This is a genomic window from Paenirhizobium selenitireducens ATCC BAA-1503 (assembly GCF_900492185.1).
Taxonomy (GTDB): domain Bacteria; phylum Pseudomonadota; class Alphaproteobacteria; order Rhizobiales; family Rhizobiaceae; genus Allorhizobium; species Allorhizobium selenitireducens_A.
Genome location: NZ_UEYP01000010.1, coordinates 1 through 55,929, shown reverse-complemented (window position 1 = coordinate 55,929; position 55,929 = coordinate 1). Strand labels below are relative to the sequence as shown.

Here is a 55,929-nt window from a genome sequence, read left to right as displayed (position 1 = left end):
ATGTCGGCTTCCTTGCCGGCTTTCGCGACGCCGGCGGCATTCCGCCCTTCCTCGGCGGCATGCTCGGCGGGCTGCTCGCCGCCTGGGCGACCTTCGTGCCGAGCTTCGTCTGGATCTTCGCCGGCGCCCCCTATGTCGAGCGGCTACGGGGAAATCGCATGATCACGGCAGCGCTTTCCGCGATCACTGCAGCCGTCGTCGGCGTCATCCTCAACCTCGCCGTCTGGTTCGCCCTGCACGTGCTGTTCGCCGAGGTCGGGCGCTGGTCCATCTGGCCGCCCGCGGCCGAAATTCCGGGTGGAACAGCCCCCGCCTTCTCCGTCTCCCTACCGTTGCCCGACCCGACCACGCTTGATCCGGCCGCCCTGGTCCTGGCCCTCCTGTCGGCGGTGATGATCTTCGTTCTCAAGCAGGGCATGGGCCGCACCCTGCTGACGGCTGCCGCGCTCGGCCTGCTCTGGCGATTGGCATTCTGAGCGCGGGCATCCCGGCAAATTTCCACCGCGGTCGGCAAAGGGCCTTGCCATCGGGGCATTCCTTTGCAATGTCAGCCCTTGCATTTTTACAGTCAGGAACAGCGAATGGCCGAGCGCATTTCCACCTTGAGCGATGTCACCGAGCGTTATGATGTCATCCTCTGCGACGTCTGGGGCGTGCTGCACAACGGTATCGACGCCTTTCCGGCCGCCTCGGAAGTGCTGACGGCAGCCCGCGCCGCCGGCGTCTCCGTCGTTCTCATCACCAATTCGCCGCGCCGTTCGCAGGACGTCATCAACCAGTTGCGGATGATCGGCGTCGCCGACACGGCCTATGACAAGATTGTCACCTCGGGCGACGTGACCCGCACGCTGATCGCCGCCGGGCCGAAGAAGATCTTCTTCCTCGGCCCCGACCGCGACCTCAACCTGCTGGACGATCTCGACGTCGTTCGCGTGCCGGCCGAGGAGGCCGAGGCCATCGTCTGCACCGGCTTCTTCGACGACGAGACGGAAGTGCCGGAAGACTATCACGACATGCTGGTCGCCTTCGCCGCCCGAAAGGCGCCGCTGATCTGCGCCAATCCCGACCTGGTGGTCGAGCGCGGCCACCGGATCATCCCCTGCGCCGGGGCCGTCGCCGCCTATTACGAACAGCTCGGCGGCGCGACCCGCATCGCCGGCAAACCGCACAGCCCGATCTACGAAGCCTCGCTCGTGGCGGCCGCTGAAGCCCACAAGGGCCCGGTCGACAAGCGCCGCGTCCTGGCGATCGGCGACGGCATGCCGACCGACGTGCGCGGTGCGCTGGATGCCGGGCTCGACCTTCTCTACATCTCCGGCGGTATCCATGCCGCCGAATACACGGTCAACGGCAAGCCGGACGAGGCGATCCTCAATGCCTGGCTGAAGCGCGAGAATGCCGCGCCGAACTACTGGATGCAGAGGCTCGCCTGAGGCGAGGACGTGCCATGACCGTCTTTCACCGCAACGAGAAAAAGAAGCCGCTGCCGGAAAAGCTGAAAGGCGGGGTGATCGCCATCGGCAATTTCGATGGCGTGCATCGCGGCCACCAGACGGTGCTGAACCGGGCGCTGAAACTGGCGAAGTCGCGTGGCGTTCCCGCCCTGGTGCTGACCTTCGAGCCGCATCCGCGCACCGTCTTCAATCCCGACAAGCCGGTCTTCCGGCTGACACCGGCGCCGGTTCGGGCCCAGGTGCTTGAGGCAATGGGCTTTCATTCGGTGATCGAATATCCCTTCGACCGGGAGTTCTCGTCCCGTTCGGCCGAGGAATTCGTCCGCTCCATCCTGGTCGACTGGCTCGGCGCCACCGAGGTGGTGACCGGCTTCGACTTTCATTTCGGCAAGGGGCGCGAGGGTGGCCCGGCCTTCCTGATGGAGGCCGGCAAACGCAACGGTTTCGGCGTGACGCTGGTCGATGCCTTCCGCGACGAGGGGGCCGAGGTCGTCTCCTCGAGCCGCATCCGCCGCCTGCTCGCCGAGGGCAATGTCTCCGAAGCTGCCGGCCTGCTCGGCTATCGCTTCACCGTCGAGGCCGAGGTCATCAAGGGCCAGCAGCTCGGCCGCACGCTGGGCTATCCGACCGCCAACATGGCGCTGGCGCCGGAAGCGGAGCTGAAGCCGGGCATCTACGCGGTGCGCCTGCGCCGGGCCGACGGCAGCCTGCATGATGGGGTCGCCAGCTTCGGCTACCGTCCGACCGTCACCGACGATGGCGCGCCCCTGCTGGAGACCTTCGTCTTCGATTTCTCCGGCGACCTCTATGGCGAGCACTGTCGCGTGTCGTTCTTCGGCCACCTGCGCGACGAGCTGAAATTTACCGGGCTCGAACCGCTGGTCGAACAGATCCGCAGGGACGAGGAAGAGGCAAGGGCGCTTCTGTCCGGCGTCAGGCCGCTCGGTGAACTGGACGCGAAGATCGCGTTTTGAGGTTGGCCCGCTAGCGCCTTTGTTCGCCGCGCGGCTTTGTCGCGCAAAAGCATTTCCCTGCCATGTCGGGAAACATAACGTCATTGCTATGTCTCCGGCGGACGGCGCTGTATATTGAGAACCTTTCCGCCTCCGCCCTTGCCGGAATATCCGCACCCTTCAGGAAGCCTTCATGACCGAGTTTACCCCGCTTCTCTCCTTTGCCGGAGGCCTGCTTATCGGCCTTGCAGCCGTCCTGCTGATGGCGTTCTGGGGAAGGATCGCCGGCATGTCGGCCATTGTCATCGGTGTCTTTCCGCCGCTGGCGAGCGACTGGGCCTGGCGGGCGGCCTTTCTCGTCGGCGCGATCGGTGCCCCGGCACTGCTGGCGCTCTCCGGTTACCAGGCAAGCTTTTCCGTGCCGATCCCGCTTTCGGCCCTGATCGTCGGCGGCCTGGTGACCGGCCTCGGCGTCACCTTCGGCTCGGGCTGCACCTCCGGCCACGGCGTGTGCGGCATGGCGCGGCTCTCGCCGCGTTCGATCGCCGCGACGGCAAGCTTCATGGCCGGCGCCTTCGCCACCGTCTTCCTCGTCCGCCACGTCTTCTAGAAGGAGCCCGACGATGAAATATCTGAGCGCAGTCGCCATCGGCGCCATCTTCGGCATCGGTATCGTGCTGGCCGGCATGGCCGATCCGGCCAAGGTGATGAACTTCTTCGACATCGCCGGCACCTGGGATCCGAGCCTCGCCTTCGTCATGGCGGGCGCGCTCTTGGTTACGGCGCCGGGTTATGTGCTGATCCAGCGCAGCCGCAAGCAGCCGGTGTTCGACGAGGCCTTTCATATCCCGGCGAAGGGCCGCATCGATGCGCGGCTGATCGGCGGTTCGGTCCTGTTCGGCATCGGCTGGGGCATTGCCGGCTTCTGCCCCGGCGGCTCGATTCCGGCCCTCGGCCTTGGCCACCGCGAGGCCTACATCTTTCTCGCGGCGCTGGTGACGGGCATGCTGGCGGCCCGCTGGTTCCTCAAGGCCAATGTCTTCGGCCTCACCCAGCGCACCGCCTGATCATTTGCCGCGCCGCACCTCTTCCTTTTCGCGGCAAAACCCCTTAAACAACGCCCACAATGACCAGGGTTCGGCTGACCATATCCCTTCGAATTATGGGCCCGGCCTTCCGCGCGCTGTGAAAGCTGCCGGAGGGTCCGGGTTTTCGGCGTTTCTCCAAACGCTCTCCGTCACCGCGATTTACACGACCAATGCGCGACCCTAATCCGGCGCCCCTCGATGGCAAGATCATGACCGATACCAATGACAAAGTAGATTATTCCTCCACCCTCTACCTGCCCCAGACCGAATTTCCGATGCGCGCCGGACTGCCGCAGAAGGAGCCGGAAATGGCGGCCAGGTGGAAGTCGATGGAGCTTTACAAGAAGCTGCGCGCCTCTGCCGCCGGTCGCGAGAAATTCGTCCTGCACGACGGCCCGCCCTATGCCAACGGCAACATCCATATCGGCCATGCGCTGAACAAGGTGCTGAAGGACGTCATCACCCGCTCGTTCCAGATGCGCGGCTATGACGCCAACTACGTGCCCGGCTGGGACTGCCACGGCCTGCCGATCGAATGGAAGATCGAGGAAGCCTACCGCGCCAAGGGCAAGGACAAGAACGAGGTCCCGGTCAACGAATTCCGCAAGGAATGCCGCGAATTCGCCCAAGGCTGGATCGACATCCAGTCGGAGGAGTTCCGCCGTCTCGGCATCGAGGGCGATTTCGACCGCCCCTATACCACGATGAACTTTCACGCCGAAAGCCGCATCGCCGGCGAACTCCTGAAGCTCGCCATGTCCGGCCAGCTCTACCGCGGCTCCAAGCCGATCATGTGGTCGGTCGTCGAGCGCACCGCGCTGGCGGAAGCCGAGGTGGAGTATCACGAGGTCGAGAGCGACACGATCTGGGTGAAGTTCCCGGTTCGTGACTTGGACCGCACGAAGTACGCCGAACAGGTCGTCAAGATCGCGGCCATCCTGAAATCGCAAGGTGAGCCGTCTGAACCCGCGCATGTTGAGGCGGATCTCGAAGAACTGCTTTCATCGTCGGTCGTCATCTGGACCACCACGCCGTGGACCATCCCGGGCAACCGGGCGATCTCGTTCTCTTCGCGGATCGAATACGGTCTCTATGAGGTCGCCGAGGCAACCAACGACTTCGGTCCGCAGCCGGGCGAGAAGCTGGTCTTTGCGAAGCGCTTGGCGGAAGACTGCGCGGCGAAGGCCAAACTGACATTGAAGCTCTTGCGCGATGTGCCGGGAGCCGAACTGGCTTCGATCACCTGCGTCCACCCGCTCGCTGCGCTCGGCTACGACTTCCCCGTCCCCCTGCTCGACGGCGACCACGTCACCGACGATGCCGGTACCGGCTTCGTGCACACCGCGCCCGGCCATGGCCGCGAGGACTTTGACATCTGGATGCACCATGCCCGTGAACTCGAGGCGCGCGGCATCTCGTCGAAGATCCCCTTCACCGTCGACGACGCCGGTTTCTACACCGAGGATGCGCCGGGTTTCGGTCCGTCGGCTGAGGGCGGTCCCGCCCGCGTCATCGACGACAACGGCAAGAAGGGCGATGCCAACAAGCGGGTCATGGATGCCCTGATCGCGGCCAACAACCTGTTTGCCCGCGGCCGCGTCAAGCATGACTATCCGCATTCCTGGCGCTCCAAGAAGCCGGTGATCTTCCGCAACACGCCGCAATGGTTCGTCTACATGGACAAGGACCTCGGCGACGGCACGACGCTGCGCAGCCGAGCCCTTTCGGCCATCGACGACACGCGCTTCGTGCCCGCCGCCGGCCAGAACCGATTGCGCGCCATGATCGAAGGCCGTCCGGACTGGGTTCTGTCGCGCCAGCGCGCCTGGGGTGTGCCGATCTGCGTCTTTGCCGATGCCGCCGGCAATGTCCTGCAGGACGAAGAGGTCAACAAGCGCATCCTCGAAGCCTTCGAGAAGGAAGGGGCTGATGCCTGGTTCGCCGAAGGCGCCAAGGAACGCTTCCTCGGCAATGCCCATGACGCGGAAAAGTGGCTGATGGTCACCGACATCCTCGACGTCTGGTTCGACTCAGGCTCGACCCACACCTTCACGCTCGAAGACCGTCCGGACCTGAAATGGCCGGCCGACGTCTATCTCGAAGGCTCCGACCAGCATCGCGGCTGGTTCCATTCCTCGCTGCTGGAAAGCTGCGCCACGCGCGGCCGCGCGCCCTACAACGCCGTCGTCACCCATGGTTTCATCATGGACGAGAAGGGCGAGAAGATGTCGAAGTCCAAGGGCAATGTCACTGCGCCCCAGGACATCATGAAGGACGCCGGCGCCGACATCCTGCGCCTTTGGGTCATGTCGTCGGACTATGCGGAAGACCTGCGCGTCGGCAAGACCATCATCCAGACGAACATCGACGCCTACCGCAAGATCCGCAACACGATCCGCTGGATGCTCGGCACGCTGGCCCACGACACGCAAGAGGAGATCGCCTATACCGATCTGCCGGAGCTCGAAAAGCTCATGCTGCATCGGCTCTTCGAACTCGACCAGCTGGTGCGCAAGGCCTATGACGATTTCGACTTCAAGCGCATCACCCGCGCCCTCACCGATTTCGCCAATGTCGAGCTCTCGGCCTTCTACTTCGACATCCGCAAGGACACGCTCTATTGCGACGCCCCGTCGAGCCTGAAGCGCCGGTCCGCGCTCTTCGTCATCCGCAAGCTGTTCGATTGCCTCGTCCTGTGGTTCGCTCCGATGATGCCGTTCACCACCGAGGAAGCCTGGCTGTCGCGCGATCCGGACGCCGAGTCGGTCCATCTCGAACAGTTCCCGGCTATCCCGGCCGATTGGTCGAACAATGAGCTGGCCGAAAAGTGGAAGAAGGTCCGCACGGTGCGCCGTGCCGTCACCGGCGCGCTCGAAGTCGAGCGCAAGGACAAGCGTATCGGCTCGTCGCTGGAAGCAGCCCCCGTCGTGCATGTCGGCGATCCGGAGCTGCTGGCGGCGCTGGACGGCCTCGACTTTGCCGAGATCTGCATCACTTCGGGCATCACGGTTGTGGGCGGAGAAGGCCCGGCCGAGGCCTTCCGCCTCGACGACGGCACCAAGGTGGCGGTCGAGCCGAAGCTTGCCGAAGGAACGAAATGCGCCCGCTCGTGGAAGATCACCAGCGATGTCGGTTCAGACCCGGACTATCCGGACGTCTCGGCCCGCGATGCGGCAGCCTTGCGTGAACTGGCCGCCCGCCATTAACGAAATGTTACCGGATGATTTGCGCTTTTGGCGGTCATCCGGTAAATGTGCCTGAAATTGGCCGAATTCTTCGCTCAGGCGAGTAAGGAAGACATTCGGCGAAAGCATAACCAGCGGCGAGGCTCGAAGGCATTCATGAAATCGGCAGAATTGTTCAGAGTTGGCGTCGGTATGGCCGGCCTTTTGCTCGCATGCTCCGCACTGACCGGCTGCGTCGGCAGCCCCACCTACGGCACCGACAAGACCGCCATGGAGCAATTGGTGGACGACGTCGGCTCGGCCGTGTCGATCGGCACCGACCCGAACAAGAACAAGGGCACCAAGTACAATCCGCGCCCGGCTCTTGTCATGCCGCCGGAAACCGCCAAGGCAGAGCTCGCCGTGCCGCAGCAGTCGCTGGCCGGCAAGGACAATCCGGAATGGCTGGAAAGCCCGGAAGAGGCGCGTGAGCGTCTCGTCGCCGAGGCTGACGCCAATGCCGACAATCCGCGCTACCGCTCGCCGCTGCTCGCCGGCTATGGCACCAATGGCACGATGACCGAAACGCAAAAGTGGCAGGCCTTCCGCGACGCACGCCAGCTGCAGAAGGGCGCCTATCTCGACCAGCGCCGCTACCTTTCCGATCCGCCGGCCGAATACCGCAAGGCCGACGAAGCGGCCCTGACCGATCTCGGCGAGCCGGAATCCAAGAAGGAAAAGCGCCGCAAGAAGATGGCCAAGGCCGCCAACCAGAACAGACACTGGTGGATGCCGTTCCAGTAAGCCGACAGGCTCTTTGGCTTTCCATGGGTAGGGCAGGGCGCAAGCGGCCTGCCCTTTTTCATGCCCGTTTCTCTCAAGGAAAACCCGATGAATTTCGCTATCCGCCCCGCGACGCCCGACGACGTCAATACCATCCTGCGCTTCATCACCGAACTCGCCGTGTTCGAGAAGGCCGGCCATGAGGTCGAGGCGACGCAGGACAGCCTCAAGACCTCGCTGTTCGGCGCCGGCGCCGTCACCGAAGCGGCGATCCTCGAAGCCGACGGCGTGCCGGCGGGTTTCGCCGTCTGGTTCTACAACTATTCGACCTGGCAGGCGAAGAACGGGCTCTACCTCGAGGACCTCTACGTCTCGCCCGACTATCGCGGTTCCGGGGCCGGGAAGCTTCTGCTGCGCCATCTGGCCCGGCGCGCCGTCGAAAAGGGCTGTGGCCGGTTCGAATGGAGCGTACTCGACTGGAACGAGCCGGCGATCCGAGTCTACGACGCGATCGGCGCCGAGCCGCAGACCGAGTGGATCCGATACCGTCTCGCCGGCGACAAGCTGAAGGAATTCGCGGCGGGGTGAGCGGCGGAACCGCGCACCGCCGTGATCCAGAGCACGGCACAGCTTCAGGCGACAGGGATCAGCGGCGCTCATTGAAGAAGTCGCGCAGAATGCCGGCGGATTCCGTTTCCCCGATCCCTGAATAGACTTCGGGCGCGTGATGGCAGGTCGGCTGGGCGTAGAAGCGCACGCCGTTGTCCACCCCGCCGCCCTTCGGATCTTCCGCGCCATAATAGAGCCGACGGATGCGGGCAAAGGAGATCGCCGCCGCGCACATGGTGCAGGGTTCGAGCGTGACATAGAGGTCGGCGCCCGCAAGCCTCTCGTCGCCGATTGCCTCGGCAGCACGGCGGATCGCCAGGATTTCGGCGTGGGCGGTCACGTCTTTTTGCGCCCGCGTCTCGTTTCCGGCCCGCGCGACGATCCGGCCATCCGCCACCACGACGGCGCCGATCGGCACCTCGCCGCGTTCGCCGGCCTTTTTCGCCTCATCGAGCGCCGCAACCATGAATCCGTCCGTCTGCGCCACGTCCACAACTTTCCTCTTAACCAAGGCGCCCTGACCTGCTAGGACAGCCCAAACCACAGGCAAACAGCAAATGACATTCAAAGACAAGTCCAGGCGCCCCGGACCGAAAACGTCCGACCGCGGCGGCAAGCCGCTCACCCGCAAGCCGAGCACGGCATCCGACAAGCCTGCGCCCAAGGCAGCCAAGCCGCAGGCCGCGATCGCCGCGGAAGATGGCGTAAAGCCCGAGCGCATTTCCAAGCTGCTCGCGCGCGCCGGCGTCGCTTCGCGGCGCGACATCGAACGCATGGTCATGGAAGGCCGGGTCACGCTCAACGGCAAGGTGCTCGACACGCCGGTCGTCAACGCGACCTTTGCCGATGCGATCGAGGTCGACGGCCAGCCGATCCGCGGCATCGAGCGCACGCGCCTGTGGCTCTACCACAAGCCGGCTGGCCTGGTGACCACCAACTCCGATCCGGAAGGCCGCCCGACGGTTTTTGAAAACCTGCCGGAAGACCTGCCGCGCGTCATGTCCATCGGCCGCCTCGACATCAATACCGAGGGCCTGTTGCTTCTGACCAATGACGGCGGCCTTGCCCGCGTGCTCGAATTGCCGACCACCGGCTGGCTGCGCCGCTACCGCGTGCGCGCCCACGGTGAGATCGACCAGCCGGCGCTCGACAAGCTCAAGGAAGGCATTGCCGTCGACGGCGTGCTCTACGGCGCGATCGATGCAACGCTCGACCGCAAACAGGGCCACAATGTCTGGATCACCATGGGCCTGCGCGAAGGCAAGAACCGCGAGATCAAGAACGTGCTCGGCGCGCTCGGTCTCGAGGTCAACCGCCTGATCCGCATCTCCTACGGTCCGTTCCAGCTCGGCGACCTGCCGGAGGGAAAGGTCGTCGAGGTGCGCGGCCGCATGCTGCGCGACCAGCTCGGACCCCGCCTGATCGACGAGGCGAAAGCCAATTTCGACGCTCCGATCTTCGACCATGGCGGCGTCGATGAGGACGAGGAGGCCGCTCCCGCCAAGGCGCGGCCGGCAAAGTCCGAATGGGCGCGCGAGGAAAAACCGCGCGGCGAAGGCCGGCGCGAAGGCAAGCCCGAAGACCGCCGCGAACAGGCGCTCGGCCGTCTAGACACGCGCCGCGACGAACCACGCGGCAAGCCGCAGGGCAAGCGTGCCGGCGACGACCGCGGCAAGGGTGGCTTCGGCGACAAGCGTGCCTCCGGCCCGCGTTCCGATCGCGGCGACAGCCGCGGCGATTTCGCCGACAAGCCGCAGCGCCGCACACCAGGATCGTCTCGCACCGCCAATGTCTGGATGGCGCCCGGCGCCCGTCCTGTGTCGGAAAAGAAGGCTGGCGAGGCTGCGGCTGCGGAAAAGCGCACCCGTGCCCGCCCCGACGGCGGTGCCGACAATCGCTATGGCCGGACCAAGGACGGCAAGCCGACCAAGTCGTCCAACCGTTTCGATCCGGACCGCAAGGCCAAGTCCGATTTCGGCCGTCCCGATCCCGGTCCGCGCGTGCTGGTCAGCCGCACCCGCGATGAAGAGGGTGAATGGATCCGCGCCGAGGAACCGGCGCGCCGCAATGACGAAGGTTTCGGCGGCAAGCGCGGCTTTGGCGACCGTCCCGATCGCGGTGACCGCTCCGAGCGTCCGGCGCGCACCGGCGACCGTCCTCGCAGCGACCGCCCGCGCGGCGACGGCCCCCGCGAGGGTCGCCCCTACGAGGCACGCTCGCGTGACGACCGCCCGCGTGGCGACCGACCCTTTGGCGACAAGCCGCGAGGCCCGCGCAGCAATGACGAGCGTCCGCGCGGTGATCGCCCGTTCGGCGACAAGCCGCGCGCGCCCCGCAGCGCCGACAGCCGCCCGGCGGGAGATCGCCCGTTCGGCGACAAGCCGCGTGGGCCCCGTAGCGACAGCCGCCCGGCAGGCGACCGTCCGTTTGGCGACAAGCCCAGGGGCAGCAAGCCCTTCGGCGCCAGGCCCGGCGCAAAACCCGGCGGGTCCAAGCCGTTTTCCGGCAAGCCTTCGGGCAGCCGCGGCCCTGCCAAGGGCAAGAGGTAAGCGGCGGTGCGGATCGTCGGCGGTGAGTTTCGCGGCCGTGTCCTGGCCGCGCCGAAATCCAACACCATCCGGCCGACTACCGACCGGACGCGCGAAAGCCTGTTCAACATTCTGGCGCATGCCCATCCGGGCGTGCTCGATGCCACCCGTGTGCTCGATCTCTTCGCCGGCACGGGTGCCGTCGGCATAGAGGCCCTGTCGCGCGGCGCGAAGTCGGCCCTGTTCGTCGAAAACAGCGTCGAGGGCCGCAGCCTGCTGTGGGAAAACATCGACGCGCTCGGCCTGCACGGCCGCGCCCGCATCCTGCGCCGCGACGCGACCAATCTCGGTCCTGCCTCCAATATCGAACCGTTCGACCTGGTGTTTGCCGACCCGCCCTATGGAAAGGGGCTTGGCGAGAAGGCGCTCTTTGCCGCCCATGCCGGTGGCTGGCTGAAGCCTGGCGCCGTGACGATCCTCGAAGAGCGGGCCGATGTCGAGGTCATGGTTGACCCGGTGTTCAAGTTCATCGAGGACCGCAGCTTCGGTGACACGAAAATGTACTTCTTTTCCTATAGGCCTGCCTGACGTCCCTCGCGCAAGAGCCCTCCATGTCAGCCAAGTTAGAAGAGAATGCCCTGACCCTTGCGCCGCCGCCGCTTGCCCGCTCTTCCGGCGGGCCGCGCATCGGCCTGGCGCTCGGCGCCGGCGGGGCGCGCGGCTTCGCCCAGATCCCGGTGATCGAGGCGTTCGATGAACTGGGCATCAAGCCGGCGGCGATCGCCGGATCGTCGATGGGGGCCATTCTCGGGGCCGGCATGGCCGCTGGCATGACGGGCGGGGAGATCCGTGACTACACCGTGGAAACGATCGGTCACCGCGCAAACGTCGCCAATCGCCTGTGGAATCTCGGGCCTTCGACCATGCGCGACGCGCTGGGCGGCTTCAAGCTCGGCCAGTTCAACCTCGAGCGTATCCTTCGCGCCTTTCTTCCCAAAGAGATCCCGGGCGATTTCGCCGGGCTGGCGATCCCGTTCAAGGTGATCGCGACGGACTATTACGGCCAGTGCGAAGTGGTCTGCGAGACCGGCGACCTCTACGAGGCGCTTGCGGCCTCCGCCGCCATTCCGGCGCTGTTCATGCCGATACAGCGCGACGGCCGGCTGATGATCGACGGCGGCATCTTCAATCCGGTACCCTACGACCACCTCTCGGATGTCGCCGACATCGTCGTCGGCGTCGATGTGATCGGCGGACCGGATAGTGCCGGCAGCTATGTGCCAAACCGGATCGACAGCCTGTTCGGCGCGACGCAGCTGCTGATGCAGGCGAACATCGCGCTGAAGATGAAGCTCAAGCAGCCGGACATTTTCCTGCGTCCCGACGTCAATGCCTTCCGGGTGCTGGATTTTCTGAAAGCCCGCCAGATCATCGAGGCCAACGAAGTGCTGAAGGACCAGTTCAAGCGCGAACTGGAGCTGCGGATCGAGGATTTCATCCGCCGCTGAAGTGAGTCTCAGGCACCGTCCTGGTCGGCATCGACGGGGTCGGGCTCCGAAAGGGCCGTTGCCCGTTTCGGCTTGACCAGCGGCTCGGGGCGGACCGGGCGGTTATGCAGCATGTGCCGGCCGGCGTGCAGGCCTTCCGCAACCTGGATCTTCAGCCGTTCCTCGTCGCGGCGGCGAATGTCCTCGCCGATCGCATAGGCCTCGTCCTCGCTGACGCCCAGGGCCTCGATCGTCCGACGGCCGAACAAAAGCCCGGACTCCAGCGTCTCGCGCAGCTCATATTCGACGTCGCGCTTTCTGAGCGAAATACTGTGGACCCGGTCGTAAGCCCGCACGAACAGCCGCGCATCGGGATATTCGGCCCGGATCATGTCGACGATCCGGTCGGTGATCTCGCGTTTCTGGGTGCAGACCGCGATGACCTTCGCCCGCTCGATACCCGCGGCCCGCAGCACGTCGAGACGTCCGCCATCGCCGAAATAGATGCGGAAGCCGAAGGATGCGGCCTGGCGGATGCGGTCGGCAGAATCGTCGATGATGGTCACGTCGCGGCCGCTGGCGAGCAGGATCTGCGCGGCGATCTGGGCAAAGCGGGAAAAGCCGATGATCAGCACATCGGAGCCGGCGCCCTCGAAATCCTCCTCGATCTCCTCGCGCGTCTCCTCGCTGATCAGGCGGCGGGTGATGATGGAGCCGAACGGCATCAGCGCCATGGAGAGCGTGACGATGGCAATCAGCAGCGACGAGGTGGCGGTGCTGATCAGTCCGCCGACGGCGGCCGTGGTGAACAGCACGAAACCGAACTCGCCACCCTGCGGCAGCAGCAGCGCAATGCGGATCGCATCGTTGTGGCCGGAGCCCGTTGCCCGACAGAGGCCATAGAGAATGCCCGCCTTGATCGCCATCAGGGCCGGGACGGCGATCAAGATGATGACGAGATTGTTCCAGATCACGTCAAGCTGCATGGAAAGCCCGACCGCCATGAAGAACAGCGCCAGCAACAGGCCGCGGAATGGTTCTATGTCGGCTTCGAGCTCATGCCGGTAGGAGGATTCCGCCAACATCACGCCCGAAAGGAAGGCGCCCATGGCCATGGACAGGCCGACCGCGTGCATCAGCATGGCCGACCCGAGGACGACGAAGAGGGCAGCGGCAATCATCACCTCGCGCGCGCCGGTGCGGGCGATCACCTGGAACAGCGGGGTCAACAGAAAACGCCCGGCCATGATCGTCGCCAGGATGGCGGCGATCGATATGGCGATGTCGACGAGCGCGGATTGCCCGTCTCCTTCGGTGTTTCCGCCAAGGATCGACACCATGGCAAGCAGGGGGACGATGGCGATGTCCTGCAAGAGCAGGATCGAAAAGGCGCGCTGTCCGTGCCGGCTGTTCAATTCGTTGTTGTCGTTGAGGATCTGCAGCGCGAAAGCGGTCGATGACAGCGCAAGGCCGAAGCCGGCCACCAACCCGCCGCGCCAGTCCGTGAGGCCTGCCATGACGCAGGCACCGGTCAGCACCAGACCGGTCAGCACCACCTGTCCGGTGCCCAGCCCGAATATGTCATGGCGCATGTGCCACAGCCGCGTCGGCTTCAGTTCCAGCCCGATGATGAACAGCAGGAACACCACCCCGAGCTCGGCCACGGCGAGAATGTCTCCGCTGCCGGTAATGAGATGGGCGATCGGACCGATGACGACGCCGGCGGCCAGATAGCCGAGCACCGTGCTCAGCCCGAGCTTGCGGAAGACCGGTGCCGCGACGATGGCGCCGCCGAGCAACAGCAGCGTTTCGGCGAAAAGCGCCTCGGCTCCGGTCGACAATCTGTGGCTCTCCTGCGTTTGTGATCGCCTATGGCCGGTGAATCACCGGGCGACCCTTGATGCCTTTCGTAATGCACAATAAATGGAGCGGGAATGAAAGGCCAAATCATGTCCAGCCAGATCGATTCCGCCAGCCTCCTCTCCCGTGCCGAGGAACTCGTCGCGCTTGCGCTCAAAGCCGGCGCCGACAGCGCCGACGCCGTGGTCGTCCGTTCCCGCTCGACCTCTGTCAGCGTCCGCCTCGGCAAGGTCGAGCAGACCGATGCCTCCGAAGGTGACGATTTTTCGCTGAGGGTCTTCATCGGCAAAAAGGTCGCCAGCGTCTCGGCCAATCCCGGTTTCGACCTGAAAGTGCTGGCCGAGCGCGCCGTCGCCATGGCGAGGGTCTCGCCGGAAGATCCCTATGCCGGCCTTGCGGACGAGGCGGATCTCGCCCGCTCGGTCATCGATCTCGATCTGTTCGACCCGACTGAAGTGTCGAGCGACATGCTTCGCGAGGCGGCCCTTGCGATGGAAGCCGCAGCCCTGGGCGTCGACGGCGTCAGCAATTCGGTAGGCGCCGGTGCCTCCGCCGGCATGGGCGGCATGGTGCTCGTCACCTCACACGGCTTTTCCGGCAGCTACATGGCCTCGCGCTTCAGCCGTTCGGTCGGCGTGATCGCCGGCGAGGGTACGCGCATGGAGCGCGACCACGATTTCGACAGCCGCCTCTATTTCGCAGAACTCGATACGCCGGAAGCCATCGGCCGCCGCGCCGGCGAGCGCGTCGTCAAGCGGATCAACCCGCGCCAGGTGCCGACCGACAAGGACGTCACCGTGGTCTTCGATCCGCGCGTCGCGCGCGGCTTCGTCGGCCACATCGCCGGTGCCATCAATGGCGCCTCGGTTGCCCGCAAGACCTCCTTCCTGCGCGACCGAATGGGTGAGCAGGTGCTTAAAGCCGGACTGAACATTACCGATGATCCGCTCAAAATTCGCGGCTCCGCCTCGCGGCCGTTCGACGGCGAGGGCGTGCGCGGCGAGAAGCTGACGATGATCGAGGACGGCGTGCTGAAGCACTGGTTCCTCTCGTGTTCGGCGGCCCGCGAACTCGGTCTGCACACCAATGGCCGCGGCGCGCGCGGCGGCACCTCGGTTTCGCCGACCTCCACCAATCTGGCGCTCGAGCCCGGAACGATCTCGGCCGAGGACCTGATCCGCCAGGTCGGTACCGGCTTTTACGTCACCGAACTGATCGGCCAGGGCGTCGACATGATCACCGGCGAATACAGCCGCGGCGCGACCGGGTTCTGGATCGAGAATGGCGAACTCACTTTTCCGGTCTCCGAGGTGACGATCGCCTCGAACCTCAAGGACATGTTCATGCGCGTCACGCCGGCAAGCGACATCGACCGCAAGTTCGGCGTCGCCGCCCCGACGATCGCCATCGAGGGCATGACCCTTGCCGGACGCTGACGGGTGGGCGAGCGAAGCGGCGGGCCGAAAGAGGCGGACATGACGGGTAAGAAGACCTTCGACTGGCAGGCGGACATGACGCTGATCGCCACGGCCGCACGTGAGGCCGGCGCGGTGGCGCTGAGCTATTTCGGCCAGTCGCCGGAAGTCTGGTGGAAGAACGAGGGCCATTCGCCGGTCAGCGCCGCCGACTATGCCGCAAATCGCTGCCTCGAGGATCAATTGCGCAAGGCCCGCCCGACCTATGGCTGGCTGTCGGAAGAGACCGACGACGATCCGGCGCGGCTCGACTGCGAGACGCTCTTCGTCGTCGACCCGATCGACGGCACGCGGGCCTTCATCAACGGCCGCAAGACCTGGTGCGTCAGCGTCGCGGTGGTGCATCAGGGCAGGCCGGTGGCCGGCGTTCTGGTCGCCCCGGCGCTCGACGAGGAATTTGCCGCCTGCGGCGATGGCCCGGCATTGAAGAACGGTCAGCCGATCACCGTGGCGCCGCATCGTCCGGATGAACGCCTGCGCGTTGCCACCCCGCAGGACATCGTCTCCGCCTTTGATGCGGTCATCCGCGCCCGCATCGAGCGGGTCGAGCACATTCCCTCGCTCGCCTATCGGTTGGCCATGGTCGCCGAGGGCCGGATCGATGCCACCCTGGTCAAGCGCAATTCCCATGACTGGGATCTCGCCGCCGCCGACCTCATCCTCGAACGGGCCGGTGGCCGGCTTGTCGATCTTGCCGGCGAGCGGCTGCGCTACAATCGGACGGAGGTGAGCCATGGCGAGCTGTGCGCCGCCACCGACGCCGAATTGCCGGACCTGCTGAAACACCTGCTTCTCCTGCCGCGCGGTTGACCTTTTCCGCGAAATCGAGCAGAGGAAGGTGGGAGATAATCCGAATTGAGAGAAACCGAGAATGACGGAATCCAGCGATAAGAAGCAGCTTCTTCACCTCGTCTTCGGAGGCGAATTGTCGAGCCTGGAAGACGTTCAGTTCCGCGACCTGAATGCGCTCGACATCGTCGGCATGTTCCCCGACTATGCAAGCGCGCTCGCTGCCTGGAAGGCCAAGGCGCAGCAGACGGTCGACAACGCCCATATGCGCTATTTCATCGTACACATGCACCGCCTGCTCACCCCGGGCGGCAAGACCATCGAGAGCTGAAGACTTTTTTCGGCAACGGCCTGTGGACGAAGTCCCGCGCCGTTGCCGCCTGTCACTTTTAAAACGTAGTTTTGAAGCATCTGACTATTGCGTAGCCACACCCCGGAAAGGGCGAAATGGCGTCCATGATGAACAGAAACGGTCCCGCACAATGGCGATGAGCGATGGTCTTGCATCGTTGATCATAGCCTCCTACGGCTGGGCAGGCATTGCCGCCTATCCGCTGACGGGGCCTTTGCTCGCCTTGCGCGCAGCCAAGGGCAAGGAAGATCGGGCCCGCCGCCTGGAACGCTTCGGTTATCCGTCGATCGACAGGCCTGCCGGCCCGCTGGTCTGGATGCACGCTGCCAGCGTCGGCGAGACGCTCGCCATCGTCCCCCTGATGCGGGAACTGCGTCGGCGCGACATCAACGTATTGTTGACCACCGGTACCGTCACCTCGGCCGAGCTCGCCCGCTTCCGTCTCGACGGCGAGATCCTGCATCAATATGTGCCGCTCGACGTCAAGCCGGCAGTGCGGCGCTTCCTCGCCTATTGGCGGCCGGATGTGGCGATCTCGGTGGAATCGGAAATCTGGCCGACCACGCTGATGGAACTGCACAAGCGTCACATCCCGCAGATCCTCGTCAATGCACGGATCTCCGATCGTTCCTTCGACCGCTGGCGGCGCCATGCCTCGATCGCCGAGGCGCTGTTCTCCAAGCTGGCGCTGGTGATTGCCCAGTCGGATCTCGATGCCGAGCGATTCCGCGACCTCGGTGCCTGGCCGGTCAACGTCTCCGGCAATATCAAGGTCGACGGTGATGCACCGCCCTGCGACGAGGCGGTGCTGGAGCGCTACCGACAGCAAATCGGCCCGCGCAAGACCTGGGCGGCGATCTCCACCTTCGAAGGCGAGGAGAAGATCGGCTGCATGGTCCATCGTGCGCTCAAAGCGCATACCGGCCTCTTGTCAATCGTCGTCCCGCGCCATCCCGAGCGTGCCGACGAGATCGAGGCGATGATGATCGAAAAAGGGCTGAAAGTCGCGCGTCGCACCCGCGAAGACGTCATTACCCCGGATATAGACGTGTTCTTGGGCGACACGATCGGCGAGATGGGCCTTTACCTCCGCCTGACCGAGATCGCCTTCGTCGGGCGCTCGCTGACCGGCGAGGGCGGGCAGAATCCGCTGGAGCCCGCCATGCTGGGCTGCGCCGTCCTGTCCGGCCCCAAGGTCGGGAACTTCCGCGAGAGCTACCAGCGCCTGGTGCGCAACGGCAGCGCGCGCATCGTCCGCGACGCCGAAATGCTGGCCAAGGCCGTGCACTTCCTGACGACCAATGACCTCGCCCGTCACAAGATGATCGATGCCGGCATGGAGAGTATCCAGGAGATGCGCGGTGCGCTGATGGCGACGGTCAAGGGCCTGGAGCCCTATATCAATCCGCTGACGGTCCAGGCCCGGCTCGAGCCGCGCGCCGCCGGTCGCGCCTGATGGTGGCGGAGGACAACCGCGTCTTGGCTGCGCCCTCGAACATTGCCGGCATCCTGTTCGACAAGGACGGCACCCTTCTCGATTTCGACGCGAGCTGGGCGCCGGTCAATCGAAAGCTGGCCCAGATCGCCGCCGTCGGCGATGCGGAACTCGCCGACCGGCTGCTGGCCGCCTGCGGCATGGACCCGCTGTCCGGCCATCTCGTGCCCGACAGCTTGCTGGCGGCCGGCAACAGCCGCGAGATCGGCGAGGGGCTGATCGCCGCCGGGGCGCCCTTCGACCTGGAAGTCCTCGTGCCCCTGATCGATGATCTTTTTGCCAGCGCTGCCGAGCTTTCCGTCCCGGTAACCGAACTCGAGCCATTGTTCGCCCGGCTGCGCCGGCGGGGCCTGAGAATCGGCATCGCCTCCAGCGACAATGAGCGATCGATCCGAGTTACAGTCCAGCGCTTCGGCATTGGCGACTATGTCGATTTCGTCGCCGGCTATGACAGCGGCCACGGCTCCAAGCCCGGCCCTGGCATGGTCCTGGGCTTTTGCGCCGAGACCGGGCTTGCGCCGCATCAGGTGGCAGTGGTCGGCGACAACAATCACGACCTTCACATGGGCCGCAATGCCGGTGTGGGGCTCAAGGTCGCGGTGCTTTCCGGCACCGGGTCGCGCCAGTCCCTCGAAGAGGCATGCGACATTCTTCTCAACGATATCACCGAGCTCGAGGCCGTTCTCGACTGATAGACCTGTCCTGGAATGGGGCACTCGACTTGACGAAGGCCATGCGGTCTGGCTCTGTTGCCGCCAGTGCGAAGCCCTGGCACAGAGCCCCGGAACAAGGATAATCACAAGACATGGTATCGGAAGCGCCGCCGTTCTGGTGGATGAAACCCGACTGGCGTGCCTGGAGCCTGGCGCCGCTTTCCTTCCTTTACGGCCGGATCGCAGGCTATCGCATGGGGCGGAAACGCCGCCACGCGCCGCCGGTCCCGGTGATCTGCGTCGGCAATTTCACCGTCGGTGGCGCAGGCAAGACCCCGACCGCCCTGACGATCGCCCGCGCCGCCAAGGCGAAAGGGCTGAAACCCGGCTTTCTCAGTCGTGGCTATGGCGGTTCGCTCGACGTTACCACCGTGGTTGATCCCGAGCACCACCGCGCCGTCGATGTGGGAGACGAGCCGCTGCTGCTCGCCCGCGAGGCGCTGACCGTCATTTCACGACGCCGTGTTGCCGGTGCAGAACGCCTGGTCAAGGAAGGCGTCGATCTCATCATCATGGACGATGGCTTTCAAAGCGCCCGGCTGGCCGTCGATTTCGCCCTGGTGGTGATCGATACAGGTCGCGGCATCGGCAATGGCCATATCGTGCCCGGCGGTCCGGTGCGGGCCCCGATCGCCGTGCAGATGCGGCATCTCGATGCCATCCTCAAGGTGGGCGACGGCAATGCCGCCGACCGGCTCGTGCGTCAGGCGGCAAGGGCGGGTAAACAGGTGATGGTGGCGAAGCTTCGGCCGCAAGGCGATGCCGGGCTTGCCGGCCACCGCGTGCTCGCCTTTGCCGGCATTGCCGATCCGGGAAAATTCTACCGAACATTGGAATCGATCGGCGCCGAGATTGCCGCGACGCGCGACTTTCCCGACCATCACCATCTGAGCGACGACGAGATCGACGACCTGATCGCCCATGCCGAGGCGAGTGGCCTGATCCTTGCGACCACTGCCAAGGACATGGTGCGGCTGATCGGTGGCCATGGACGTTCAGAGGAACTGCGGCGGCGGGTGAGCGTCGTCGATGTGGAGATGGCCTTCGACGATCCCCAGGCGCCGGGCTTCATCATCGATCGTGCCATCGAGACCTGCCGGGCGCGGCGGCTGAAGAGGCCCGCGCGCTGAGGGAAAATCTGCCCTGTCAGCGCTTCTGGTTGGGAAGGGCGCCGGCCCGCTTTTCCGCTTCGAGAGAGGCGGCGGCGTCGATGTAAGGTTCCTGCCGCGCGACGCTCCAGTATTTCAGCTCGTCGATCATGATCGGCTGGCCGGTGATCGCGCAGGTGACATAGGAGCCCGGCGACAGGATCTGGAAGTCCGCGTCGAGGTAGCGGATCTTGGCTTCCCGGCTTCCGCCTTCGAAACGGTTCATCTGGCGAGGTCTCCTGCGTGTAACGAAACTGCCATAGCGCGCCATCGTCGCGATTTCCAGCCCTTTCAGCTTCGCCCGAACAGCCGCTCGATGTCGGAGAGCTTGAGTTCGACATAAGTAGGCCGGCCGTGATTGCACTGGCCCGAGCCCGGCGTCTCCTCCATCTGCCGCAGAAGCGCGTTCATCTCCTCGACGCGCAATTGCCGCCCGGAGCGCACCGATCCGTGGCAGGCCATGGTTGCCGCGACATGCTCCAGCTTTGCCGAGAGACCAAGTGCGGTATCCCATTCGGCAATCTCGTCGGCGAGTTCGCGGATCAGGCCCGGCACGTTCATCTCGCCCAGCATGGCCGGGGTCTCGCGCACCGCGATCGCACCGGGCCCGAACCGCTCGATGGCGAGCCCCAGTTGTTCGAGCGATGCGGCATGCACCATGAGGCGGTCGCAGTCTTCCTCCGGCAGGTCGACGATTTCCGGGATCAGCAGGCCCTGCGACGGCAGGCGGCGGCCGGAAAGCGCCTTGCGCATCTGCTCGAACACCAGCCGCTCATGGGCGGCGTGCTGGTCGACGATCACGAGCCCGTCCCTGGTCTGCGAGACGATGTAGTTGGCATGGACCTGGGCGCGGGCGGCCCCGAGCGGATAGGCGACCGGTTCCGCCGACGCCCCCGGTGCCCCCGGCGCTTGCCCCCCGCCGGGACCTTCGCTGCGGGCCGCAGGCATCGCCGTTTCGCCGAAGGACGCCTGCGCCGCCTCGCCGAATCCCGGTCGATAGTCGGTATTGCCCGTCTCCTGTGAATGGGGCGCAGTGAAGGGCCGGTAGGGCGACGACTGGAAACTCCAATTGCCGCCGGATGTCGCGGCAGCCGTCGGGCGGAAACCGGGCCTGAAGGCGCGCAGCATTCCCTCCGCCCCGGTGGTCGAGGCGCGGTCCCCTTCGCGCTTGAGCGCCTCGCGGATGGCGCCGACAATCAGGCCGCGCACCAGGCCCGGATCGCGGAACCGCACATCCGATTTTGCCGGGTGCACATTGACGTCGACCAGCGCCGGATCGAGCGTCAACGCCAGCACCGCCACGGGATAGCGGCCCTGCGGCATGGTCTCGGCATAGGCGCCGCGGATCGCCGATAGGATCTGCTTGTCCTGCACCGGCCGGCCGTTGACGAAGGCGTATTGATGGGCAGAATTGCCGCGATGGAAGGTCGGCAGGCCGGCAAAGCCGCCAAGGTGCACGTCCTCGCGTTCCGCATCGAGCGCGATCGCATTGTCGCGGAAATCGGCGCCGAGCACCTGGGCGATGCGCGCCAGATGATCGTCGCCGGTCGCCGGCAGTTCCAGCGTCGAGCGGTCGCTGCCCGACAGCACGAAACGGATCGCCGGAAAGGCGATCGCCATGCGCTTCACCACTTCGGTGATCGCGGCAGCCTCGGCCTTTTCGGTCTTGAGGAACTTCAGCCGGGCCGGGGTGGCGAAGAACAGGTCGCGCACCTCGACCGTCGTTCCTGGATTGGCCGCGGCCGGCCGGACGGGGGAAACCTTGCCGCCGGCGACGACGATTTCGGCTCCTTCGGAACTGCCGGCCCTTCGGCTGGCAATGCTGAGCCTGGCGACCGAGCCGATCGACGGCAGCGCCTCGCCGCGGAAGCCGAGCGAGCGGATGTCGAACAGCGTGTCGCTGATCTTCGAGGTGCAGTGGCGGCGGATGGCAAGCTCGAGATCTTCCGCCTCCATGCCACAGCCGTTGTCGGCGACCCTGAGCAGGCTCTTGCCGCCGCCGGCCGTGGCGATCTCGATGCGCGTGGCGCCTGCGTCTATGGCGTTCTCGATCAATTCCTTCGCCGCGCTCGCGGGTCGTTCGATGACCTCGCCGGCGGCGATCTGGTTGATGAGTGTTTCGGAGAGTTGCTTGATGGTCATTTGAGCATTTTCGAGGATTCGTCGCTGCGAGGGAAGCGGTAACTGCACCGGTTGCGCGAAAGCGGGACAACTGGCATGGGCCATTAAGATCGCCTTAAGCTTGAGCCGATAGTTTCAACGCAGACTTGAAATGTTCTCCGGCAATGCTGCCTAGTCAGCAGGGGGAGGGGCGGTGCCGAAACGTCCTTCATTCCGCCCCTCGCCAATTCAAGGCTTCCTTCGGCATGTCCGGTTGCGTTGCGTAAGACATAGTGACTTCGGCCGGGTTGCCCTGCACCCCGGCATTTTCGAAGCGACATCGTGGATGCGTAGCACCAGTATTGGTGACGACAGGCCAAAAGGGGATGATGGATGGTGAGCGGGGTATCGGATGCATCGTTGCAGACGACCATGCTCGACGCCGTCTCGGAAGCCTTGGCCGTGGCTTTCATCGTCTATGATCGCAACGATGAGTTGATCTACGCAAGCCGCCTGATTCGCAACTACTTCCCCGTTCCCCCGCAGTATTTTACGCCCGGCACGCGGCTGCGCGACTATCTCGGGGCACTCTATGACGCCGGCTGGCGCGGCGCGGCGACGGCCGGTCGCGACGATGCGGCGCAGAGCAGGGAAGAGTGGATCGCCGAGCATATTTCCGCCCATTGGCGCGAACGCTCCGAAGTCCAGCAATGCGACGGCCAGAGCCGCTGGACCCGGCTCACCAAGCGCAGGCTCGCCTCCGGTCACGGTATCTGCGTCATCACCGATATCACCGAGCAGAAGAAGCGCGAGGAGCAATGGCGCGCCGACATCGAGCGCGTGCAACTGACCGAGGAGATCCTCGACAACCTGGCGCAGCCGGTCTTCGTCCAGGATCGCAGTCTCGGCATGGTCGCGGTCAACAAGGCCTTCTGCCGCTTCATGGATATTTCGGCCGAAAGCGTGTTGGCGGGACCACTGGCAGGCGCATTTGCCGACGATATTGCCGAGCGCCTGACCAGCGTTTCCCGGCACGTGCTGGAGACCGGGACGCCTTCGGCGACGGCGGTCGAGCTTCAGCCCGTCGCGAGCATGGTGCGCCGGGTCGTCCTGCGCAGTCTGCGCGTCGGCAAGCCCGGCCGCTATTTCGTCGTCACCAGCTTCGACGACATGGCGCAGGCTCCAGCCGATGACGGAGACCATGCGACGCTCTCGTCGGCTTCCGGAAAAACCTATCCGCCGGAAGACGCCCGAGCGCGTGACGAACACAATGCCGCCCCGCAGGGCCGCAAGGCCCTGCTTGTCACCGGCGACACAGATTTCGAGGCGAAGAGCCTCAAGACGCTGCAGCGCCTCGGGCTCGACGCCTGCTGCGTGCGCGATGCGGCCGAGCAGGAAGCCTTTCTCAGCGTCGCCCGCTCGGTCGGCGTCAAGATCGATCTGATCCTGGTCGACACGCAGATGGACGTCAAATGCCTGGAAGTGGCAGATGCCTACGGCATCGGCACCATCACGCTGGACGGCTTCCAGCTCGATACCGAACTCGCCTTTCACGTGATGGAAAAGCTGGCCGGGCTGGAGCCGGAGGAAGCTGCCGATGATTGGCAGATCAACGCCGCGGAAGCCGAACGCAGTCCTCCCCTCGAGCATCAGGCGGCGCCGTTCGTCCTGGTCGCCGAGGATAACGACATCAACCAGATCGTCTTCGCGCAGATCCTCGAGGGGCTGGGCTATGCCTACAGGATCGCCGCCGATGGCGAGGAAGTCGTGCGGTTGTGCGACGAGTTGAAGCCCGACATCGTGCTGATGGACGTCACGCTCCCGGTCGTCAACGGGTTTGAGGCATGCCGCCGCATCCGCGAGATGGAACGCGGCACGGGGCGCACCACACCGGTGATCGGCGTCCTGGTTCAGGCTTTCGAGCGTGATCGTGACGAGTGTTTCGCGGCGGGAATGAACGACGTGATCCTGAAGCCGCTGAGCCCGGATGCCGTCGAGGCGATGCTGACCCGCGCCGTTCCGGCCAAAAAGGGCGCCGCAGCCCTTTGATCGTGCTGTCAACCCCCCAAATAATGGGTCGGGTCGACGACGCAACTCTGCGGAAACTCTATTATTTTTTAATGTTTGGCTTTCATCCTCACGAATGAGTGAAGAGGATTCTTTCCAGGATGCGCCGATGGGCCCTGCCGGACCAACATTGCCTCAGGTGAGCCAGAACGAGCTTCAGGCGATGGCCTATACCGATCAACTGACCGGCCTCGGCAACCGGTATCGGCTGCGCGACAAGGTTCGACTGCTGGCCGGCGAGCGCGCGGCCGATCCGGCGCCCTTCACGGTCGCCATCGTCAATCTCGACGGCTTCAAGCCGATCAACGATCTGTTCGGCTCGGTCGCCGGTGACGAGATCCTTTGCCAGGTGGCGCATCGGCTGAAGGCCTGCGTTCCCGACGGCGCCACCGTCACCCGTCACGACGGGGACGAATTCGCCATCATCTTGCCACTCGTTTTCGAGCGGCTTGGTGCGGAGCGCACCGGCCAGATGATCAAGGATGTGCTGTCGGCGCCCTATGATCTGGGCGATCGCAATGTCCGTCTCTCCGCTTCGCTTGGTTTCGCCGTCTATCCGTTCGCCGGTGCCGATTTCGAAGAGCTGATGAAGAGCGCCGAGACGGCGCTCTACCGGTCCAAGCGCCGCGGCCGCGGCCAGATCACCGTCTACTCGCGCGAGATAGCGCAGGAAATGAAGCGCGCCACGCAACTCGAGCAGGCGCTGCGCAATGCCATCATCACCGACAATGTCGACGTCCATTTCCAGCCGATCGTCTCGCTCGCCGACAATCGCGTCCTCGGCTTCGAGGCGCTGGCCCGCTGGAACGACCCGGATCTCGGCTTCGTCTCGCCGGCCATTTTCGTGCCGCTCGCCGAGGAGCGGGGCTTCATCGACATGCTGTCGGAGACCTTGTTGCGCAAGGCGGCGGAGGCGACGCTCGCCTGGCCGCGCGAACTCTTCCTGTCGTTCAACCTGTCCTCGGCCCAGCTGATGGACCCGCGCACGGCCTCCAACACGCTGTCGATCCTGTCGGCCGTCGGTTTCGACCCGCGCCGCCTCGAACTTGAGATCACCGAGACCGCGGTAATGACCTCGGCCGACACGGCACGCCGCATCATCAACGATCTGCGCCAGGCGGGCATCCGCATTTCCCTCGACGACTTCGGCACCGGCCAGTCCAGTCTCGGTCGGCTGCGCGACTTTATCTTCGACAAGGTCAAGATCGACCGTGCCTTCGTCTCGGCGATCAGCACCGACCGCACGTCGGAGCACATCATCAAGGCGATCGTCACCATGTGTGAAGGGCTTGATCTCGAAGTAGTGGCAGAGGGCATCGAAACCGCATCCGAAGCCGAAAAGCTGCGCCGTCTGGGCTGCGGCATGGGGCAGGGCTACTATTTCGGCAGGCCGGCGGACGCCGCAGCAACGCTGCGCTATCTCGATACGCACCACCATGAATTCGCTCTCGTCGAGCGAGCCAGCGCCTGAAACGATACAGCCGCCTCAGGTCCCGTTTCCAGACAAGCAAAAAGGGCGATGCCGAAGCATCGCCCTCGATGGGGTCAACACGTCCCTCGTTCCAGGTTACTTGGTAACCGTCGACGAGGTGGTGGTGTTGTCGGTCGGGGTCATGGTCGAACCCGCGTCAGCCTGGTCGTTGAGCTTCTTGAACTCCGGAGCGCCCTTCAGCGTTTCGGCGGTCTCCATGGTCGTCAGGCGAAGCTCGTCAGCATCGTCGGCGTCACGGGTGACCGTGATCTTGCTCATCGGAACGGCAACATCCTTTTCGCCGATGCCGAGGAAGCCGCCGACACCGATCACCGCAGCGACGATGCCGCCCTTTTCTTCGATGATCAGGTCGTTGATCTCGCCGATCGATTCATCGCCCGAGGTATAGACCGACTGACCGATGAAGTTGTTGGCGCTGAGCTGGCTTTCGCTCTGCTCGGTCAGATAGGTATCGGTCGTGGCAGCCATGTTGGAATTGGCGGCAGCCGGATCGGACGGCGTCGTTGCGGCAGCATTCGGCGCCGTGTCGGTCATCGGAGCGACGGCCGGAGCCTCGGTGCCGGTAGCGGCCGGAGCCTCGGTACCTGCGGCCGGAGCGGTGGCATCCTGGGCATAGGCGAGCGGAGCGATTGCGGTCGAGCCGAGCAGAACAGCGGCGGCGAAAGCGTTGAGGGTCTTTTTCATGGTGGACCTACCTTTCCTCTGAGATGGTCTTGCGAAAGACGCGGTCGGCTTGGCCCGTTTTTGGATGGGCGGAGCCGATCACGTCGGTTCGAGAGGAAAATGCGTGTCGTCCCTATTCGTTCCCACGCTCTTGCCGGTAATATTTTCATCCTGGCGGGGAACAATTTTGCGTGTCGCGGTAGATCTGCTAAAAGGGGCCGGCGGTTGCCGCCGGCTTGAATTCATCAGAGCTTGAAGGCGGGCTCGATGCGGCCTTCGACGGTTGCGCCCAACTCGAACGTTGCGCCCGCCAGAGGATCGGCAGCGCGTCCGGCGTCGTCGAGGCCCTCCCAGCAGGAGGTGACGATCAGCCGATCGGCATTGCGTCCGATGAAGGCCGGGCAGGTCACGCGCTCTGCCGGCAGGTCGTAGCGGGCGAGGTGGCGGCCCTGCGGATCATATCGGTCCACCCCGCCGCCGCCCCAGCGCGCATTCCAGATATCGCCCGTGGCGTCGCAGACGGAGCCGTCGAATACGCCCGGCTGGTCACGCCCATCGATGAACAGGCTGGCATCGCCGGTCGGAAGGCCGGTCGCGGCGTCCAATGGAACACGCATCAGCGTGTTGACCTTGGAATCGACGAAATAGGCGGTGGCACCGTCGGGCGAGAAGCAGATCGAATTGGGAATGCTGACCTTGTCGAACAACCTGGTCACAGTCTGGCCGGCGACATGATAGATAGCGCCGGCGCCGGTTGCGGCATCCTTGCCCATCGTGCCGATCCACAGCGTGCCGGAAGGATGCACGCGCCCGTCATTCGAACGATTGCCGAGGCTCGACGGCTCCAGTTCACAATAGGGGCTGAACGCACCGGAGCCGACCTCGCGCAGGAACAGGCCCCGGTCGGACGCCACGAGATGGCGGTGACCATCGATCCGGGCAATCACGCTGCCCATGAAGGGCAGATCCTGCGTGGTGACTGCCCCGGTGTCGAAGTGCCGCTGCCGGAGGCTCTGCCCGAGAATATCGAACCACCAGAGGCAGTCGAGTTCGGGATCGTAAAGCGGGCCCTCTCCGAGTGCCAGCTTCGTCTCGTCGAGGACCTTCCCCACAAACGGATGGTGTGACGTCACTTGTCTTCTCCCAATGGGCGTGTCGATGCAAATGGTTTTCCGACCCCGTATTGACAGGGGTTTACCGTAAAATAAAGTTAGTCGCTGGACTGCGGTCCATTTCTGCGGCTATTGTCCACTGCGTCGGCAGGCTGGATTCGTAGGCAATCCGTCAGGCTGGTCTGGCGCGGTCGATACAAACCTTCCATTCCGTGTCAAAAACGACTGGTCGCATCAATCAGAAGCGGTGTGGGGAAGAACATAATTGACGATTGTCATGCGTGGTCGGGTGCGTTTCTAGGGGGGGCGGACAAGCTGCGCAAAAAATCCGCCTTCGGTTCCGCCGGAGGCCGGGATCTTGTGCAGCCTGGGATTGTCGCCTGTTGATTCTGGGGCCTTGCGAAGAAACTGTACAATGAATGTGATGCACACTGATGGCGCCGACCGTATTGCGGACTACGTCGCCGAGATCGCCGGATTCAAGACCCAGTTCGATGTCTTCCGTTTCATGAAGCGGTTGACGGAACACTATGGTGCGCGCGCGTTCATGGTGCTGAACCTGCCGGCGGCGACATCGCTTGATCTGTCGAGCAATTCGATCATCACCAATTGGCCGGCGGACCTCATCTCCGAATACGACCAGACCGCGCTGCTGGCCTCGAGCCCGATCCTGACACGCCTGCGGCTCGCCACCGCGCCGTTCACCTTCAATATCGACCATGTCGCCAAGCAGCGCGATGCGCGCACGACGGATATCTCGAAGTCGATGTTCGAGCGCTACCGCATGCCGCGCGGCGCCTATTTTCCCGTCCATGACGCTTCCGGAATGCGCGGTGCCGTGTCCTTCGCCGGTGATCGTCCGGAGTTTACGGCCGCCGAGATGATCGAGCTGATGTATCTCTCGGTTCATGTCTACAATCGACTGGCCGAGATCCGCGAACTCGACAACCGCGCGACGGACATGCTGACCGAACGGGAGATCGACTGCCTGAACTGGACGGCGGCCGGCAAGACCAGCGTCGAGATCGCCGAGATCCTCGGCCTGTCCGAGCACACCATCAACCATTACCTCAACCGCGCCACCAAGAAGCTCGACACCGTGAACCGCACGCAGGCGGTCGCCAAGGCGCTGAGGCTCGGACTGATCAAGTAGGGCGGGTTCCGCCGCTTGCTCCGGCGTTCGGATCCTCGCCCTCTTTTCCGCTGGCCGGCATGCACTGCCTCAAATTTGTTCTTGCCGCGATTGGTCCGCACAAAACACGGGCAGGCCGGCCGCAGCCTGCCATGGCAATTGATCCGCCCGTCGCGTTATCTCCTTGAAATCCGGCATGAACAGCCGACAGTCTCCAGACTGGCACGCTTTCTGCATGGATGGAAACAAGTCCAGAGGGGACGTTGCAAGTCACCTGAAAAAGGTGCGGCAAGGGAAGCCGTCGTCAAGAATGCCCGCCACTCCGGGCATGATTTGGCGGCGGTTTTCTTTTTGCAGCCGCTTTCGGCTTTGTGCGCCGCGCACCTGTCGCCCGGACCTTCCGCCGCAGGCTGGCCTGCCCACGCGCGTGCTTTTCCGGTTGGCGAAGCGGCCCACGTCCACTATCTAGAGCACAACCGGCTCCCGGGCGGAGCGGAATGCGGAGAGGGTGGAATGAGCGCAGTCACGAGAGATCAGGTTCTGGAGACGCTGAAGACCGTGCGCGGTCCGGGTTTTGAACGCGACGTCGTCGCTCTCGGCATGGTCTCCGACGTCTTCATCTCGGACGGCAAGGTGTATTTCTCCATCACCGTGCCCGCCGAGCGCGCCGACGAACTCGAACCGCTGCGCCAGGCTGCCGAACGTGCGGTGAAGGCCATGCCCGGCGTCAAGGGCGCGTTGGTCAGCCTGACCGCCGAGCGCAAGGCGGGCGCCGCACCCGCAGCCAGGCCGCAACCTGCCGCGCACGCCCATTCGCATGCCCCGGCCCAGGCGCCGTCCGGCCAGCGCCCGGCCAGGCAGACCATTCCCGGCATAGGCGCGATCATCGCGGTCGCCTCCGGCAAGGGCGGCGTCGGCAAGTCGACGACGGCGGTAAACCTCGCTTTGGCGATGAAGGCCAACGGCCTCAAGGTTGGCATCCTCGATGCCGATGTCTACGGCCCCTCCCTGCCGCGGCTGATGGGGATAACCGGCCGTCCGCAGCAGATCGAGAATCGCATCATCGTGCCCATGGAAAACTATGGCATCAAGGTCATGTCCATGGGCTTCCTGGTCGATGAGGGCACGGCGATGATCTGGCGCGGACCGATGGTCCAGTCGGCGCTGATGCAGATGCTGCGCGAAGTCGCCTGGGGTGATCTCGACGTGCTGGTGGTCGACATGCCGCCGGGCACCGGCGACGCGCAATTGACCATGGCCCAGCAGGTCCCGCTGTCCGGCGCCGTGATCGTTTCCACGCCGCAGGATCTGGCCCTGATCGACGCCCGCAAGGGCCTCAACATGTTCAACAAGGTCGAGGTTCCTGTTCTCGGCATCGTCGAAAACATGAGCTATTTCATCGCCCCCGATACCGGAAACCGCTACGACATCTTCGGACATGGCGGGGCGCGGGCCGAGGCCGACAAGATCGGTGTGCCCTTCCTCGGTGAAGTGCCGCTGACGATCGCCATTCGCGAAACGTCGGATGCCGGCACGCCGGTGGTCGTCTCCGATCCGGAGGGTCCTCAGGCCAAGGTCTATCGCGAGATTGCCGAGAAGGTGTGGAACGAGGTTCAGGCCCGCTCCGGCCGCGCCGCCCCTTCGATCGTCTTCGAGTAGGAATGATCGGGCAGCGGGAAATCAACCGCCGCCCCAGGCGGACAGGGGCGGCGGGATAGCGCGACCACTTGTTATTTTTCGATCGCGATCTTGCGTTCGGCCGGAGCCGTGTTCGGCTTCTTGGGCATGGTGACGGTCAGCACGCCTTTGTCGAACTTGGCGGCGACCGCAGCCTCGTCGACACTCGAAGGCAGGCGCATCGACCGCTGGAAGCTGCCATAGCGCCGTTCGACGACATGGTAATTGTCCTTGTCATCCTTCTTTTCCATCTTCTTCTCGCCCTTCAGGCACAGCACGCCGTTCTGGATGGAGATGTCGATGTCGTTTTCGGCAATGCCGGGAAGTTCGGCGGTCAGCACGATATTGTCGTCCTTCTCGACGACGTCGATCGATGGCGCCAGAAAACCTTCGCCTTCGGATGCTGAGAGCAACTTGTTCTTGCCGAAGAAGTTTTCGACGACCTGATCCATTTCCTTGCGCAAATCGGCGAAGGGATTGTCGGACCAGAGGCTCGGAAGAATACTCGGTGACTTGTCTGCCATGATTTCCTCCACAAAGTTAAGATTCCGATGATCGGAACGGAGGCGATATTAGGGCCAAGCCCCTGCCGTGCCTTGATCCAAGTCAACTTTGGCGTTTGGTCAAAACGACTTGCGCGCGGTTGCACGCTGGGCAAAAGGGAGCCTGGGGGCTGGTCGGCCGCTTGCCGCACCAAGGCCCTTGCATTTTTCTCCCGCGAGGTGTTTGGTCGCCCTCCAGTGATCAGCTTCTGCCGGGAAACGGCGTGCCATGAGAGTGTTTCGAATTTGATCAGGGCGTATCGACCCGACGGCACGGCGGAGATCTTCTCCGCAAGCGATCCGCGAACCAATCTCGACCCCGCCATCCTGTGGCTCGACCTCGTCAATCCGGATCGGGCCGAAGAGGAGCTTGCCGAGCGGCTGCTCGGCGTGCCCCTGCCAACGCGCGATGACCTGAAGGACATCGAGCCGTCGAGCCGGCTTTATGTCGAAGACGCTGTGGTCTTCATGACCGGTTCCCTGGTCTATCACGTCGAAACCGACCTGCCGGAACTGACTGATGTCGCTTTCATCCTCAGCGGCAACCGTCTCATCACCATCCGCTATGCGGAACCGCGCGCATTCAGCTTGTTCAGCGCGGGACTGCTGCGGGTTCCCGGAAGGTATCAGACGGGCGCGGAAATGTTGGGACGCCTGCTCGAAACCGTCGTCGATCGAACGGCGGAAGTGCTCGAGATCGGCGTTGCGCGTCTTGATGCGCTGTCGGCCGAGGTCTTCGTTGACAGGAAGGCCGCAAAGCGCCGGCCTCCGCGCTTCCTCGAAGACAAGCTCCTCGACATAGCGAACCATCACCGCCTGGTCAGCAAGGCGCGCGACAGCCTGATGTCGCTGTCGCGCCTGGTCACCTTCCTGCGCTCGCAGCCCCTGGTCCGCAAGGACCCGGAGGCGGATGAATTGTGCCGCATCGTCGCCCATGACATCCAGTCTCTGTCCGAGCATGCCGGCTTCGTGTCGAACAACATCACCTTCCTGCTCGACGCCTCGCTCGGCCTGATCAGCGTCGAGCAGAACGCCATCATCAAGATATTCTCGATCGCCTCCGTCGTGTTCCTGCCGCCGACCCTGGTCGCCTCGATCTACGGGATGAACTTCCAGTTCATGCCGGAGCTCCACTGGCAGTTCGGTTACGCGCTTGCGCTCGTCGCCATGCTGCTGTCGGCGATCATTCCATTCCAATTCTTCCGCTGGAAAGGCTGGCTCTGAAGAGCCAGGTGCCCCATGACCCAAGAAATCAGCGAAGTACCGGCAGCCCCGAAGGACTTCCGCACTCTGTTCTGGCTCGGCCTCGGCTCGGTCGGCGTCGTCTATGGCGATATCGGCACGAGCCCGCTTTACGCCTTCCGCGAAGCGCTGAAGCCGATCGCCGAAGGGGGCATAGAACGCGAGGAGATCATCGGCCTGATCTCGCTCATCATCTGGACGCTCACCATCATCGTGACGCTCAAATACGTGCTCTTCCTGCTCAGGGCCGACAACGACGGTGAAGGCGGAACGCTATCGCTTCTGGCGCTTCTGTCGAAGAAGGTCGGGGGTCATGGCTCTGTGCTGATGATCCTCGGGCTTGTCGGTGCCGCGCTGTTCCTCGGGGATTCGATGATTACCCCGGCCCTCTCCGTTCTCTCGGCGGTCGAAGGCTTGAAGCTAGTGACGCCCGACCTCGAGCGCTTCATCGTGCCGATTTCCGCCGGCATCCTGATCGGAATCTTCGCGGTCCAGTCGCACGGAACGGGCGCCGTCGCCAAGTTCTTCGGACCGATCACGGCCGTATGGTTCGCGGTCATGGCCATCGGCGGCATCGTCCATATCGCCGACGACTTCGGCATCCTTGCCGCCTTCAATCCGTGGCATGCGGTGACCTTCCTGCTGCGCGAGGGCTTCCTCGGCATCGTCGTGCTCGGCGCCGTCTTCCTGACCGTGACCGGGGCGGAGGCGCTCTATGCCGACCTCGGTCATTTCGGCCGCAGGCCGATCCAGTGGGCGTGGTTCGTGCTGGTCTTTCCAGCCCTGGTGCTCAATTATCTCGGGCAGGGCGCCCTGGTGATGAAGCATCCGGAAGCCGCGTCCGATCCGTTTTTCCTGATGTTTCCGGAATGGGCGCTGCTGCCGGTCGTCATCCTGGCGACGGCCGCCACCATCATCGCCAGCCAGGCGGTGATCACCGGTGCCTTCTCGCTGGTGCGCCAGGCGATCCATCTCGGCTTCCTGCCGCGCATGCAGATCCTCTTCACCTCGGAAACCCATACTGGGCAGATATACCTGCCGACGGTCAATGCGCTCCTGCTTCTGGGTGTCCTCGCGCTTGTCGTTCTGTTCCAGAGTTCCGAGGCACTGGCGACCGCCTATGGCATTTCGGTGACGGGGGCGATGGTGGTGACCACCATCATGGCCTTCCGCTTCGTTCGCACCCGGTGGAACTGGAGCGCCACGACGTCGGTCGTCCTTCTGCTGCCGCTTTTCGTCCTCGAACTCGTCTTCCTCGGCGCCAACATGCTCAAGGTGCAAGACGGCGGCTATGTGCCGGTCCTGTTCGCCGGCGGCTTCACCGTCGTGATGTGGACCTGGCGCCGCGGCACGGCGATCCTGTTTGCCAAGACCCGCCATGCCGACGTGCCACTTGGCTCGTTCATCGCCTCGATCGAGAAGAAGAGCGAGCACGCGCCCGTCAGCGTTGCCGGAACGGCGATCTTCCTCACCAGCGATCCGCAGACCGCACCGGCGGCGCTTTTGCACAATCTCAAGCACAACCACGTCATCCACGAGCGCAATATCATCCTCACCATCAAGACGGTGAACCGGCCAAGGGCGACCGAGGAGGAGCGCTTCCTCGTGGAGCAGTTGTCCGAACGCTTCTCGCGCGTCGAGATCCGCTTCGGTTTCATGGAAAACCAGAATGTCTCCAAGGCGCTGGCCAACCTGCGGCGCGGCGGCCTGAAGTTCGACATCATGTCGACCTCCTTCTATCTCGGCCGCCGCAAGCTGGTTCCGGATGCGAAATCCGGCATGCCCTACTGGCAGGATCGCCTCTACATCACGCTCGCCAACACCGCGACCGACCCGTCGGACTATTTCCGCCTGCCGGCCAATCGCGTGGTCGAACTGGGCTCTCACGTCATTATCTAGCGGCATTGCCCCGCAATGATCCGAAAGCCGCCGTGTCCCGGCGGCTTTTTTGTGCCCGCCGCGTCACGCTCCGCACGCCCATTAACCAAGCATCAAGGTTAATGCCGGATATTTCTCTAATATAGCCGTGGTAACGTATGGAGTACCGGTTTGCGTTCGAGAAGCCGTTTGCTGAAGCTGTCCGCCGCCCGTGTGGAGAAGTGGACTTCGCCCGTGGTCTTTGGCCTCGTGTCATGGCTTGCCTTTCCGTCGATCGCCGCCCAGGCCGACCTCGCTGGGCTGATTACCGGCACCGACCGGGGCAGCAGCAACTGGCGCATGGTGCTGACCACATCGCCAGTCGGGTCCATCCATCAGGCGCAACTCGCCTTTGCCGACAATCAGGCCTCGTCCGCGCTCAACAAGGACAGCGGCATACTGCTTCCCGACGGCCGCAAGATCGCCTTTGACGGCGGCAAGACCGAAGCCGACCCGCTGCCGGACGAAGACCGGGTGACCCGCAGCCTGAAGAAGGGGAGGGTGATCGCCGTCGAGGCGATGCAGCCGCCCAAGGCATTCACCGCTGGTTCTGTCCTGAAGCGCACATCCTCTCTCTTGAGTCCGAAGAAGAAAGCCACCGAGCTGACCGCTTTCGTCCGTTCCAAGGCCAAGCCGGTCGAACTCGCAGCCTTCTATTTCAAGAAGCAGGAACCGGCGGCCGACATCGGCGTGCCGCCCATGCTCGCCTCGCTCGTCACCAACCGCCAGGCCGACGTGCTGGCGACCGCCTATGCACCGCCCGAACCGGATTTCGCCAGCGTCTCGCCGTTCGACGCCGTTTTGACGAAGAAGCCGGATGCGGGCCGCTTCGTGCCGAAGATCGGGCCGCAAGACCACACCTGGGCAGCCAGCGTCCTGCCGCCTTCGGTGTTCTCCGCCAGCGAGCAGCAGTGCCTGGCGTCCGGCATCTACTTCGAAGCGCGCGGCGAATCGGTCAAGGGCCAGGCGGCAGTCGCCCAGGTCATCCTCAACCGTGTCCGCAATCCGGCCTATCCTGCGACAATCTGCGGCGTCGTCTACCAGAACGAGGATTGGCGCAACCGCTGCCAGTTCTCCTTCGCCTGCGACAACATCAAGGACCGGGTGAACTCCCAGCATCATTGGAAGGTCGCCCGCGAAGTGGCGCTTGCCGTCACTGCCGGCAAGATCTGGCTGAAGGAAGTGGGCTCCTCCACGCATTATCATGCCGTCTACGTCCGTCCGGGCTGGGCCCGCACGATGAAGAAGGTCGGCCGGATCGGCCTGCATGTCTTCTATCGCACCTATGGCGGCGGCTGGAGCTGATCCCCAGCCAAAAGACCGCATTGCCTGCGACCATTGGCGGGGTTTTGCCGCCAAGTGTCTCCCCAGAATCGGCAGTTTCAACTTAAGTCTATGATTTTCCCCGGTTAATTTGTGGTGAAACTTGCCCTTGGTATGCCTTGACTATAGGGGCTCTCAAAATTATGGTGCGCGCGACTTCAAGACGGGCTGGAAGGGTTCCAATCCTGCCGTATCTACATTGCTGTCGGGCCGGATCGGTCCGGAGAAACGCAGAACGGTTGAGGAGGCGATCATGACGGAGAACCGCAAAGAGGGTCTGGAAGAGCGTCGCAGGCGCCTGGCTGCCGAACTGGCGGTCAAGGGTGTCGAGACGAGGGGCGAGAAGGCCGCCGACGAGCGGGCCGAGCAAAACCGCAAGGGTTATGCACAGGCCATGAAGCTGTCGAGCGAATTCATCTCCGCCATCGTCGTCGGTGCGATCCTGGGCTATCTTTTCGACCGTTTTGTCGGTACTGCGCCCTGGGGCATGATCGTGCTTCTCTTGCTCGGGTTCTGTGCCGGTGTATTGAACGTGCTGAGGGCTGCGGGCAAGGTGGCTTCGCCCCACCCGGCGGACCGCGGCACGGAAGCGGAGAATGAGCGCGACGCCGGCTGATCAGGGCTGCGACGTGCGAAACAGTCAGAACGCCCCCATGGGCGGGCTAAAAGCGAAAGAGACCAGACGGTGGCAAACGATCCGACTCATCAGTTCCAGATCCAGAAGATTGTTCCGATCGAGATCGGCGGGGTTGATTTTTCGTTCACCAATGCTTCGCTGTTCATGGTCGCGACGGTCGCCTGCGCGTCCGCCTTCCTCTATTTCTCCACCTCGAGCCGCGGTCTGATCCCGACCCGCGCCCAGTCGGTCGCCGAGATGTCCTATGAGTTCATTGCCTCGATGCTGCGCGAAGGCGCCGGCAGCCATGGCATGAAGTTCTTCCCCATGGTCTTCTCGTTGTTCATGTTCGTGCTGACCGCCAACCTGCTCGGCATGGTGCCCTACTTCTTCACCATCACCAGCCAGATCATCGTCACCTTCGCGCTGGCGATCTTCGTCATCGGCACCGTTCTGGTCTACGGCTTCCTCAAGCACGGTTTCGGCTTTCTCAAGCTGTTCGTGCCCTCGGGCGTGCCGGCGGCGCTGCTCTTGCTCGTCGTGCCGATCGAAGTGATTTCCTTCCTGTCGCGCCCGATTTCGCTTTCCATTCGTCTGTTCGCCAACATGCTGGCCGGACACATCACGCTCAAGGTGTTCGCGGGCTTCGTCGCCTCGCTTGGAACCATGGGCGCGCTGGGCATTGGCGGCGCCATTCTGCCCCTGATCATGACCGTCGCTCTGACGGGTCTCGAGTTCCTCGTCGCCTTCCTGCAGGCTTATGTCTTCGCGGTACTGACTTGCATGTACCTCAACGACGCCATACACCCGGGCGGGCACTAAGGATCACCGACATTGACGCCATTCGGTGTCAGTCATCTGCCGCAACAAACATCTCGAAGGAGTTCATTCATGGAAGCGGAAGCAGCAAAGTACATCGGCGCAGGTTTGGCTTGCTTTGGCATGGCCGGCACGGCTCTGGGCCTCGGCAACATCTTCGGCAACTACCTGTCCGGCGCACTGCGCAACCCGTCTGCCGCTGACAGCCAGTTCGGCCGTCTGGTATTCGGCTTCGCCGTTACGGAAGCTCTGGGCATCTTCTCGCTGCTCATCGCTCTCCTCCTCCTGTTCGCCGTCTGATATCGGCCAGGTTTCTGGGTCACGGCGCGCCCCTGAGGCGGCCGTGATCCTTCGCATTTGAGAATACACCTGGAGGTGAGCATGTTCGTGACCCCCGCCTATGCGCAGGAAACCCCGGCGCCGGGCCAGACTCCCGCCGAAGCAGCCCCTGCACAGGGCCAGGTTCATACGGAAGAAGCACCCGCACACGGCGAAGTTCATACCGAGACCGGCGTTGCCCAAGACGCGGGGCATGGCGGTGGCGTTTTCCCGCCGTTCGACCAGTCGACCTACGCCTCCCAGCTCCTGTGGCTGGTGATCACGTTCGGTCTTTTCTACGTGCTCATGCAGAAGGTCATCGTGCCGCGCGTCGGTGGCATCCTGGAAAACCGGCACGACCGGATTGCCCAGGATCTCGACGAGGCCGCCCGGCTGAAGGGCGAAGCCGATACCGCGATTGAAACATACGAGCGCGAGCTTGCCGCTGCCAGGGCCAAGGCCGGGCAGATCGCTGCAACCGCGCGCGACAGCGCCAAGGCCAAGGCCGACGCCGAGCGGACCGCCATCGAAGCGGAACTTGCCGGCAAGGTCGCCGCCGCCGAGGCACGCATCGCCGAGATCAAGGCGAAGGCCTTTGCCGAGGTCGACACCATCGCCGTCGATACGGTCGGCTCCATCGTCGAGCAGTTGATCGGCACCAAGGCGACAGCCGCCGACATCAAGGCCGCCGTCAGCGGCGCCGCCGCAAAGCAGGGGGCTTGAACATGCAGTTCGACGCAACATTCTTCGCCTTCGTCGGTCTGGTCCTGTTCCTGGCCCTGGTCGTCTATCTCAAGGTTCCGGGCATGATGGCGAAGTCGCTTGACGCCCGCGCCGACAAGATCCGTGACGAGCTGGCCGAAGCCAAGCGCCTGCGCGAGGAAGCCCAGCACGTCCTGGCCGAATACCAGCGCAAGCGTAAGGAAGCTGAAGCCGAAGCCGCCAGCATCGTCGCCGCCGCTGAACGCGAGGCGGCCATGCTGACGGCGGAAGCCAAGCAGAAGACCGAGGAGTTCGTGGCGCGCCGCAATGCGCTCTCCGAGCAGAAGATCAAGCAGGCCGAAACGGAAGCCGTCAACGCCGTGCGCTCGGCAGCCGTCGACCTGGCGATCGCCGCAGCCGAAGCGGTGCTGGCCAAGAAGACCGATGCGGCCGTTCAGGACAACTTGTTCAAGGGCGCCGTTGGCGAGGTCAAGGCACGCCTCAACTGAGCTTGTCGAAAATTCTGAGTTGGAAGGAGCCGGGTGAAGACGCCCGGCTTTTTCTTTGCTTGTGCCCGGCGAGCAAAGGCCGGTTTGGTCAGGATAACCCGCCAGTGGGCGTGACTACCGGAACAATTGTTTCCCAGATGGTGGCGACAATTCTGTGATTCGACGGCGTCGGTCTCGACCGTCCCTGGCCGGATCGCATCGCGTCGGATCGGGTCCGGCCCGGCCCGGCCCGGCCCGGCCTATTCGCAGATCTCCTCGCCATCGCTGCGCAAGGGGCTGAAGCTCATCCGGTGAAGAAGGCAGGGCCCGTGGATCGCGATCGCTGTGCGGTGGCGCTCGGTGCCGTAACCGGCATGGCTGTCGAACCCGTAAACGGGAAAGGAAAGCCCGGCACGCGCCATCATCCGGTCGCGGGTCACCTTGGCGATGATCGAGGCGGCGGCGATCGATAGCGAGCGCGAATCGCCCTTGACCACGGCCTTGCCCGGGCAGATCAGTCCATCCGGCACATCGCGGCCGTCGGCGAGCACATGCAGCGGCGAAAGCGCAAGCCCGGCCACGGCCCGACGCATGGCGTCGAGGCTCGCCTTGCGAATATCGTGCGCATCGATGTGGCGGGGCGATGACGAGGCGATCGAAACGGTGGCCACGGCGAGGATCTCCTCGAACAGGCGCTCCCGGTGCGCCGCGGTCAGCTTCTTCGAATCATTGAGGCCGGCGGGAATATTGCCCTCGTCCAGAATGACCGCCGCCGCCACGACCGGGCCGGCGAGCGGTCCTCGCCCAGCCTCGTCCGTGCCGGCCACCGGAAACCAGCCGCGCCGCGCCGCCAGTCTCTCGAACTCGAAATCGGGTCCGGCGGGCAGGTCGGCGAAAAAACTCGGAGAATCGGGTGGCGTGCGAGATTTCATGCGGCAGAAATCGCACGCGCACCCGATCTCCTGCAAGTCCCCGGCATCGACGGCGCGCAGGGGAAGCGAACCGCCGAAGCGGCAGCCAGGGACTCTTCTTCCGGCACGAGGCGGCGGACCGCACCGGAAAAGGCGAGGGGGCGGCGAAGCGCCCCATAAGGCGCGAGCGAGAAACAAGGCCGCCCGCAAAAATAATCACCGATCGGAAGCGCGCACCCGGCGCCGCATCCCGATGGCTGTCACAGCAGCGACAACTGCACGCCGCTGCCGTCCGGCGGCACGAACAGGTCGTCACGCAGATGCATGCCGCGGCGAACCATGCCGAGGCGCTTGGTCGTCATCTCGAATCGTCGGCTGATCTGCCAGGCATAGGGACCGGCGCCCTTCATCCGCTTGCCGAATTCCGCGTCATAGTCCTTGCCGCCACGCATAGAGCGCACCAGCGACATGACGTGGCGATAGCGGTCCGGATAGTGCTGCAGCAGCCAATCACGGAACAACGGACTGACTTCCAGAGGCAGGCGCAGCAGCACGTAACCCGCCTCGTTGGCTCCGGCCGCCTTGGCCGAATCCAGGATGCGCTCGATCTCATGGTCGTTGAGCGCCGGAATGACCGGAGCCACCAGAACGCCGGTCGGCACCCCGGCGCCCGAAAGCGCCCTGATCGCCTCCAGCCGCCTGGATGGGGTCGAGGCGCGCGGCTCCATGCTGCGGGCGAGCTTGCGGTCGAGCGTGGTGACCGAGATCGCCACCTTGGCCAGGCCGCGCGATGCCATCGAGGACAGGATGTCGAGGTCCCGCAGGATCAGCGCCGACTTGGTGACGACCGCCACAGGATGATTGGCCTTGTTCAAAACCTCGAGGATCTGCCGCATGATGCGCCATTCCCGCTCGATCGGCTGGTAGGGGTCGGTATTGGTGCCGATGGCGATGGTGCGCGGCTTGTAGCCCGGCTTGGCGAGCTCCCGTTCCAGAAGCTTCGGCGCATCCGGCTTGGCGAACAGCTTGGCCTCGAAGTCCAGACCGGCGGACAGCCCCATATAGCTGTGGGTCGGTCGTGCGAAGCAATAGATGCAGCCGTGCTCGCAGCCGCGATAGGGATTGATCGAGCGGTCGAACGGAATGTCGGGCGATTCGTTGCGGGTGATGACGGTGCGCGGCCGCTCGACCTGCACCTCGGTGCGGAAGGGCGGCATGTCTTCCAGGCTTTCCCATCCGTCGTCGAAGGCGACGCGCTCATGCGGCTCGAAACGGCCGGACGGGTTCATCCCCGCACCGCGTCCGCGCCGCCGGTCGACCTCGATCCGCAGACCCGAGGCGGCGACCACTGCATCGGCAATATCGGCCGTATTGGCAGGCTGGAAGGCAGCCTGCGCCACAAGGGACAGCTCGTTCATGTTTGCTCCTCGCGGGGTGGATATCCCCGGTTCGATGATTAAATTCCTACCGTGGAAAAGAGAACAATGCAAGAACAAAATGCGGAACGAGCCGGTGGCAATCGTTTGTGCAATGCGATAAGGATGAGCAATGTTGACAGTGATGATGGAATGCAGGGATCAGGAGCCGGAGCTTGCCCATACGCTCTCAGCCCTGGTGGCCGGCGCGGTGGAGGGCCTGGTGAGCGACGTGGTCGTACTCGATCACGGTTCGTCGGATGGATCTTCGCGTGTCGCGGACGCGGCCGGCTGCCGCTTCTATACGCAATGGGACATCAGGGATGTGCTGGGCGCGGCGCGCGGCGACTGGCTGCTCCTGGTCCAGCCCGGGGCACGGCCGCTCAGCGGCTGGATCGACGCGATCGGGGAATATGTCAGCGTCCACACGTCGGCGGCCCGTCTTTCCCCGTCGCGCGCCCACAGGCGGCCCTTCCTTCAACGGATCGGCAGAGCCAAGCCACCGCTGGAGGACGGCCTGCTGCTTCCCAAGCGCCAGGCCATCGCCCTTGTAAAGCAGGGCATGCGGCTGGACCAGTTGGTTCCCGGGCAAAAGCCGCGACGGCTGTCCTGCGAGATCGTGCCGGCCTGGGTCGCACGGCAAGCCCGGGTTTGACGCTGCAAGGCATCGCCGCCGCACTCATGGTCGCAACGCTTGCCGCGCGGTGGTGAGTCCGCCTGTCTATGCCGTTCAGCCGCCTTGGGTTTCGCTCGCCTGGACATACCAGTCGGGGCGCCGCCGGGCGAGTTCGCCCGCGGCCGCGCTGGCCGCTTCTACATCATCGAAAATGCCGAAGCAGGTGGCGCCCGATCCGGACATCCGCACCAGCCGGGCGCCGACGTCGCGCAGCTGGTCGGAGATTTCCGCGATTTCGGGCAGCAGCGCGCGGGCCGGAGGCTCCAGATCGTTGCGCAGCCGGGAAAGGAAGGCGAGCCACTCGCTCGGCGCGGCGGAACGCGGCAGCGTGCCGATCGGCGGATGATCCTTGTGCGTCAGGCGGCGGAATATGTCCGGGGTCGATACCGCCTTCAGCGGATTGGCGAGCACGAGGGGAAAGCGTGGCATGGTGTCCAGCCTGTCGATCTGCTCGCCGATGCCGCGCGCCCTGAGCGGCCGGCTTTCCAGGCACATCGGCACGTCGGCCCCGAGCTTGAGCCCGGTCGTGGAAAGTGTGTCTGAAGAGAGGGTGCCTCCCCAGAAACGCAGGAGGCCGCGAAGGGTCGCTGCCGCGTCGGCAGATCCGCCACCAATCCCCGAAGCGACGGGCAGGTTCTTTTCCAGTGTGATGGCAACCGGTCCGGCTGCCTGGCCCCCGGCCTCGAGCGCTTGCCGCAGCAGGTCGCGGGCCTTCACGATGAGATTGCCGTCCTTGCCCTCGGCTTCGGCCGAAAGCAGCGGGCCGAAGCGGCCGCCAAGGTTGAACGAATCCCGTTCCGCTGCTGAAAAAGTCAGCCGGTCGCCATGGCCGGCAAAGGCGACGATGCTGTCGAGCAGATGGTATCCATCGGCCCGCTGCCCGGTGACGTGCAGCGCCAGGTTGATCTTCGCCGGCGCCGCCTCGATCATCGTCTCGCCCGACATGGCATTCAGTCGCCCACCGTCGGCATCTTCAACTGCTGGCCGGGAAAGATCCGGTCGGGATTGCGCTTCAGGCTCGGATTGGCATTGATCAGGTCGATGAAGCGCTGGCCGTCGCCGAAGGCCTCCGTGGCGATGTTCCACAGCGAATCGCCGGACTTGACGGTATAGCTGTCGCCGTCGGCGGCCGCGGCGGCCGTTCCCTTTTCCGCATCGGTCATCACCGGCGGCTTGGCCGCCTCTCCGCCCTTTGCGGCGACTTCCGGTGCCGTCTCCGGCAGGCCATCCTTGAGCTTGGCCTCGATCTTCGGGATTTCCGCCAGGTCCGGCTTGGAGATCAGCGCCCGCTTCCATTGATAGGTGGCTTCCAGCTTGCGCCCGACGCGCCAATAGGCGTCGCCCAGATGGTCGTTGATGGTCGCATCGCCGGCCCTGAGCTCGATCGCCCGTTCCAGTTCCCGCACCGCTTCGTCGAACCGGCCGAGGCGGTAATAGGCCCAGCCGAGCGAATCGACGATGTAGCCGTCGTCCGGGCGAAGCTCGACAGCCTTGCGGATCATGTCGAGGCCTTCCTCGAGGTTGCGGTTCATGTCGACCCAGGAATAGCCGAGATAGTTGAGAACCTGCGGCTGGTCCGGATTGAGCTCCAGCGCCTTGCGGAAATTCGGCTCCGCCTGGTCCCATTTCTTCAGCCGCTCATAGGCAATGCCGCGCTGGAAGAAAATCGACCAATAGCCCTTGGCCGGGTTCGGGCCGATGACCTCGACGGCCTTGTCGTAGTTCGCCGCCATGGCGGGATAGTCCTTGGCATCCGAGAGCACGCTGCCATAGGCGAGATAGCTGCGGATGTCGGACGGATCGGAATCGATCAGCGACTTGAGGTGCTGGCGTGCCTCGTCGACCTTGCCCGTCTGGGCCAGCGTAAGTCCCAGCTGCAACTCGGAAAGACGTCGCATCGGCGACGTGGGCGGTACCTGGCTGTAGAACTGGATGGCACGCTCCGTCTGCTTGGCATTTTCGGCAATGCCTCCGAGCAGGATCAGCGTGTCGGCGCTCGTCGGGTCCAGCGCGCGGGCAAGTTGCAGATAGAGCATGACCGTGTCTTCCGCGCCATCGCGGTTGAGCGCGCCGCCGATCGAGAACAAGACGCCGGCCGCGCCCTGGGCGGCCGTTGCCGCAAGCAGTTCCGGCTTGTCCCCGGCGTTAATCCGTTCGCGCAGCGCCTTGAACGGGGCAAAATTGGAGATCATTTCGTCGCCGAGCGAAATCGCGTCGAGCGCCTTCTGCTTGTTGCCCTCGCGGGCCTCGAGCGTGGCGAGCGAAATGACGGCGCGGGTAAAGGTGTCGGGTGCGGTCGCTGCCCCGGACTTGTCGGTCAGGACGTCGGAGAAATTGCGCCGGGCGGCATCGGCGTCGCCGATCATCGCCGCGATGGCGCCGGCATTGTAGTGCTTAAAGATCCCGTACCAGTCCGGGCCTTCGAGTCCCTCGACAAGGGCCAGCGCTTCCTTGCCCTGACCGGCGCCCGCCTTGGTCCAGGCGACGAGAAGCTGGTTCATCAGCCGGTCGAGATCATTTGGACCACTGTAGTTGAGGATCTTCTCGGCTCCGGCGAAATCGCCCTTGCGCATCGCTTCCAGAGCGCGGGCGACCGCGGTGACACGTTCGACGGCTTCGTCGCTCTTCAGCTCCTCGGCCAGAGCCACGCCCTCGTCGAAATCGCCGTTCATGAACAGCGCGATCATCAGTCTTTCCTGAATGTCGAGTTCATTGGGCGAGTAGGACAGCGCCTTCTTGTAGAGCGCAATGGCATTCTCGTAGTCGCGGTCGGCATCGGCCGTGCGTGCGGCCAGCAAGGCTCCGGAAAAACTGTCTACGCTTTCGATGTCGAAGCTCTCAACTTGCGCGGGCTTCGCCTCATCGGCGGTCTGGGCATGTACGAGGCTGGTGGGAAGAACGCCAACCAGGAAGGCGAGCGCCGTACCGGCGAGCAGACGGATGGCAAGTCTTTGCCGCATGAAAGAGCCTTTCAAGAATCGATGACCAGCCGCCACGGGCTGTTGATACCCCAGAATGCGGGAATGTAACCTGCACAGAATGGCTTTTTTGAAGCAGCCTCGCAAGGAGACACCCCGCCAGTCTCAGTTCACGCGGGCGATGCAGAAGTCGATGACGTCCATCAGTGCCGACTTCCATTCCGTCTCCGGCAGGGGTGCCAGTGCGTCACGTGCGATGGTGCCATAGTGCAGGGCGCGGGCGATCGTATCGTTGAGCGCCCCGTATTTGGTGATGAGCCCCAGCGCCTTTTCCAGCCGCGCATCGTCGTTCTGTCCCTGCTCGATCGCATCGCGCCAGAATTCACGCTCCTCCTTGGTGCCGCGCCGATAGGCGAGAATGACGGGAAGGGTGATCTTGCCCTCGCGGAAATCGTCGCCGACATTCTTGCCGAGATCGGCCGCCTTGCCGCCGTAGTCGAGCGCGTCGTCCACCAGCTGGAACGCCAGCCCAAGGTTCATGCCGTAGGATTTCAGCGCATTGCGGCCGGCCTTGTCGGCACCGGCGATGATCGGCCCGACTTCGGCCGCCGCGGCAAACAGCGCTGCGGTCTTGGCGCGGATGACCGAAAGATAGTCGTCCTCAGTCGTCTCCATGTTCTTGGCGACCGAAAGCTGCAGCACTTCGCCCTCGGCGATCACCGAGGCGGCGGCCGAGAGCACGTCGAGCGCTTCCAGCGATCCGACCTCGACCATCATGCGGAAGGCCTGGCCGAGCAGGAAGTCACCGACCAGGACGCTCGCCTGATTGCCCCAGATCATCCGGGCGGTCGACTTGCCGCGCCGAAGATCGCTCTCGTCGACCACGTCGTCGTGCAGCAGGGTTGCCGTGTGCATGAACTCGACGCTGGTGGCGAGCTTCACATCGCCCTCGCCGCGATAGTTAAACAGCGCCGCCGAGGCGAGCGTCAGCATCGGGCGAAGCCGCTTGCCGCCGGACGAGATCAGGTGATTGGCCACTTCCGGGATCATCTGCACGTCGGAGCCGGCCTTCGACAGGATGAGCTGGTTGACCCTTTCCATGCCCGGCTTGGTCAGGTCCACCAGAGGCTGGATGGATGCCTGTTTGTTTTTGCTTTCCTCAAGCGGTATGACTACGCCCAACGCACCGGACTCCTATTGCATTCTCGGCGCGACAATAAAAAGCGGTCGCATGATGGGCAAGCCCGAATCGGCCGCCTAGGCCTTTTTAGCGAGGGTTTTGAGGCGCAATGCACGAGATTATCCGCACCAACGATGCCGTTCTCCTGTCCTTCGCCCAAAGCCTGATGAAAGACGCCGGGATTTCCTGCATGATCGCTGATCAGGCGATGAGCATTCTCGAAGGCTCGCTCGGCATGCTGCCGCGCCGTCTGCTGGTCGAGAGCGACCGGGCTGAGGAGGCACGCCGCATCCTCACCGACGCGGGCCTGGGCGACGAACTCCGCGATATCGAGGACTGATGCGTGCCCGCCGCCGATCCCGTCATTGAAACCGTCGACGCCTTTCACCGTGGCCGCTTCCACCTGGTTCAGCCCAAGGGCAGGGGGCATCGCGCAGGCATGGATGCCATGTTGCTGGCCTCGCTGGTCGACGCCACGGGCCGCGTCCGTGTCGCAGATCTCGGCGCCGGCGCCGGCGCCGCCGGCCTGGCGGTTGCCGCCCGGCTGGAAAAGGCCGAAGTCACCCTGGTCGAGCGCTCGCCCGAGATGATCGCCTATGCGGCCAAAAGCCTGGCGCTTGAGGAAAATGCAGCACTTGCGCGGCGCGTATCCCTTGTCGAGGCGGACGTCACATTGGCGGGCAGGGCCCGTGTCGCCGCCGGCCTTGCCGACGATGTCTTCGACCATGTGATCATGAATCCGCCCTTCAACGACGCCGGTGATCGCAGGACCCCCGATGCGCTGAAGGCCGAGGCCCATGCAATGACCGAAGGGCTGTTCGACAGCTGGATCCGCACGGCCGGCGCCATCATGGTGCCCGGTGGGCAATTGTCGCTTATCGCTCGCCCGCAATCGATCGGAGAGATCATCGATGCCTGCGGCCGCCGCTTCGGCGGGCTGGAACTGACGCCGGTCTATCCGCGGGCGGGCGAGAATGCGGTGCGCATCCTGGTGACGGCGATCAAGGGCTCGCGCGCAAGGCTCAACCTCCGTTCCCCGCTGCTGATGCACGACGATCCGGAAAGCCACAAGTTCTCGGCTTTCGTCGATGATCTGAATAACGGCCGCCTTGCCTATCGACGGAAGTAGCCTGGTGCCTCTTTGTGCTTCATGCCGGGATGAAGTCTATGACGAGTTTCATGTTGAGCAGGATGATGACGAGGGCGATCAATGTGGCCAGGCCGGACAGCCAGCGAGGCGACACCAGTGCGCCCATCTTTGGGCGGCTGGCGGTCATCGTCACCAGAGGGATGACGGCGAAGGGCAGTTGAAGGCTGAGAACGACCTGGCTGAGGATCAGCAACTCGGCGGTCCCTCTCTCGCCAAACCAGATCGTGACGATGGCAGCTGGAATGATGGCAAGCCCGCGCGTGATGAGCCGCCGGATCCACGGACTGACCCGCAGGTTGACGAAGCCTTCCATGACGATCTGCCCCGCCAGCGTCGCCGTCGCCGTCGAATTCAGGCCGCTGCACAGGAGTGCCACGCCGAACAGTATCGGCGCCGCCGTGCTGCCGAGCAAAGGCGAAAGCAGCGCATGCGCATCGCCTAGCTCGGCGACACTCTGATGGCCGCTTCCATGGAAGGCAGCGGCGGCGAGGATGAGGATCGAGGCGTTGACCAGAAAAGCGAAGAACAAGGCCAGAGTGGAATCGAAGGTCGCGAAGGTGAGCGCCTCGCGCTTGGCCTTGACGCTGGAGTGAATCTGCCGGGTCTGGACGATGCCCGAATGAAGGTAGAGATTGTGGGGCATGACCGTCGCACCGATGATGCCTATAGCGATATAGAGCATTTCGGGGTCCAGGAAGATCTGGGTTGACGGCAGGAAGCCTGTAGCGACGCCGTCCCAGTCGGGACCTGCGAGCATAAGCTGGATGGCAAAGCTTGCCGCGATGATGACGGTCAGCGTGATCACGAAGGCCTCGACCCACCGGAAACCAAGGCGCTGCAACAAGAGGATTATGAAAACATCCGCCGCCGTGATGAGGACGCCGATCTCGAGCGGGATGCCGAAGATCAACTGTATGCCGATCGCGGTACCGATCACTTCGGCGATGTCAGTGGCGACGATGGCGATCTCCGCCAGCAGCCAGAGAACAATGCTGACCGGTCTTGGATAGGCATCGCGGCAGGCCTGCGCGAGGTCTCGTCCCGAGGCGATCGCAAGCCGTGCGGCCAGGGACTGCAGGAGAATGGCCATGACGCTTGAGATCAGGATGGTGACCAGAAGGGCGTAGCCGAAACGCGAGCCGCCAGCGAGCGAGGTGGCCCAATTGCCGGGATCCATGTAGCCGACGGCGACAAGATAGCCCGGCCCCAGGAAGGCGATTGCGCGGCGCCAGTAGGGGCTGCTGGTCTTGGCCGATATTGACGCATGCACGTCCGACAGGCTCGGCTCCCCGCGCTCGCTGGTCCAGCCGGGAAGGTTCTTGTTTTCGTCCTGCGCGTCAACCATGGCCGTTCTTGCCGCTCCAGTTTTTTAATGCGAATAACTCGCAAGAAGGCTATGCGCTATTGCGCTGCAGCGCAAGGGTATGAGGCCGCCACTACATGCGGATCTGCGTCAGGCCATTGAGTTTGCGCGCGCAATACATACATCAGCGTTCCAGGAAGATGCAGCAGGAGATGTGAATGGCCGGTGTTCTCAAGCGTTTGGTACCGAAGCGGTTCCGCGATGACGGACTGGTGATCCCGGTCGTGCGCCTGCACGGCGCGATCATGAGCGGCGGCAGCCGTTTCAAGCAGCAGCTCAATCTGGCAAGCGTCGCACCGGCACTGGAGAAGGCATTTTCAAAGAAGGACAGCCCCGCCGTCGTGTTGTCGATCAATTCGCCTGGCGGCTCCCCGGTACAGTCGCGGATGATTTTCGACCGCATCCGGGCGTTGGCCGAGGAAAAGAACAAGCGGGTTCTGGTCTTCGTCGAGGATGTTGCGGCTTCCGGCGGTTACATGATCGCCTTGGCGGGAGACGAAATCTTCGCCGATGCCACCTCGATCGTCGGCTCGATCGGCGTCGTCTCCGGCGGCTTCGGCTTTCCAGAACTCTTGAAGAAGATCGGCGTCGAGCGTCGCGTCTATACTGCCGGCGAGAACAAGGTGATCCTTGATCCGTTCCAGCCGGAGAAGGAAAGCGACATCGACTATCTGAAGTCGCTGCAGGTCGAGATCCATGAGATCTTCATCGACATGGTGAAGTCCCGTCGCGGCAGCGCGCTGGCGGACAATGCGGACATTTTTTCCGGCCTGTTCTGGACCGGCCGACGCGGGCTCGAACTCGGCCTCGTCGACAGTCTTGGCGACATGCGCGCGGAGATCAAGAAGCGCTATGGCGGCGATGCCAAGCTGGAACTGGTCTCGGGCGCCAAGGATTTCTTCGGACGCAAGCTGCCCGGCGTCGGCGCAAAAGGCGCCGGCATGGAGCAGGTGGCAGCAGCCGCCGTGTCGGGGCTTGCCGAGACGCTGGAAGAAAAGGCATTGTGGAGCCGTTACGGGCTCTGACAGCGTGAGGAAACATGTCGCGGATCATCTTTTTCGTAATTCTGATCGGCGGCGCCTATTTCCTCTATCGTCGCTTCGTGTCCGATGCCGAGAAGCTTCAGGCAAAATCAAAGGCCGCCGAGAAGGAGCGCCAGACCGGCGCCATGGGAACGCTGGTCAAGGACGAGGTGACCGGCGAGTATCGGGTGAAGCGCGAGGAGGAGTGAGGGTCTCCTTGCCGGGCAGGCTGCAATGATATACATTCTTCTCGGTGTATCCTGGAGGTTTTCATGCAGGTCGCAAAATGGGGCAACAGCCTCGCCATCCGCATACCGACGGCAGTCGCCGAAGCTCTCGATCTGAAGGTCGGCGATGAGATCAATGTTCGTGTGAGCGATGACAGGACATTCGACATTGAACGCGATGACAGCCGCGAGCAGGCGATGGCGCGGATCCGGGCTTCGAAAATCAAGCTCCCAACTGATTGGAAATTTGATCGCGAAGCGGCCAACGAGCGGTGGAAATGACGCCGCCGCTCGTCGACACCAACGTCTTGATTTATGCCTTCATTGATGACCCGCGCTCCCTCCTGGCGCAGGAATGTCTCGCGAAGCCGTTCATCCTCTCGACGCAAGCACTGAACGAGTTCAGCAATGTTGCGCTTCGGAAACTGGGTATGACGGCCGCCGAGGTGCGTTCGGCGATCCGTGATATTTGCCTCCTCGCGGAGGAGGTACTTTCTCTGGACCCTGATACGCACGGCCTTGCACTGGATCTCGTCGAGCGATATCGCCTCTCTTTCTACGACAGTCTCATGCTGGCAGCGGCCTGTCGGGCCGGTTGCGACATTCTCCTCACTGAGGACATGCAGCATGGCTTGACCATCGATCATGGTCCGCAGGTCGTCAATCCGTTCGTCTGAGAAGGGCAGAGCGGGAGCGAGTGCGGCTCCTAATCCCGCTCTGCCACACGGCTTGACCAGTCGGCTCCGGCATAGGTGATAGCAATAATCAACACGGTTCGGCGTTCGTCATCGACGGTGAAGCAGATGACGCCCTTGCCGGCGGCGGGGATGGCGCGCAGATTTGGACGAATGTCGTGGCGCAAAGTGCCGATGTGGGGAAAATCTTCGAACTGACTGATCGTTTGTCTGAACTCGGCCATCTTGCGTCGAGATACGTCATATCCAGCATACTCGCCGACCAGACGTGTAATCTCCATCAGGTCGCGTCGCACAAGAGGGTGACGATCGACCTTGTAGCGCACAGCTAACCCTTGGCGAGCTTTGTGTGAATATAGGCTTCGATATCGTCGAACATCGTGTCGTCCTCCATCGAAATCCACTGGTCGCGGGGCAGTTGCATCCGGCGATTGATCTCGTCGGCGATCGACGAAACCGGATCCTGTTCGCTCCCGGCGGCCATCATCTGCTCGAGGCCGGCCTCGATCACGCTGGAGATCGTAGGATACTGTCCTTCGGCCACCAGTTTCTCAGCGTAGCGCAAATGGTCTTCCGAGAGGGCAATCGTGGTCTTGATGGTCATGAGGTTCTCCCGCGGCAGGGATTAAATTAGCATCTGTCCCTGCGGCAGACAATGTCGCGGCAGAGGCGCATCCTTCACCCATGACTTGACCGTCCGCCCCTGCCGTGGCACCAGACGGACCATCCTCGAAGACAAGTTCCGGACGACAGATCCCATGACCGAGACCAGCCTCGCCCCGCATATGGACCCCAAGCGCTCGTTCCAGGCCCTGATCCTGACGCTGCACAACTACTGGGCCGACAAGGGCTGCGCGGTTCTCCAGCCCTATGACATGGAAGTCGGCGCCGGCACCTTCCATCCTGCAACCACCCTGCGCGCGCTCGGCCCCAAGCCGTGGAAGGCCGCTTATGTGCAGCCGTCCCGCCGCCCGTCCGATGGCCGCTACGGTGAAAACCCGAACCGCCTTCAGCATTATTACCAGTATCAGGTCATCCTGAAGCCGAACCCGTCGAACCTTCAGGAACTCTATCTCGGCTCGCTCGCCGCGATCGGCCTCGACCCGCTGCTGCACGATATCCGCTTCGTCGAGGACGACTGGGAAAGCCCGACGCTGGGCGCCTGGGGCCTTGGCTGGGAGTGCTGGTGCGACGGCATGGAAGTCTCGCAGTTCACCTACTTCCAGCAGGTTTGCGGCATCGAATGCTCGCCGGTCGCAGGCGAGCTGACCTATGGCCTCGAGCGGCTGGCCATGTATGTCCAGGGCGTCGACAACGTCTACGACCTCAACTTCAACGGCCGCGAGGGCGAGGAGAAGATCTCCTATGGCGAGGTCTTCCTGCAGGCCGAGCAGGAATATTCGCGGCACAATTTCGAATTCGCCAATACCGAAATGCTGCACCGGCATTTCATCGACGCCGAGAAGGAATGCCAGGCGCTGCTTTCCGCCGGCGCTCCTGGCGAGAACGACAACCAGCGCCTGCACAAATGCGTCTTCCCGGCCTATGACCAGTGCATCAAGGCCTCCCACGTCTTCAACCTCTTGGACGCCCGCGGCGTCATTTCCGTCACCGAGCGGCAGAGCTATATCCTGCGTGTCCGCACCCTGGCCAAGGCCTGCGGCGAAGCCTTCCTGCTGACCGATGCCGGCGGGGTAAATTTCGGCAAGGCCGCATGAGCCAAAGCCGGATCATTCCGGCGAAGTCCCTGGCCGGCGGCCTGGCATGGGCTCGCCGCGCCTGGACCGTGACGGCCTGCGCGAGCGGCGCCATGCTGGCCCTGACGGCAGGGTTCTATCTCTATCTCGCCTTCGTCAGCTATGTGGTCGAAAAGACCGGCTCCGCCTTCCGTACCGGTGCCGAGAGCCCGCTCTTCCAGATGGTGCTCGCCGTCTCGGGCCCCTTCGACCTCTGCCTGGCCGTGCTCCAGCTCCTCACCATCCTGTTCTTCCTGCGCTGGATCTGGCTCTCCGTGAAGCTGGCGCGTGCCATACGGCGGGACAGTGTCCGCTATACTCCTTGGGTGGCAGTCCTGGGCTTCCTCGTGCCGATCGCCAATCTGTGGATGACGATCTATACCCTCAAGGACATCGAGGCGTTTTCCGCCGGCCAGGAGGAGCGGCCTCCCCCGGCCTTTCCATGGTATCCGACCGGCATGGTCCTCTCCGGCGTGCTTGTCCTTGGCCTTTGGCGGATCGTCAGCGCCGCGCCGCTCGATGGCTTCTCCGATCCGGCCGCCAGCCAGAGGCTGATGCAGATCGCAGCGTTCGGCGCTATCGCCCATCTGGTCCTGTTGATGCTGACCCATGCGTATATGCATCTGGTCTTGCCCGGACAGGAACTCGCATTGCGCGAACTTGCCGAAGCCGAGGGGCCGACATCACCCTCCGAGGAAGGTACTGCGGCCCCATGATCCGCTGATGACTTTCCTTAAGCGAACGCCTAAGGTCCGACTATTCTCGCATCGGCCGGAGCATTGCCATGTATATCACCCTTGCTGTTCTCGTTATCGTCGCCCTCTATGCCGTGATGGTCTACAATGGCCTGGTCAAATCCCGGCAGATGACCGAGGAAGCCTGGTCGGGCATTGACGTGCAGTTGAAGCGCCGCGCCGACCTCATTCCCAACCTGATCGAGACGGTAAAGGGCTATGCCGCCCACGAGAAATCGACCTTCGAGGAAGTGGTCGAACTGAGGAACCGCGCTCAGGCCGTGCCGGCTGGCGACGTGGCAGGACGTGCCGCGGCCGAAGGGCTTCTCGGCCAGGCACTCGGCAGGATCGTCGCGCTCGCCGAAGCCTATCCGGAACTCCAGGCCAACGAGAACTTCATGGAACTGCATCGTTCGCTCGATACGATCGAAGGCGAGATCCAGATGTCGCGCCGATACTACAACGGTGCCGCCCGCGACTTGAACGTCAAGGTCGACAGCTTCCCGTCCAACCTGGTCGCCAGTCAGTTCGGATTTTCCAAGGCCGGCTATTTCGAGATCGCCAACGACGCCGATCGTGCGGTCCCGACGGTGAAATTCTAAGCGCGGTCACCTTCCGGCCGCTTCGAGACACAGCATGAAAACCGAAAAACTGACCATCCTTCCGCCGGGCCGTCCGCTTTCCGGGCGCGTAAGCCCGCCCGGGTCCAAATCGATCACCAATCGCGCCCTGCTGCTGGCGGGTCTGGCCAAAGGCACGAGCCGGCTGACCGGTGCGCTGAAAAGCGACGACACCCGCTATATGGCGGAAGCGCTCCGGGCCATGGGCGTGTCGGTCGATGAACCCGACGCAACGACGTTCGTGGTGACAAGTTCCGGAGAACTGACGGCCCCGGCCGCGCCGCTGTTTCTCGGCAATGCCGGGACCGCAACGCGCTTCCTCACCGCCGCCCTTGCCCTCGGTCACGGCCGCTATGTGGTGGACGGCGACGAGCATATGCGCAAGCGGCCGATCAAGCCGCTGGTCGAGGCCCTGCAATCGCTCGGCGTGACGATCGAGGCGCCGACCGGCTGCCCGCCGGTGACCATCGATGCGACGGGCGCGTTCAAGAGCAACCGGGTCGTCATCGATGCCGGTCTCTCCAGCCAATATGTCTCGGCGCTGCAGATGGCCGCAGCCTGCGGGTCGGAGCCCTTCACGATCGAGCTTGCCGGCGCCGATATCGGCGCGCGCGGCTATATCGACCTGACGCTCGCCGCGATGCGGGCCTTCGGCGCCAAGGTGTCGCAGCCGACGGCCGCCTCCTGGCAGATCGAGCCCACTGGCTACACCGCGACCGACTTCCACATCGAGCCCGACGCCTCGGCCGCCACCTATCTCTGGGGCGCCGAGGTCCTGACCGGCGGCTCGATCGACATCGGCACGCCCTCCGACCAGTTCACCCAGCCGGATGCCAAGGCCCACGACGTCATCGCCGCTTTCCCGCACATGCCGGCCGTCATCGACGGCTCGCAGATGCAGGACGCCATCCCGACGATCGCCGTGCTCGCCGCCTTCAACGAGACGCCGGTGCGTTTCGTTGGCATTGCCAATCTGCGCGTCAAGGAATGCGACCGAATCCGAGCGCTGTCGACGGGGCTGAACAATATCCGCCCCGGCCTTGCGGTCGAGGAGGGCGATGACCTGATCGTCCATTCAGATCCCTCGCTTGCCGGCCAGAGCCTTGCCGCCGAGATCGACTCGTTCGCCGATCATCGCATCGCCATGAGCTTTGCGCTTGCTGGCCTCATGATTCACGACATCACCATTCTCGACCCCGGCTGCGTCGCCAAGACCTATCCCGGCTATTGGGATGCGCTGGCTTCGCTCGGTGTCCGGTTCAGCCAAGGATAGCCCTCATGAACAAGATGCTCGGCCTCCTGACAGCAGTCCTCGGGTTCCTGGCTGTAGCCGGGCAGTCTTTCGCAGCCGAGGTCATCCGCGACTATCATGCCGATATTCTGGTTGCACCCGATGCGACGCTCACCGTGACCGAGACCATCACGGTCCGCGCCGAGGGCCAGGAGATCAAGCGCGGCATCTTCCGCGACTTTCCGCTTTACGCCGAAGATGCGGAAGGTCGCCGCGTCGAGGTCGATTTCGATCTCGTTTCGGTCGAGCGTGACGGCGAGCCCGAGGACTACCATACCGAGAGCATTTCAGGCGGCATTCGCATCTATGCCGGTTCCGCCGACGTCCTGCTCGATCCGGGTGACTACACTTATACCATCACCTATAAGACCGGCCGGCAGATCCGCTATTTCGACGACCATGACGAACTCTACTGGAACGTCACCGGCAATGGCTGGCGGTTCCCGATCCTCGAGGCCTCCGCCAATGTTGTCCTGCCGAATGGCGTAAGACCGACCCAGACGGCCTACTATACCGGCTATCAGGGCTCGACGGAAACCAATGCCCGTTATCAGCAGACACCTGACGGAGCTTATTTCGAGACGACCGAGCGGCTCGGCATCGGCAACGGCTTGACCATCGTTGTCGGCCTGCCGAAGGGCGCCGTTTCTGCCCCGTCGAGCGAGCAGACCAGCTGGTGGTGGCTGCGCGACAACATCAACTCCATTTTAGGGCTTGGCGGCCTCGGCCTCGTCTTCCTCTACTACCTGCGCTCCTGGATCGCGGTCGGCCGCGACCCGGAAGCGGGCGTCATGGTGCCACGCTGGGATGCGCCCGACGGCATCTCGCCGGCGCTGGTCAATTATATCGACAACAAGGGCTTTTCCGGCGAGGGCTGGACGGCGCTGTCAGCCTCGCTGATCGATCTCGCGGTGAAGGGCTATGTCGTGCTCGACGATCTCGAACGATCGATCATCGTTCAGCGCACGGAAAAGCCGGTGCGCGGCAAGCTGCCCGCCGGGCAGGCGAGCCTGATCGCTTCACTTGGGGCCCCCGGCGACAGCCTCACCATCGACAAGGCGAACGGCAAGCGGGTCCAGTCGGTCGGAACCAAGTTCCGCAAGGCGATCGAGAAGGAACATCGCGGCAAGTACTATCAGGCCAATACCGGTTATATCTTCGGCGGTGTCGCGCTCAGCATCGCCTCGCTCGCCGCCCTGCTGATCTTCGGCTCGCTGACCGAAGACACGATCGGCCTGATGTTCGCCCCGATCATGATCGGCATCTTTCTCGCGATCTTCGCCGTCCGGCTCGGCAAGGGCGCGCGGCGGGGTGCGCCGCTGGTCGTACGCATCATCTCGATCATCGGCCTGGCGATCATCGGTTTCGTCGCGCTCGGCATGGCGGCCTTCACGCTTCTGGCGATCTTCATCGACTTTTCCGAGATCCATCAATTGCCGGCGCTGGTCGGCGTCGGCGGCATCGTGCTGCTCAACGGGTTGTTCTTCGTCCTGATGGGCGCGCCGACCCCGGTCGGGCGCAAGCTGATGGACGGCATCGAGGGGCTGCGCACCTACCTGACGCTCGCCGAAAAGGACCGGCTCAACATGCAGGGCGCGCCGAAGATGTCGCCGCAGCATTTCGAGACATTGCTGCCCTATGCGGTCGCGCTCGGCGTGGAAAAACCCTGGACGCGCACCTTCGAGACCTGGCTCGCCTCGGCCGCCGCGGGCGCGGCTGCCGCCAGCTACCAGCCGGCCTGGTATCACGGCAGCCATCCCGGCGATTTCGGTGGCCGCATCGGCGGCTTCTCGAGCTCCATGGCCTCGACCATCGCCTCCACCATCCCCGAGCCGCCCAAGAGCTCGTCCTCCGGCTTCTCCTCCGGCGGCGGTTTCTCCGGC

At 63.9% G+C, this 55,929-nt stretch carries 55 protein-coding genes and 1 pseudogene (1 of these 56 only partly in view); 41 read left to right on the top strand and 15 right to left on the bottom strand.

The features are described 5' to 3' along the window. The 8 genes from chrA to RHIZ70P_RS16225 form a co-directional block, all read left to right on the top strand. Positions 1-476 carry the 3' portion of a chromate efflux transporter gene (gene chrA / locus RHIZ70P_RS16260; protein ID WP_115671527.1) on the top strand. 910 nt of this gene lie to the left of the window's left edge, so only the last 476 of its 1,386 coding nucleotides appear in the window; its start codon lies off the left edge, out of view; the stop codon is at positions 474-476. A 105-nt stretch (positions 477-581) separates the two neighbouring features. Next, positions 582-1,433, top strand: a complete 852-nt coding sequence (locus RHIZ70P_RS16255; RefSeq protein ID WP_115671526.1) for a TIGR01459 family HAD-type hydrolase — start codon at positions 582-584, stop codon at positions 1,431-1,433. Between the two features lie 14 nt (positions 1,434-1,447). Next, a complete protein-coding gene (locus RHIZ70P_RS16250) occupies positions 1,448-2,428 on the top strand; it encodes a bifunctional riboflavin kinase/FAD synthetase (RefSeq protein WP_115671525.1) in 981 nt (326 codons plus the stop codon). Between the two features lie 172 nt (positions 2,429-2,600). After that, on the top strand, positions 2,601-3,017 hold the full coding sequence (locus RHIZ70P_RS16245; RefSeq protein ID WP_115671524.1) for a YeeE/YedE family protein: 417 nt from the start codon (positions 2,601-2,603) through the stop codon (positions 3,015-3,017). Positions 3,018-3,030: 13 nt separating this feature from the next. Continuing rightward, positions 3,031-3,474: a YeeE/YedE family protein gene (locus RHIZ70P_RS16240; protein ID WP_115671523.1), complete on the top strand. Its 444-nt coding sequence runs from the start codon at positions 3,031-3,033 to the stop codon at positions 3,472-3,474. 230 nt (positions 3,475-3,704) lie between these two features. After that, positions 3,705-6,701, top strand: a complete 2,997-nt coding sequence (ileS, locus tag RHIZ70P_RS16235; protein ID WP_115671598.1) for an isoleucine--tRNA ligase — start codon at positions 3,705-3,707, stop codon at positions 6,699-6,701. Positions 6,702-6,836: 135 nt separating this feature from the next. After that, positions 6,837-7,463: a hypothetical protein gene (locus tag RHIZ70P_RS16230; protein WP_115671597.1), complete on the top strand. Its 627-nt coding sequence runs from the start codon at positions 6,837-6,839 to the stop codon at positions 7,461-7,463. 87 nt (positions 7,464-7,550) lie between these two features. Then, positions 7,551-8,030 (top strand): GNAT family N-acetyltransferase, encoded by a 480-nt coding sequence (locus tag RHIZ70P_RS16225; RefSeq protein WP_115671522.1) that lies wholly within the window; start codon positions 7,551-7,553, stop codon positions 8,028-8,030. 58 nt (positions 8,031-8,088) lie between these two features. On the opposite strand, the gene RHIZ70P_RS16220 is transcribed toward RHIZ70P_RS16225, so the two are convergent. Next, positions 8,089-8,538, bottom strand: a complete 450-nt coding sequence (locus RHIZ70P_RS16220) for a nucleoside deaminase (protein WP_115671596.1) — start codon at positions 8,536-8,538, stop codon at positions 8,089-8,091. Between the two features lie 70 nt (positions 8,539-8,608). Here RHIZ70P_RS16220 and RHIZ70P_RS16215 point away from each other — a divergent pair, with 70 nt between their 5' ends. The 3 genes from RHIZ70P_RS16215 to RHIZ70P_RS16205 are packed head-to-tail and all read left to right on the top strand — an operon-like array spanning position 8,609 to position 12,087. Then, a complete protein-coding gene (locus tag RHIZ70P_RS16215) occupies positions 8,609-10,600 on the top strand; it encodes a pseudouridine synthase (RefSeq protein ID WP_115671521.1) in 1,992 nt (663 codons plus the stop codon). Between the two features lie 6 nt (positions 10,601-10,606). Continuing rightward, positions 10,607-11,167 carry a 16S rRNA (guanine(966)-N(2))-methyltransferase RsmD gene (gene rsmD, locus RHIZ70P_RS16210; RefSeq protein WP_115671520.1) on the top strand — a complete coding sequence of 187 codons (561 nt, stop codon included), beginning with the start codon at positions 10,607-10,609 and terminating at the stop codon, positions 11,165-11,167. A gap of 23 nt (positions 11,168-11,190) precedes the next feature. Further along, positions 11,191-12,087, top strand: coding sequence for a patatin-like phospholipase family protein (locus RHIZ70P_RS16205; protein WP_115671519.1), 897 nt, complete (start codon positions 11,191-11,193; stop codon positions 12,085-12,087). Positions 12,088-12,095: 8 nt separating this feature from the next. On the opposite strand, the gene RHIZ70P_RS16200 is transcribed toward RHIZ70P_RS16205, so the two are convergent. Further along, positions 12,096-13,907: a monovalent cation:proton antiporter-2 (CPA2) family protein gene (locus RHIZ70P_RS16200; protein WP_115671518.1), complete on the bottom strand. Its 1,812-nt coding sequence runs from the start codon at positions 13,905-13,907 to the stop codon at positions 12,096-12,098. Positions 13,908-14,015: 108 nt separating this feature from the next. Here RHIZ70P_RS16200 and RHIZ70P_RS16195 point away from each other — a divergent pair, with 108 nt between their 5' ends. From RHIZ70P_RS16195 to lpxK, 6 genes are all read left to right on the top strand, one after another. Beyond that, positions 14,016-15,362, top strand: coding sequence for a TldD/PmbA family protein (locus RHIZ70P_RS16195; protein WP_115671595.1), 1,347 nt, complete (start codon positions 14,016-14,018; stop codon positions 15,360-15,362). A gap of 39 nt (positions 15,363-15,401) precedes the next feature. Further along, positions 15,402-16,211, top strand: coding sequence for a 3'(2'),5'-bisphosphate nucleotidase CysQ (locus RHIZ70P_RS16190; RefSeq protein ID WP_115671517.1), 810 nt, complete (start codon positions 15,402-15,404; stop codon positions 16,209-16,211). Positions 16,212-16,272: 61 nt separating this feature from the next. Next, complete coding sequence (locus tag RHIZ70P_RS16185; protein ID WP_115671516.1) at positions 16,273-16,521, top strand: DUF4170 domain-containing protein; 249 nt, start codon at positions 16,273-16,275, stop codon at positions 16,519-16,521. Positions 16,522-16,678: 157 nt separating this feature from the next. Beyond that, entirely contained in the window at positions 16,679-17,998 is a 1,320-nt protein-coding gene (gene waaA, locus RHIZ70P_RS16180; RefSeq protein WP_115671594.1) for a lipid IV(A) 3-deoxy-D-manno-octulosonic acid transferase, read from the top strand. Positions 17,999-18,021: 23 nt separating this feature from the next. Next, positions 18,022-18,729, top strand: coding sequence for an HAD family hydrolase (locus RHIZ70P_RS16175; RefSeq protein ID WP_181904043.1), 708 nt, complete (start codon positions 18,022-18,024; stop codon positions 18,727-18,729). A 113-nt stretch (positions 18,730-18,842) separates the two neighbouring features. Beyond that, the gene (gene lpxK, locus RHIZ70P_RS16170; protein WP_115671514.1) at positions 18,843-19,880 is read left to right on the top strand and encodes a tetraacyldisaccharide 4'-kinase; all 1,038 of its coding nucleotides are present in this window, start codon (positions 18,843-18,845) and stop codon (positions 19,878-19,880) included. Between the two features lie 16 nt (positions 19,881-19,896). On the opposite strand, the gene RHIZ70P_RS16165 is transcribed toward lpxK, so the two are convergent. After that, positions 19,897-20,124, bottom strand: coding sequence for a DUF2093 domain-containing protein (locus tag RHIZ70P_RS16165; RefSeq protein ID WP_115671513.1), 228 nt, complete (start codon positions 20,122-20,124; stop codon positions 19,897-19,899). Positions 20,125-20,189: 65 nt separating this feature from the next. Further along, the gene (mutL, locus tag RHIZ70P_RS16160) at positions 20,190-22,040 is read right to left on the bottom strand and encodes a DNA mismatch repair endonuclease MutL (RefSeq protein ID WP_115671512.1); all 1,851 of its coding nucleotides are present in this window, start codon (positions 22,038-22,040) and stop codon (positions 20,190-20,192) included. Between the two features lie 378 nt (positions 22,041-22,418). Between mutL and RHIZ70P_RS16155 the strand changes: the two genes are divergently transcribed. Continuing rightward, positions 22,419-24,047, top strand: a complete 1,629-nt coding sequence (locus RHIZ70P_RS16155; RefSeq protein WP_235842253.1) for a response regulator — start codon at positions 22,419-22,421, stop codon at positions 24,045-24,047. Between the two features lie 127 nt (positions 24,048-24,174). Beyond that, a complete protein-coding gene (locus RHIZ70P_RS16150) occupies positions 24,175-25,536 on the top strand; it encodes a putative bifunctional diguanylate cyclase/phosphodiesterase (RefSeq protein WP_115671510.1) in 1,362 nt (453 codons plus the stop codon). A 96-nt stretch (positions 25,537-25,632) separates the two neighbouring features. Here RHIZ70P_RS16150 and RHIZ70P_RS16145 read toward each other — a convergent pair whose 3' ends face one another. Together RHIZ70P_RS16145 and RHIZ70P_RS16140 are read right to left on the bottom strand one after the other, a co-directional pair. Next, a complete protein-coding gene (locus tag RHIZ70P_RS16145; protein ID WP_115671509.1) occupies positions 25,633-26,241 on the bottom strand; it encodes a PRC-barrel domain-containing protein in 609 nt (202 codons plus the stop codon). A gap of 224 nt (positions 26,242-26,465) precedes the next feature. Then, the gene (locus RHIZ70P_RS16140) at positions 26,466-27,353 is read right to left on the bottom strand and encodes an SMP-30/gluconolactonase/LRE family protein (RefSeq protein ID WP_115671508.1); all 888 of its coding nucleotides are present in this window, start codon (positions 27,351-27,353) and stop codon (positions 26,466-26,468) included. A gap of 394 nt (positions 27,354-27,747) precedes the next feature. Here RHIZ70P_RS16140 and RHIZ70P_RS16135 point away from each other — a divergent pair, with 394 nt between their 5' ends. Together RHIZ70P_RS16135 and RHIZ70P_RS16130 are read left to right on the top strand one after the other, a co-directional pair. After that, positions 27,748-28,485, top strand: coding sequence for a LuxR family transcriptional regulator (locus RHIZ70P_RS16135; RefSeq protein ID WP_419178306.1), 738 nt, complete (start codon positions 27,748-27,750; stop codon positions 28,483-28,485). Positions 28,486-28,977: 492 nt separating this feature from the next. Then, positions 28,978-30,123: an Mrp/NBP35 family ATP-binding protein gene (locus RHIZ70P_RS16130; protein WP_115671507.1), complete on the top strand. Its 1,146-nt coding sequence runs from the start codon at positions 28,978-28,980 to the stop codon at positions 30,121-30,123. Positions 30,124-30,194: 71 nt separating this feature from the next. Here RHIZ70P_RS16130 and RHIZ70P_RS16125 read toward each other — a convergent pair whose 3' ends face one another. Continuing rightward, on the bottom strand, positions 30,195-30,665 hold the full coding sequence (locus RHIZ70P_RS16125; protein WP_115671506.1) for an Hsp20/alpha crystallin family protein: 471 nt from the start codon (positions 30,663-30,665) through the stop codon (positions 30,195-30,197). 264 nt (positions 30,666-30,929) lie between these two features. On the opposite strand from RHIZ70P_RS16125, the gene RHIZ70P_RS16120 reads away from it, so the two are divergent. From RHIZ70P_RS16120 to RHIZ70P_RS16085, 8 genes are all read left to right on the top strand, one after another. Continuing rightward, complete coding sequence (locus tag RHIZ70P_RS16120) at positions 30,930-31,907, top strand: magnesium transporter CorA family protein (protein ID WP_235842252.1); 978 nt, start codon at positions 30,930-30,932, stop codon at positions 31,905-31,907. A gap of 15 nt (positions 31,908-31,922) precedes the next feature. Continuing rightward, the gene (locus tag RHIZ70P_RS16115; protein WP_115671504.1) at positions 31,923-33,824 is read left to right on the top strand and encodes a potassium transporter Kup; all 1,902 of its coding nucleotides are present in this window, start codon (positions 31,923-31,925) and stop codon (positions 33,822-33,824) included. 168 nt (positions 33,825-33,992) lie between these two features. Further along, positions 33,993-35,147 carry a cell wall hydrolase gene (locus RHIZ70P_RS16110; RefSeq protein ID WP_115671503.1) on the top strand — a complete coding sequence of 385 codons (1,155 nt, stop codon included), beginning with the start codon at positions 33,993-33,995 and terminating at the stop codon, positions 35,145-35,147. Between the two features lie 271 nt (positions 35,148-35,418). Next, positions 35,419-35,781, top strand: a complete 363-nt coding sequence (locus RHIZ70P_RS16105) for an AtpZ/AtpI family protein (RefSeq protein ID WP_115671592.1) — start codon at positions 35,419-35,421, stop codon at positions 35,779-35,781. Positions 35,782-35,850: 69 nt separating this feature from the next. Next, positions 35,851-36,603, top strand: coding sequence for a F0F1 ATP synthase subunit A (locus RHIZ70P_RS16100; RefSeq protein ID WP_115671502.1), 753 nt, complete (start codon positions 35,851-35,853; stop codon positions 36,601-36,603). A 69-nt stretch (positions 36,604-36,672) separates the two neighbouring features. Beyond that, on the top strand, positions 36,673-36,900 hold the full coding sequence (locus tag RHIZ70P_RS16095; RefSeq protein ID WP_006466154.1) for a F0F1 ATP synthase subunit C: 228 nt from the start codon (positions 36,673-36,675) through the stop codon (positions 36,898-36,900). A gap of 81 nt (positions 36,901-36,981) precedes the next feature. Then, positions 36,982-37,641 carry a F0F1 ATP synthase subunit B gene (locus tag RHIZ70P_RS16090; protein WP_115671501.1) on the top strand — a complete coding sequence of 220 codons (660 nt, stop codon included), beginning with the start codon at positions 36,982-36,984 and terminating at the stop codon, positions 37,639-37,641. Between the two features lie 2 nt (positions 37,642-37,643). Continuing rightward, complete coding sequence (locus tag RHIZ70P_RS16085) at positions 37,644-38,129, top strand: F0F1 ATP synthase subunit B (RefSeq protein WP_115671500.1); 486 nt, start codon at positions 37,644-37,646, stop codon at positions 38,127-38,129. 239 nt (positions 38,130-38,368) lie between these two features. On the opposite strand, the gene RHIZ70P_RS16080 is transcribed toward RHIZ70P_RS16085, so the two are convergent. Beyond that, the gene (locus RHIZ70P_RS16080) at positions 38,369-39,040 is read right to left on the bottom strand and encodes a ribonuclease HII (protein ID WP_115671499.1); all 672 of its coding nucleotides are present in this window, start codon (positions 39,038-39,040) and stop codon (positions 38,369-38,371) included. Positions 39,041-39,279: 239 nt separating this feature from the next. After that, positions 39,280-40,437 carry a PA0069 family radical SAM protein gene (locus RHIZ70P_RS16075; RefSeq protein WP_115671498.1) on the bottom strand — a complete coding sequence of 386 codons (1,158 nt, stop codon included), beginning with the start codon at positions 40,435-40,437 and terminating at the stop codon, positions 39,280-39,282. A gap of 130 nt (positions 40,438-40,567) precedes the next feature. Between RHIZ70P_RS16075 and RHIZ70P_RS16070 the strand changes: the two genes are divergently transcribed. Continuing rightward, positions 40,568-41,089: a glycosyl transferase gene (locus RHIZ70P_RS16070; RefSeq protein WP_115671497.1), complete on the top strand. Its 522-nt coding sequence runs from the start codon at positions 40,568-40,570 to the stop codon at positions 41,087-41,089. Between the two features lie 75 nt (positions 41,090-41,164). Here the strand turns inward: RHIZ70P_RS16070 and RHIZ70P_RS16065 are convergent, their stop codons facing one another. From RHIZ70P_RS16065 to RHIZ70P_RS16055, 3 genes and pseudogenes are all read right to left on the bottom strand, one after another. Continuing rightward, entirely contained in the window at positions 41,165-42,055 is an 891-nt protein-coding gene (locus RHIZ70P_RS16065; protein ID WP_115671496.1) for a 4-(cytidine 5'-diphospho)-2-C-methyl-D-erythritol kinase, read from the bottom strand. 212 nt (positions 42,056-42,267) lie between these two features. Further along, positions 42,268-44,070, bottom strand: a pseudogene (locus tag RHIZ70P_RS16060) (tetratricopeptide repeat protein); the annotation flags it as partial. A gap of 123 nt (positions 44,071-44,193) precedes the next feature. Further along, entirely contained in the window at positions 44,194-45,210 is a 1,017-nt protein-coding gene (locus RHIZ70P_RS16055) for a polyprenyl synthetase family protein (protein ID WP_115671494.1), read from the bottom strand. 107 nt (positions 45,211-45,317) lie between these two features. Between RHIZ70P_RS16055 and RHIZ70P_RS16050 the strand changes: the two genes are divergently transcribed. Both RHIZ70P_RS16050 and RHIZ70P_RS16045 read left to right on the top strand, forming a co-directional pair. Then, a complete protein-coding gene (locus RHIZ70P_RS16050; RefSeq protein WP_115671493.1) occupies positions 45,318-45,548 on the top strand; it encodes a DUF2007 domain-containing protein in 231 nt (76 codons plus the stop codon). 3 nt (positions 45,549-45,551) lie between these two features. Beyond that, a complete protein-coding gene (locus RHIZ70P_RS16045; RefSeq protein WP_235842251.1) occupies positions 45,552-46,337 on the top strand; it encodes a tRNA1(Val) (adenine(37)-N6)-methyltransferase in 786 nt (261 codons plus the stop codon). Positions 46,338-46,356: 19 nt separating this feature from the next. On the opposite strand, the gene RHIZ70P_RS16040 is transcribed toward RHIZ70P_RS16045, so the two are convergent. Further along, positions 46,357-47,703, bottom strand: coding sequence for an Nramp family divalent metal transporter (locus tag RHIZ70P_RS16040; protein WP_115671492.1), 1,347 nt, complete (start codon positions 47,701-47,703; stop codon positions 46,357-46,359). A gap of 176 nt (positions 47,704-47,879) precedes the next feature. Here RHIZ70P_RS16040 and RHIZ70P_RS16035 point away from each other — a divergent pair, with 176 nt between their 5' ends. From RHIZ70P_RS16035 to RHIZ70P_RS16020, 4 genes are all read left to right on the top strand, one after another. Continuing rightward, a complete protein-coding gene (locus RHIZ70P_RS16035; protein ID WP_115671491.1) occupies positions 47,880-48,746 on the top strand; it encodes a S49 family peptidase in 867 nt (288 codons plus the stop codon). Between the two features lie 14 nt (positions 48,747-48,760). Further along, positions 48,761-48,952: a hypothetical protein gene (locus RHIZ70P_RS16030; RefSeq protein ID WP_115671490.1), complete on the top strand. Its 192-nt coding sequence runs from the start codon at positions 48,761-48,763 to the stop codon at positions 48,950-48,952. Positions 48,953-49,015: 63 nt separating this feature from the next. Continuing rightward, positions 49,016-49,252 (top strand): AbrB/MazE/SpoVT family DNA-binding domain-containing protein, encoded by a 237-nt coding sequence (locus RHIZ70P_RS16025; protein ID WP_115671489.1) that lies wholly within the window; start codon positions 49,016-49,018, stop codon positions 49,250-49,252. After that, positions 49,249-49,647, top strand: a complete 399-nt coding sequence (locus RHIZ70P_RS16020; RefSeq protein ID WP_115671488.1) for a PIN domain-containing protein — start codon at positions 49,249-49,251, stop codon at positions 49,645-49,647. The genes RHIZ70P_RS16025 and RHIZ70P_RS16020 overlap by 4 nt, the downstream gene beginning before the upstream one ends. 29 nt (positions 49,648-49,676) lie before the next feature. On the opposite strand, the gene RHIZ70P_RS16015 is transcribed toward RHIZ70P_RS16020, so the two are convergent. Together RHIZ70P_RS16015 and RHIZ70P_RS16010 are read right to left on the bottom strand one after the other, a co-directional pair. Next, a complete protein-coding gene (locus RHIZ70P_RS16015) occupies positions 49,677-49,991 on the bottom strand; it encodes a type II toxin-antitoxin system RelE/ParE family toxin (protein ID WP_115671487.1) in 315 nt (104 codons plus the stop codon). A gap of 2 nt (positions 49,992-49,993) precedes the next feature. Further along, positions 49,994-50,269 (bottom strand): hypothetical protein, encoded by a 276-nt coding sequence (locus RHIZ70P_RS16010; protein WP_115671486.1) that lies wholly within the window; start codon positions 50,267-50,269, stop codon positions 49,994-49,996. Positions 50,270-50,450: 181 nt separating this feature from the next. Between RHIZ70P_RS16010 and RHIZ70P_RS16005 the strand changes: the two genes are divergently transcribed. The 5 genes from RHIZ70P_RS16005 to RHIZ70P_RS15985 all read left to right on the top strand — a co-directional run. Beyond that, positions 50,451-51,383, top strand: coding sequence for a glycine--tRNA ligase subunit alpha (locus RHIZ70P_RS16005; RefSeq protein ID WP_115671590.1), 933 nt, complete (start codon positions 50,451-50,453; stop codon positions 51,381-51,383). Then, the gene (locus RHIZ70P_RS16000) at positions 51,380-52,117 is read left to right on the top strand and encodes a DUF4328 domain-containing protein (protein WP_115671485.1); all 738 of its coding nucleotides are present in this window, start codon (positions 51,380-51,382) and stop codon (positions 52,115-52,117) included. The genes RHIZ70P_RS16005 and RHIZ70P_RS16000 overlap by 4 nt, the downstream gene beginning before the upstream one ends. A gap of 68 nt (positions 52,118-52,185) precedes the next feature. Further along, entirely contained in the window at positions 52,186-52,737 is a 552-nt protein-coding gene (locus tag RHIZ70P_RS15995; protein WP_115671484.1) for a LemA family protein, read from the top strand. Positions 52,738-52,771: 34 nt separating this feature from the next. Next, positions 52,772-54,028, top strand: coding sequence for a 3-phosphoshikimate 1-carboxyvinyltransferase (aroA, locus tag RHIZ70P_RS15990; protein WP_115671483.1), 1,257 nt, complete (start codon positions 52,772-52,774; stop codon positions 54,026-54,028). 5 nt (positions 54,029-54,033) lie between these two features. Then, on the top strand, positions 54,034-55,929 hold a 1,896-nt coding region (locus tag RHIZ70P_RS15985), incomplete at its 3' end, for a DUF2207 domain-containing protein (protein ID WP_147294010.1).

Excerpts from the sequence above, each read along its gene's own strand:
- RHIZ70P_RS16250 (WP_115671525.1), top strand. The coding sequence starts at position 1,448 with ATGACCGTCTTTCACCGCAACGAGAAAAAGAAGCCGCTGCCGGAAAAG.
- RHIZ70P_RS16095 (WP_006466154.1), top strand. The coding sequence starts at position 36,673 with ATGGAAGCGGAAGCAGCAAAGTACATCGGCGCAGGTTTGGCTTGCTTT.
- RHIZ70P_RS16135 (WP_419178306.1), top strand. The coding sequence starts at position 27,748 with ATGAATGTGATGCACACTGATGGCGCCGACCGTATTGCGGACTACGTC.
- RHIZ70P_RS16150 (WP_115671510.1), top strand. The coding sequence starts at position 24,175 with ATGGGCCCTGCCGGACCAACATTGCCTCAGGTGAGCCAGAACGAGCTT.
- RHIZ70P_RS16165 (WP_115671513.1), bottom strand. The coding sequence starts at position 20,124 with ATGAACCGTTTCGAAGGCGGAAGCCGGGAAGCCAAGATCCGCTACCTC.
- RHIZ70P_RS16205 (WP_115671519.1), top strand. The coding sequence starts at position 11,191 with ATGTCAGCCAAGTTAGAAGAGAATGCCCTGACCCTTGCGCCGCCGCCG.
- RHIZ70P_RS16130 (WP_115671507.1), top strand. The coding sequence starts at position 28,978 with ATGAGCGCAGTCACGAGAGATCAGGTTCTGGAGACGCTGAAGACCGTG.
- RHIZ70P_RS16065 (WP_115671496.1), bottom strand. The coding sequence starts at position 42,055 with ATGTCGGGCGAGACGATGATCGAGGCGGCGCCGGCGAAGATCAACCTG.
- RHIZ70P_RS16090 (WP_115671501.1), top strand. The coding sequence starts at position 36,982 with ATGTTCGTGACCCCCGCCTATGCGCAGGAAACCCCGGCGCCGGGCCAG.
- RHIZ70P_RS16005 (WP_115671590.1), top strand. The coding sequence starts at position 50,451 with ATGGACCCCAAGCGCTCGTTCCAGGCCCTGATCCTGACGCTGCACAAC.
- RHIZ70P_RS16030 (WP_115671490.1), top strand. The coding sequence starts at position 48,761 with ATGTCGCGGATCATCTTTTTCGTAATTCTGATCGGCGGCGCCTATTTC.
- RHIZ70P_RS16240 (WP_115671523.1), top strand. The coding sequence starts at position 3,031 with ATGAAATATCTGAGCGCAGTCGCCATCGGCGCCATCTTCGGCATCGGT.
- RHIZ70P_RS16000 (WP_115671485.1), top strand. The coding sequence starts at position 51,380 with ATGAGCCAAAGCCGGATCATTCCGGCGAAGTCCCTGGCCGGCGGCCTG.
- RHIZ70P_RS16080 (WP_115671499.1), bottom strand. The coding sequence starts at position 39,040 with ATGAAATCTCGCACGCCACCCGATTCTCCGAGTTTTTTCGCCGACCTG.
- RHIZ70P_RS16025 (WP_115671489.1), top strand. The coding sequence starts at position 49,016 with ATGCAGGTCGCAAAATGGGGCAACAGCCTCGCCATCCGCATACCGACG.
- mutL (WP_115671512.1), bottom strand. The coding sequence starts at position 22,040 with ATGACCATCAAGCAACTCTCCGAAACACTCATCAACCAGATCGCCGCC.
- RHIZ70P_RS16190 (WP_115671517.1), top strand. The coding sequence starts at position 15,402 with ATGACGGGTAAGAAGACCTTCGACTGGCAGGCGGACATGACGCTGATC.
- RHIZ70P_RS16035 (WP_115671491.1), top strand. The coding sequence starts at position 47,880 with ATGGCCGGTGTTCTCAAGCGTTTGGTACCGAAGCGGTTCCGCGATGAC.
- RHIZ70P_RS16075 (WP_115671498.1), bottom strand. The coding sequence starts at position 40,437 with ATGAACGAGCTGTCCCTTGTGGCGCAGGCTGCCTTCCAGCCTGCCAAT.
- RHIZ70P_RS16215 (WP_115671521.1), top strand. The coding sequence starts at position 8,609 with ATGACATTCAAAGACAAGTCCAGGCGCCCCGGACCGAAAACGTCCGAC.
- RHIZ70P_RS16230 (WP_115671597.1), top strand. The coding sequence starts at position 6,837 with ATGAAATCGGCAGAATTGTTCAGAGTTGGCGTCGGTATGGCCGGCCTT.
- RHIZ70P_RS16010 (WP_115671486.1), bottom strand. The coding sequence starts at position 50,269 with ATGACCATCAAGACCACGATTGCCCTCTCGGAAGACCATTTGCGCTAC.
- aroA (WP_115671483.1), top strand. The coding sequence starts at position 52,772 with ATGAAAACCGAAAAACTGACCATCCTTCCGCCGGGCCGTCCGCTTTCC.
- RHIZ70P_RS16185 (WP_115671516.1), top strand. The coding sequence starts at position 16,273 with ATGACGGAATCCAGCGATAAGAAGCAGCTTCTTCACCTCGTCTTCGGA.
- RHIZ70P_RS16085 (WP_115671500.1), top strand. The coding sequence starts at position 37,644 with ATGCAGTTCGACGCAACATTCTTCGCCTTCGTCGGTCTGGTCCTGTTC.
- RHIZ70P_RS16195 (WP_115671595.1), top strand. The coding sequence starts at position 14,016 with ATGTCCAGCCAGATCGATTCCGCCAGCCTCCTCTCCCGTGCCGAGGAA.
- RHIZ70P_RS16040 (WP_115671492.1), bottom strand. The coding sequence starts at position 47,703 with ATGGTTGACGCGCAGGACGAAAACAAGAACCTTCCCGGCTGGACCAGC.
- RHIZ70P_RS16125 (WP_115671506.1), bottom strand. The coding sequence starts at position 30,665 with ATGGCAGACAAGTCACCGAGTATTCTTCCGAGCCTCTGGTCCGACAAT.
- RHIZ70P_RS16020 (WP_115671488.1), top strand. The coding sequence starts at position 49,249 with ATGACGCCGCCGCTCGTCGACACCAACGTCTTGATTTATGCCTTCATT.
- RHIZ70P_RS16070 (WP_115671497.1), top strand. The coding sequence starts at position 40,568 with ATGTTGACAGTGATGATGGAATGCAGGGATCAGGAGCCGGAGCTTGCC.
- RHIZ70P_RS16245 (WP_115671524.1), top strand. The coding sequence starts at position 2,601 with ATGACCGAGTTTACCCCGCTTCTCTCCTTTGCCGGAGGCCTGCTTATC.
- RHIZ70P_RS16225 (WP_115671522.1), top strand. The coding sequence starts at position 7,551 with ATGAATTTCGCTATCCGCCCCGCGACGCCCGACGACGTCAATACCATC.
- lpxK (WP_115671514.1), top strand. The coding sequence starts at position 18,843 with ATGGTATCGGAAGCGCCGCCGTTCTGGTGGATGAAACCCGACTGGCGT.
- waaA (WP_115671594.1), top strand. The coding sequence starts at position 16,679 with ATGAGCGATGGTCTTGCATCGTTGATCATAGCCTCCTACGGCTGGGCA.
- RHIZ70P_RS16105 (WP_115671592.1), top strand. The coding sequence starts at position 35,419 with ATGACGGAGAACCGCAAAGAGGGTCTGGAAGAGCGTCGCAGGCGCCTG.
- RHIZ70P_RS16145 (WP_115671509.1), bottom strand. The coding sequence starts at position 26,241 with ATGAAAAAGACCCTCAACGCTTTCGCCGCCGCTGTTCTGCTCGGCTCG.
- RHIZ70P_RS16115 (WP_115671504.1), top strand. The coding sequence starts at position 31,923 with ATGACCCAAGAAATCAGCGAAGTACCGGCAGCCCCGAAGGACTTCCGC.
- RHIZ70P_RS16050 (WP_115671493.1), top strand. The coding sequence starts at position 45,318 with ATGCACGAGATTATCCGCACCAACGATGCCGTTCTCCTGTCCTTCGCC.
- RHIZ70P_RS15995 (WP_115671484.1), top strand. The coding sequence starts at position 52,186 with ATGTATATCACCCTTGCTGTTCTCGTTATCGTCGCCCTCTATGCCGTG.
- RHIZ70P_RS16255 (WP_115671526.1), top strand. The coding sequence starts at position 582 with ATGGCCGAGCGCATTTCCACCTTGAGCGATGTCACCGAGCGTTATGAT.
- ileS (WP_115671598.1), top strand. The coding sequence starts at position 3,705 with ATGACCGATACCAATGACAAAGTAGATTATTCCTCCACCCTCTACCTG.